Consider the following 56,343-nt stretch of genomic DNA (forward strand, 5'->3'; position numbering starts at 1 on the left):
GTCATGGGGATGCTCCTGTTTTGAGTGAAGGTTGCGAACCCCTCATCTCAAGACAGGACGCCCCGTTGCGCTATCCTGTTAGCTGTGCTGCCTGCCGCAGCGCCCTACCGCGCGAGCGGTTTAGTCCGTTGACCCGCAGCGGACATCAGATCAATGCCATGCGTGCCGTCCGGACATTTTACTTTCGAGCCAAACGGCCTAGCTTCGCTTTCTGAACCTCCGGTAATAGACCCAGTAGGGGGCATGAGGACCGACTTCCGAGCACTGAGCATACCGAAAAAGCCGTTCTCGCAAGTAATGCCCCGGCGGAAAGCGGGTCCGAGCATGGTTTCGTGCAGCTTCGGCGTGCATAGGACGCACGTCGCTGTAGGGGCACAGCTCATACTGCAAGCGCAACCTTGCGGCGATTTCGTCAACCATGGTCTGAACCACGCTACCGGGAATAAGCTCGCTTCCGGACCGGACCTCAAAAATCCAGCCGCCGTCGCCGGTGCGAACTAGTGCGATACCTAGTCCACCAGGATCGCCGACTTCGTCCCAGACCATCTTCTCAAGCTCGTATGGTGTAACTTTCGTCTTGCTCACACGGATATCCACGGACCTCAGAAATCGCACTCCACTCCCATATCAAACTAAGCTCGCAATGTCGCTTGTTGGCCCCACGCTGACATCGCCAATGTCCGCTTCCATGTCCGCTCTTGGGGGTGAGGCAGAAATAACGAATCTATGAGTACACGCCCTCGTTAGCGGAGCGTGATCCGCCATTTACTGACTTCAGATGAATTGGGTGCCGGCGATGCGGTTTGAAATCTTACCTGGGCTGCCGCCGTACGGGCCGAGGGCCGTGTCGTTCACCGGACGTGGTGAGCACGAGTTTCGTGAAGGGCTCGTGATACGCTTTTATCCAGAAAAGTCCGATCCGTGGGTCGGCAACTTCCTTGGAGGGATGACGAACTGCACTGCCGTGCTTGATCATCCTAATGGAGCGGATGTGATTGTTGTCGCAGACGGTCACACCTGTGTCATCGATCCCGAATCGCGCGCCATGCGAGATTGCGCAGCATGGGATGACATCGCGGCCGTGTTTCCCCTACATCAACTCGGCCTGGTAGTCTTCCAGGGACTGGTCGATTTCGCCGCTGTGCGGTCAGACAATTCGGGATGGATAAGCCCGCGGATTTCGTGGGATAGCTTCCGCAACGTCAAAGTACATGAAACCGAGCTCACGGGCGAAGCATGGACTCCGGTTGGAGACATTTGGGCGCCATTCACGCTCGATCTTTTAACAGGCCACTGCGCTGATGGAATCTATGAAAAAGATATGGCGCGAGCAGTCCGCGTAGGGTCGTAGGGCGGATTAGCGAAGCGCAATCCACCGCGTTGAGGCATGGACTACTCCTACGCGGTGGCTCACGCGATTATCTGCCTGTCTTTCAACATATACCTCCTCTAGGTGTAACTGATCGACGCAAAAACTTTTCTGTGCTCATTAATCTTCCGTTAACCATTCGCGCCCACGCTCCCCTGCGGCAGGGGTTGTGATTCCTGATGTTTCTGCTCCGCGTTCCGGAGCAAGCGTCGATCGGGAGGTGTTGATGCCCCGGGAGTATTGTGACGTGAACCTTGGCACGGATTGTGTCCCCGTGCCCGAGACTCCTCTTTCGGATTCTCATACCCTTTCACCCCACGAGATCGTGCCGATGCTGATCGGCTCGACGGTCGAGGCGATCGAGCGCGAACTCGTGCTGCAGACGCTGGCGCGCTGCCACGGCAATCGCACCCACGCCGCCCGCCTGCTCGGACTTTCGGTGCGCACGATGCGCAACAAGATCCGGCAGTACGCGACTGATGGGGTCGTCATTCCCGCGCACGGCTAGGTCGAGCACAGCGTAGCGTCGGCAAAGCGAACCTGTCTCGCCGTAGCTCGAACAGCGAAGGCGGAAGCGTGTCCACCATCATGAGGCGCAGCGCGAACTGGTGGGCACGGCGCTTTGCGCCTTTGCCCACCCTACGGGCCGCGGACTGATTTGCCTGCCGAGCAAGCGCGATTTCGTGCTGCGGCCTGCGACAAATCAACACGACGGGCAAATCAATTCTGATTTTCCGAAATCGTGTCAAGCCCAGGAAACAAAAAGAATCAAAAATATTCCGCTTTCGTTCTCACCCAAATCAGTCGCATAACTCCGCCCGTCTCACCCATTGAGGGGCGCTCGCGATCGTCACGAACGTGCGGTGAGATGCGATGGACGCGGAATGCGCAAGACGTAGGCGCAGGATCCGCCTTCGCTAAAGCTTCGGCGGACCGGTACCAAACCCGGCGAAGCCTCTTGGCGAAGACGGGAGCGTACGGCGAAGTCGTGTGGTTCTGGCGCCGCGGTGCTGGCGTTAAGTCCTTAAGAAGCGAAGCTTCTCGGGGGCGACGGAGGCAAAAGAGCCGTTCTCCGGGGAGAGCACGAAGTAAGCCGTAAAGCCATTGCGCAGGGAAGGCCGGGATGCTCCCGCTGTACCTGTATGCTCGTGTGCGTGTTCTTTATGCGCACCTGCACACGAGACCGCGGGTGCAGCCAGCACCCGGTCTTCCCTGCGCCCTCTGTGTTTCAGGAGGGACAAGAGAAGATGCAAGCCTCGGGCAAACATGTCGCGAGATCGCGAAACTGTATCCACGTCATTGCGAGCCACCGGGTCGGGCGAATGCCCGCCCGATGACAGGCTCCGCGAAGCAATCCATCGCGCCGCACGCGGAGATGTGGATTGCTTCGTCGCTTCGCTCCTCGCAATGACGTGGATGGACCGCCGGCGACGGGTAGCCGTCCACAATCATAGGCGATGGCTATGTCCCCCGCGACCAATCCTGCGTCAGGATGCGCCGATCAAAAATCCAAATGGCGGGGACGAGCCGGCTTTTTTTCAATTAATCATTCTACTTCAGATAGCAATGACTTATTTTCGACGCAGGAAGAGCCAAGAGAAGAACGGATATCGCGGTATCCGTCAACGAGATAAAAACACGGCAGGGGAAGGATAAAAGTGGGTGAACTTCTGGGTTCTATCGTTTTTTCCTTGATTGTAATCGCTCTAATCGCCGGCGCATGGACCTGGATTTCGACCCTGTTCGGGAAAGGGGTCATGGCGTGGCTTGGCTTCGAGCGGGTCTGCGTTCAATCGTTCGAGACCGTGCTGCTCTACAGGAACGGGTGGTTTGAAAAAGCCCTGCCGCCCGGCCGGCACCGGATCCGCGCCAGCAGCGGCCAGCTCGCGCGGATCGATCTGCGCCCCGAGGTGTTTCGGTTCACGCAAGGCGCGGTCTCCGCGGATCGCCTTGCGATCAACCTCGTCTATGTCGCACGGACGCAAATCATCGACCCCAGGGCCGCTTTCGAAAGCACCCAGAACTACCGGGACGAGATATTCATCCGAGTGCAATCGGTCGTGAAGGCGGTGTGCAGCCGAAAGTCCCGCCTCGAAATTCAGATGGACCACCAGAGTTTTGGCAACAGCGCCCAGAAGGCCGCCAGCCAGGTGCTTCGCTCGATCGGTTGCGAATGCCTGAGTTTCGAACTGCTGCAGGTGGACTCCACCAGCCCCATCGCGGAGCTGGACAATCGACGCGTGGGATTTGCGGCGCACCACAGCATGATGAAGGAAGCCTGAATCACCGGCGCGGCCGGTACCTTGCGCAGCTCGTCTGCGCCAGCCGAATGGCTTGCGGGATTGCGCAATTGGCGGCAATGCCCAACTCTTCCCTATCATCAGCCATCCGGACATATCAGACATGAGCCAGACCAAACTGTTCGAGCCCCTCAAGCTTGGCCCGATTACGCTGCCCAACCGCCTCGTGATGGCGCCGCTGACCCGCAACCGCGCGGTACCTCCCGGCATGGTGCCAAGCCCGCTCGCGGTGGACTATTACGGCCAGCGCGCGTCCGCCGGATTGCTCATCACCGAAGCTAGCCAGGTTTCGCAGCAGGGCCAGGGCTATCAGGACACGCCCGGCATCTATTCGAAGGAGCAGGTCGAAGGCTGGCGCAAGATCACCGACCGCGTGCACGAAAAAGGCGGGCGCATCTTCATCCAGATCTGGCATGTCGGCCGTATCTCGCACACCACGCTGCAGCCCGGCGGCGGCAAGCCGGTCGCGCCGTCGGCGATCCGAGCCAAGGGCAAGACGTTTGTGGGCGGTATCTTCACCGAAATCTCCGAACCGCGCGCGCTGGAGCTGTCGGAAATTCCAGGGATCGTCGACGATTTCAAGCGCGGCACCGAGAACGCGCTGGTCGCCGGTTTTGACGGCGTCGAGATCCACGGCGCCAACGGCTACCTGCTCGACCAGTTCGCCAAGGACGGCACCAACAAGCGCACCGACGCTTACGGCGGAGGAATCGAGAACCGCGCAAAGCTGATGCTGGAAGTGTCGCAGGCGGTGGCCGCGGTCGCCGGCCCTGAGCGCACCGGCATCCGCATTTCGCCGGTGACGCCGGCCAACGACGTGTCCGATTCCAATCCGCAGCCGCTGTTCGATCATATCGTGGATGGGCTCAGCGCGCTGAAGCTGAGCTACATCCACGTCATCGAAGGTGCGACCGGCGGCCCGCGCGATATCGCGCCGTTCGACTACGCAAGCCTGCGCAAGCGCTTTGGCGGAGCCTACGTCGCCAACAACGGCTACGACTTCGACCTCGCGACGAAAGTGCTCGAAGCCGGCGCCGCCGACCTGATCGCGTTCGGCAAGCCGTTCATCTCGAATCCCGATCTGGTCGAGCGGCTGAAGCAGGGTGCGCCGCTGAATGAGTGGGACAAGGCGACGTTCTACGGCGGCGGGGCGAAGGGATACACGGATTATCCGACGTTGGCAGCGGCGCAGGCGGCGGAGTGAGGGGTGCGATGCTCCGTCGCCCAGTCGTCATTCCGGGATGCGGCAAAGGCGCAGGCCCGGAATCCATCCAACCGCCGAGTTGGTGTCGCGATGGATTCCGGGCTCGATGCCTCGCATCGCCCCGGAATGACAGAAAGAAAAAAGGCCGGGATCGCTCCCGGCCTTTGTCGTCTGCGTTCCCAGGATGCGGCGCAGCGCGAAGCGGTGCGCTGCTATTCCGGGGTCCATCGGCGGCGTGGGTCCCGGCTCTGCGACGCAGCGCTCGCGCGCTGCATCGCGTCCGGGACAGGGTGTCACTTCGCCTCAGCCCGCTTCGGCGGCGTGGCCGGCCACGACTTGATCAGCGCGTCGTAGTCGACCGTCTCGCCCTTCGGCTTCTCGTTCGCCAGCTTGCGCTGCGGCGCGATGGTCTTGTCTTTCTCGGCCTTGGCGAACCAGAACTCGGCGGTCTCCTTCTTGTTCAGCTTCGGCCCGCACTCTTTCTGCACGCCGGATTTCTCGAGGCGTTCGAGCACCGAGTCCTGGGCTGCGGCCAGCGCATCCATCGCGGCTTGCGGCGTCTTCGCACCGGACGACGCGTCGCCGATGTTCTGCCACCACAATTGCGCGAGCTTCGGATAGTCAGGCACGTTGTTGCCGGTCGGGGTCCACTGCACGCGCGCGGGCGAGCGGTAGAACTCGATCAGGCCGCCGAGCTTCGGCGCACGCTCGGTGAACGACTTGTCCCAGATGTCGGATTCACGCACGAACGTGAGGCCGACATGGCTCTTCTTCAAGCTGACCGTCTTGGAGTTGATGAACTGCAGATAGAGCCAGGCCGCCTTGCGGCGATCGGGCGGGGTCGACTTCAGCAGCGTCGCGGAGCCGGCGTCCTGGTAGCCGAGCTTCATGCCCTCTTTCCAGTACGAGCCGTGCGGCGACGGCGCCATGCGCCACTTCGGCGTGCCGTCGGCATTCACGACCGCAATACCCGGCTTCACCATGTCGGCGGTGAAGGCGGTGTACCAGAAGATCTGCTGGGCGATGTTGCCCTGCGCCGGCACGGGACCTGCTTCGGAGAAGGTCATGCCTTGCGCCTGGGGCGGAGCATACTTCTTCATCCAGTCGAGGTACTTGGTGATCGAATAGACCGCCGCCGGGCCGTTGGTGTCGCCGCCACGCTCGACCGACGAGCCGACCGGACGGCAGCCGTCCATGCGGATGCCCCACTCGTCGACCGGCTTTCCGTTCGGGATGCCCTTGTCGCCGTTGCCGGCCATCGACAGCCAGGCGTCGGTGAAACGCCAGCCGAGCGAGGGATCCTTCTTGCCATAGTCCATGTGGCCATAGACCTTGACGCCGTTGATCTCCTTGATGTCGTTGGTGAAGAACTCGGCGATGTCTTCATAGGCCGACCAATTCACGGGAACGCCGAGCTCGTAGCCATACTTGGCCTTGAACTTGGCCTTGTATTCCGGATTGGAGAACCAGTCGTAACGGAACCAATACAGGTTCGCGAACTGCTGGTCGGGCAACTGATAGAGCTTGCCGTCCGGTCCTGTGGTGAAGGATTTGCCGATGAAGTCGTTGACGTCGAGCTGCGGGTTGGTGACGTCCTTGCCTTCGCCGCTCATGTAGTCCGACAGGATCACGGTCTGGCCGTAACGGAAGTGCGTTCCGATCAGGTCGCTATCGTTGATCCAGCCGTCATAGACGTTCTTGCCGGACTGCATCTGGGTCTGCAGCTTTTCGACGACGTCGCCTTCCTGGATCAGGTCGTGCTTGACCTTGATCCCGGTGATCTCGGTGAAGGCCTTCGCCAGCGTGCGCGCTTCATACTCATGCGTCGTGATCGTTTCCGACACGACGTTGATTTCCATGCCCTTGAAGGGCTCGGCGGCCTTGGCGAACCATTGCAGCTCCTTCATCTGGTCCGCCTTCGACAGCGTCGAGGGCTGGAACTCGCTGTCGATCCACCTCTGATTGACGGCGTCGTCCGCACGCGCAGGTGCGGCAATGGTCACGGATGCGGCGATCAGCGCAGCCGCGCTGGTCATCGTCAGAAAGCTCTCCTTGGTCAAGGGACCGTTTCTTCCTCTCAAGCGTCGCATGTTGGATCCTCCGTTGCAGCGACAAACACATATTCAGGCCCGGGTTGATCCCGGATCTGTCTTTTTCCGCCGTTTCAGACCGTGCGAAAGATCGCAACGGCCGAAACGAGCGAAATCACGGTTGCGAGCCACAGGCTCGAAATCTCGACGCCCTCCCCGATCGGCAGGGTCGCGATCGGATCGGTGCCGACAAGGGCGATCCACAGCAAATGAATGACGGCGGCAAGCACCAGCGAAATGAACAGCCGGTCGCCGCGCGTGGTCGGAATGCGCAGGATGCCGACGCGCTCGGCTTCGGGATAGGCGATCCCAAGCCACGTCATCACGCCGAGCGTCAGCGCCAGCATCACGAAGAAGATCGCGGTCGGCAGCGTCCAGGCCATCCATGCGATGTTTTCCATGTCTACACCCTGCCCAGCGCAAAACCGCGCGCGATGTAGTTGCGGACGAACCAGATCACCAAGGCACCGGGGATGATGGTGAGCACGCCGGCCGCCGCCAGTAGTCCCCAATCCATGCCCGCGGCGGAGACCGTGCGGGTCATGATCGCCGAGATCGGCTTGGCGTTGACCGAAGTCAAGGTACGCGCCAGCAGCAATTCGACCCAGGAGAACATGAAGCAGAAGAACGCGGCGACGCCGATGCCGCTCGCGATCAGCGGCACCAGGATCTTGACGAAGAAGCGCGGGAACGAATAGCCGTCGAGGAATGCGGTCTCGTCGATCTCGCGCGGCACGCCCGAGACGAAGCCTTCGAGAATCCACACCGCCAGCGGCACATTGAAGATGCAGTGCGCCAGCGCGACCGCCCATGGCGTATCGAACAGATTGATCGCCGAGTAGAGATTGAAGAACGGCAGCGCAAACACCGCGGCCGGCGCCATGCGGTTCGACAACAGCCAGAAGAACAGATGCTTGTCGCCGAGGAAGCGGTAGCGCGAGAAGCCGTAGGCGGCCGGCAGCGCTACCGCGATCGAGATCACGGTGTTGATGACCACGTATGTCAGCGAATTGATGTAGCCGGAATACCAGCTCTCATCGGTGAAGATGCGCCTGTAGTTTTCCAGCGTCGGCTGGTGCGGCCACAGCGTCATCGTGGTGACGATCTCGGCATTGGTCTTGAAGCTCATGTTGACGAGCCAGTAGATCGGCAACAGCAGGAAGATCAAAAACAGCGAGATGATGAGGCGGCGGCCGGGAATCGAATGCATCACGCGCCTCCCTGCTTGGCGGGGCGCTCGGCCCCGGCATTGGTCATGACGGTGTAGAACACCCAGCACACGATCAGGATGATCAAATTGTAGACGAGCGAGAGAGCGGCGGCCTTGCCGAGGTCGAATTGACCGAGCGCGATCTTGACCAATTCGATCGAAACGAAGGTGGTCGAGTTGCCCGGACCGCCGCCGGTCACGACGAACGGCTCGGTGTAGATCATAAAACTGTCCATGAAGCGCAGCAGCACGGCGATCAGCAGCACGCGGTTCATCTTCGGCAATTGGATCGCCTTGAACACCGCCCAGCGCGAGGCGCCATCGATCTGAGCCGCCTGGTAATACGCGTCCGGGATCGACTTCAGCCCGGCATAGCACAGCAGGGCCACGAGGCTGGTCCAGTGCCACACGTCCATCACGATGACGGTCGCCCAGGCATCGAACTCGTTGGAGACGTAATTATAGTCGAAGCCCAGGCTGTTGAGCGTATAGCCGAGCAGGCCGATATCGGGCCGGCCGAAAATCTGCCAGATCGTGCCGACCACGTTCCACGGAATGAGCAGCGGCAAAGCGAGGATCACAAGGCATACGGCAACCGTCCAGCCCTCGCGCGGCATCGACAGCGCCACCACGATGCCGAGCGGCACCTCGATCGCAAGTATGATGGCCGAGAACAACAGATTGCGGCCGAGCGAGGCCAGAAAGCGTCCGCCGAGATCGGTCGAGGGATCGAGCAACTCCTTGAACCAGCCGACGCCGTTCCAGAAGAACTGGTTGTTGCCGAACGTGTCCTGCATCGAATAGTTCACGACCGTCATCAGCGGCAGAATCGCGGAGAACGCGACCACCGCGAATACCGGCAGCACCAGGAACCAGGCTTTCTGGTTGACGATCTTGTCCATCAGGCAACCCCCTCGACCAGACGGCTGTCGGCATAGACGTGAACATGCGCGGGATCGAACACCAGCCCGACCATGTTGTCGGGCACGGAGAATCCGGGCGGCACGCGCGCGGCAAACTTGGCGTCGCCGATGCGAACGCGAGCGAAACGGGCGCGACCAAGATCGTCGATCCGTTCGATCGTGGCCGATAACAGGCCCGACGCGGGAGCGGCGATATTGACGAATTCCGGGCGCACGCCGACCTCGATCTTCGCACCCGCCGGCAGCACGCCGTAATTTCGATGGAGGCCGATGATGTGGCCGTCAATCTGGGCCTCATGCCCGCGCACGACAGCCGGCACGATGTTCATGCCGGGCGAGCCGATGAAGTAACCCACGAATGTATGCGCGGGCTTGTCAAACAGTTCGGCCGGCGTGCCGCTCTGCACCACGCGGCCGTCATGCATGACCACCACCGTATCGGCAAAAGTCAGCGCCTCGGTCTGGTCATGGGTGACGTAGATCATCGTGAGATCGAGCTCGCGATGCAGCGCCTTCAACTTCGAGCGCAACTGCCACTTCAATTCAGGATCGATCACCGTCAGCGGCTCGTCGAATAGTACGGCGGCAACGTCGGAACGGACGAGGCCGCGGCCGAGCGAAATCTTCTGCTTGGCGTCCGCGGTCAGGCGCGTCGCCTTGCGGTCGAGATAGAACGTCAGATCCAGGAGATCGGCGATCTGCCTCACCCGCGCCTCGACCTCGGCCTTCGGCACGCCGCGGTTCTGCAGTGGGAATGCGAGGTTCTGCCCGACCGTCATCGTGTCGTAGATCACCGGAAACTGGAACACCTGCGCGATGTTGCGCTTCTGGGTTGACAGCGGCGTGATATCGGCGCCGTCGAACAGGATTTTTCCGCGCGACGGCGTGACGATGCCGGAGATCAGGTTGAGCAGCGTGGTCTTGCCGCAGCCGGAGGGGCCGAGCAGCGCGTAGGCCCCGCCCTGCCGCCAGGTCATGGTCACCGGCTTCAGCGCAAAGGATTCGGGCGCAGCGTCATTGCCGCCGTAGGAATGCGCGAGATCGACGAGGTCAATGCGTGCCATATCGCATCTCCCTCACATGCTCTTGGCTTTTGATGCGTTTTCGGCATGCGAAACGCTAGGCATTTCGCTTGAAAACGCGATGGCTGGCGCTGCGACCAGGCGATCGGCGGCGTCGAACACGAAGACATTGTTGGGATCGAGCACGGCATCGAGCGTCTGGCCGGGCTCATATTCATGCACGCCCGGCAGCACCGCAACCCAGTTGGAGGCGTCGCGGTTGAGATGCACGAAACTTTCCGAGCCGGTGATCTCGGTCACGGTGACGGTGGCGTGAAACGCGTGGCGGCCGGCGATGCCGTTCGCCACTTCGAGCTGGTGGGCGCGGAAACCGACGCGATAGGGGCCGTCGGAAAGCTGCGCATAGAGCCCGGTGGCCGGCGCCTTGACGCCGCCGGCATAGGCGACCTGCCCGTTCTTCTTCTCGATGCCGACGATGTTGAGCGGCGGATCTGAGAATACCTGCGCGACGCGCAGCGTATCGGGACGGCGATAGACTTGCGATGTATTGCCGGCCTGAAGCACCTGGCCTTCCCACATGCACACCGTGTTGCCGCCGAGCAGCAGCGCCTCCGAGGGCTCAGTCGTGGCATAGACGAAGATCGCACCGGACGCCTCGAAGATGCGCGGCAGTTCGGTGCGCAGCTCCTCGCGGAGCTTGTAATCAAGATTGGCGAGTGGCTCATCGAGCAGCACGAGGTCGGCGCCCTTGACCAGCGCACGCGCGATCGCGGTGCGCTGCTGCTGGCCGCCGGAAAGCTGCAGCGGCGTGCGCTTCAGATAGGGCTCGAGCCGCAAGAGCTTCGCGGCTTCCTGCACGCGGTGGTCGATCTCCTCGCGCGGCCGGCCCTGCACCCGCAAGGGCGAGGCGATGTTCTCGTACACCGTCAGTGAGGGATAGTTGATGAACTGCTGATAGACCATCGCAACCGAGCGCTGCCGCACGTCGGCGCCGGTAACGTCGTTGCCGTCGACCAGCACGCGACCGGTTGACGGCTTGTCGAGACCGGCGAGCAGCCGCATGATCGAGGTCTTGCCCGACAACGTCGGCCCGAGCAGCACGCTCAGCGTGCCGCGCTCCAGCGTCAGCGACACGTCGCGAATGGTCGCCATGCCATCCACGGTTCGCGTGACGTGTTCGAGCGTGACGCTCATGTCCGCCCTCCCGCTTCGCGCAAGGCACGTTCACCGGAGGCGCTGTTGGCCTTGATCCATTCGTCAAGCACGGCGACTTCATCGGCCGACAGTTGCAAGCCGAGTTTAGACCTACGCCACACCACGTCTTCGGCGCTGCAAGCCCACTCGGTCGAAATCAGGTACCGGACCTCGCTTTCGGTCAAGGTAGCGCCAAACGCCTGGCCTAGATCGGCCAATGATTTCGCATTGCCGAGCAATTTTGTCGCACGCGTGCCATAGGCATGCGCGAGCCGGCCAGCATGCGCCGAGGTGAGGAACGGATACTTCCGCGTCAGTTCCGCCGTCAGCGCAGCGACTGCCGAAACATCCAGGTCGCCGCCGGGCAGCGGCGCCTTGCCGGTCCAGCCTTCTTTCGCTTTGTCGCTGCGCAAGTAGGGCGCGAGCCGCTCCAGCGCCTCTTCGGCGAGGCGCCTATAGGTCGTGATCTTGCCACCATAGATCGACAGCAGCGGCGCACCGCCGGGCGTATCGAGTTCGAACACGTAATCGCGGGTCGCGGCCCTGGCCTCGCTGGCGCCGTCATCATAGAGCGGGCGGACCCCGGAGTAGGTCCAGACCACGTCTGCGGGCAGCACCGGCTTTTTCAGGTACTCACTGGCGGAGGCGCAGAGATATTGAATCTCCTCGGGGCTGGCTTTCACCTTGGCCGGGTCGCCGTCGTAGTCGCGATCAGTGGTGCCGATCAGCGTAAAGTCGCCCTGGTAGGGGATGACGAAGATGATGCGGCCGTCGGCATTCTGGAACATGTAGGCGCGGTCGTGCTCATATAGCTTGCGCACCACGATGTGTGAGCCCTGCACCAGCCGCACCTTTGCCCGCGCGTTGACGCCTGAGCCCGACGACAGCACCTGCTCCACCCACGGACCGCCGGCATTGACCAGCGCGCGCGCCTGGATGGTGGTGCGCTCGCCGCTGACGGCCTTCTCGACGGTCACGTGCCAGATGCCGTCCACCTGCCTGATCTCGACCGCGCGCGAGCGGGTGTGAATTTCGGCGCCGCGATCGGCCGCATCCCGCGCCGTGAGCACGACCAGGCGCGCGTCATCGACGAAGCAGTCGGAATATTCGAAGCCTTTTCTGTAGCGGTTGGCGATCAAGGGTTTGCCCACCTCGTCATGGAGGAGATCGACCGAGCGCGTCGGCGGCAGGAGATGACGGCCGCCGATGTGGTCGTACAGGAACAACCCTAACCTGAGCAGCCAGGCCGGCCGCAAGCCAGCGTGGTGCGGCAAAACGAAACGCAAGGGACGGATGATGTGAGGCGCGATCTGCCAAAGGACTTCGCGCTCGATCAGCGCCTCGCGGACCAGGCGGAACTCGTAATATTCGAGATAGCGCAGCCCGCCGTGCACGAGTTTGGTCGACCAGGACGAGGTCCCGCTCGCCAAGTCATTCATTTCACAAAGGAAAACGGAATTGCCCCGGCCCGCCGCGTCGCGCGCGATGCCGCAGCCATTGATGCCGCCTCCGATAATGGCGAGGTCGAATATCCGATCCAATGAAACGCTTCCCCGGCGATCGCCTCTTCACTTCGGCGACTTTGCTTTCGGATGGGAGTTAATCACAAAGAAAAACGAAAGCAAGGCGAAAGCGGGGAACCGGGTCTCCTACTTGAGGGTAAGTTCAGGTTTGGCCGCACAGGTCCGTACCACGGGCTCAGACCGCGGCGCATTGGTCTCGGTATCAGCCCGCGGCCACGGCCTCGACTTCGAGAAGCCACGCCTCGTCGAAGATGCCAGCGATAACCACCGTCAGCGCTGTTTCCCGTCCACCAAGTACCTCGTTTCGCACGGAGCGATTGAGAAGGGCGTAGCGCCGGTCGGCAAGGTAGGTCCGGTGCATGACCAGATTGTCGAGGGTCATGCCGGCTGACTTGAGCTGAGCCTCGACGTTTCGCCAGGCGAGCCTGCACTGCGCTTCAAAGCCCTCAGGGACGGTGCCGTCGACGCCGAGCGGGATCTGGCCACTGATAAATACCAGACGGGTGTGACCGCTGACCTCTAGCGCCTGGCTGTAGCCCGTCGTCGGCACGGTTACTGTTTCGGCGTTGATGCGTCGGATGTGCATTAGGTTCTCCTGCCCTCGAAACATCACCTCGTGCACCGCTGCACCCGTCGCGCACAAACCATTTTTCCTGGACAGTTGAGTTAGATTTTCTAATCTGCGCGCCTAACGCCCTATGGATGGAATCCTGGTGAGCTACAGACTGCCTCCGCTCAACGGACTGCGAGCCTTCGAGGCTGCCGGCCGCCATCTCAGCTTCAAACTGGCTGCGCAGGAGCTTTCGGTAACGCCGGGCGCCGTCAGCCAGCAGATCAAGCATCTGGAGCAAATCCTGGGGGTTCCGCTGTTTCAGCGCATGCCGCGCGGCCTCACGCTCACCGGCCATGGCGAGGCCATGCTGCCCACCATCAGCGATGCGTTCGAGCGCATGTCGGCGGCTGCGGATGCTGTCGCGCGCACATTGCCGACAAAGGCGTTGCGGCTTGGTGTCTCTCCGAACTTGACGGAAGACCCGCATGGCCTGTTGGCGAAACTTGCGAACACAGAACAGTCGCCGGACTATGTCCAGATAACCTCGACCGATGATGTCGCGAACCTGTTGAGTGGCGCGCTGGATGCGATTCTGCGTCCGGGACCGGGCCCTTACCCGGGAATGCATGCGGAGTTGCTGAATCTGCACCAGGCTTTCTCACCCCATGCGCAGGCTTCTCTTGTCGTTTGGCCTGGCCTCGCCAAGTGTCGGGAGTTCCTGAAAACGAGATCGCTGCTCGGCTCGCCCGGATAATCGCGCTACGGCTGAGATGGGCGATGCGCACCGGCGCGCTGCAGCGAAGTTTCGTGGAATCCGCAACCACATGACAACGAAAACAAGACGAGGACCAATGACGGGATACTTTGGTCTACGCAGAACCTGATGCCCGTCGCGGCAATGGCCCGCCGCTCACGACGTAAACGCCAGTCGAGATCAAGGCGATAGCGATCCAGTCCAGCATCGCAGGCCATTCGCCGAGAACCGGGATGGCCATCACCGCCGTCATGGCCGGACATAGTGCGGCGAAGGCGGCCCCGCTCGAGGCGCCGAGCAGGCTGACCGCACGCCCGTAAAAAACAAGTGAGGCAATCGCCGTCAGAACACCCTGCACAAATGCCTGAAGAGCAACGTCGCCCAAAGATGCTCCTCCAAGCCCTGCTGCGCCTTCCACAAGAAAATAGACGGGTACATAGAGGATCAAGGCTCCGACTGCGGCGATGCCTGCCGCATGCAATCCATCAAGCCGCGCCCGCCGCATCGCAACCGTGTAGCAAGCCCAGGCAAACGCAGACGCGAGGAAGAGCGCGTGGCCCGTAGTCTGCTTCGGATCGATCGCGCCGGCCGTGCTCCAGCCGATGCCAAAGACGCCGATCATGATCAGCGCGAAGCCGATCTTTTTCGCATCCGTGAATGCTTCATGCAGGAAGGCCGCGGCGAGAACAGCAACTGCCAGAGGCATTACGCCGGGAAACAGGGCACCAGCGTGGGCCGCAGGAGCGAACAGCAGGCCGGTATTGGCGAGAAGCACGGGGGCGCCACCGCCCAGCACGACCGCCGCCAATCCAATGAAGCCCAGCCGTCTGAGCGCGAGGCCCTTCTGCAGGACATAGGGCAGCAGGAGCAAGCCCGCGACGCCGAAACGAAGCGCCGCGATATCCCACGGCGTGAGGCTCGTCTGTAGCCCAAGCCGAGCCACGACAATCCAACCCGACCAGATGCTGACGGCCGCAAGGCCGTAGAGAGCTCCGCGAACGTAATTCCCGGGAGCGTGCCGATCGGCGACCAAATCGGGCATGATTCACTTCCGCCAAGGCCGTCGGAATGGTAACCTCTTTATCGGCTTTTAAAGGTTATGACGGAACGTGGCATTGAGCAAGAAAGAGATGAGAAGTCGCGCCGATCGTTTTGAATGGAGCGGTGGCCATCCAGCCCTCGATTTTGTCAATACGCTGGATGAACGGCCTTCTGACGAGCCGATCGAGAATCTTAAGAACTACCGCGACTTGGCGCGGTTCACCGAATTGGCAGGATTGGTCGAACCTCGGATTGCCAGACCGCTGCAGCGGTTCCGTGATCCGGCGTCCTTTCGCATCGTGAAACAAGCGCGTCGCCTTCGCGAGCACCTTCACGACCTGCTGGCAGCGACAACCTCCGGACGGCCAATGCGGCAGTCGGACCTGGACGCGGTGGCCACAGCCATCCAGGCCGCCCATGCAGCCCGGGCGCTGGTCGCATCTCGATCAGCAGGATTAGTCAAATACCGCTGGTGTTTGCATCGGACGCCCGAAATTCCGCTGCATGCCTGCTCGCTTGCGATCGAATCTCTACTAGTTGATGCAGAGCGCAAGAGAATCCGAAAATGCGGGGCTGCTGACTGCGATGCCTACTATCTCGACACGAGCAAGGGTCAACGCCGGCAATGGTGCAGCATGAAGGGTTGCGGAAATCGCGAAAAACAACGGCGACGGCGTTCCGCGAGGCGAAACTAGCGCACTCGGATGGGTGTTGGGGCGACCGCCGAAGCAGGCTCGCCGCCGGAATCGTCGATATCCGTCGCCGGCTTCTCCATCGCCTGGACCACCTCGATGCCGCGGTGGCTGCAGATATTGGCAAGGCCCGCCGGTAACGGCGCGTCAGTCACAAAGGTCTGGATCTGGCTGAGATGGGCGATGCGCACCGGCGCGCTGCGGCGAAGTTTTGTCGAATCCGCAACCAGCATGACGCTGCGCGCATTGGCGATGATCGCTTGCGCGGCCTGCACTTCGCGATAGTCGAAGTCCAAGAGCGCGCCCTCCTCGTCGATCGCGGATGCGCCGATGATGGCGTAGTCGACCTTGAACTGGCCGATCAGGCTGATCGCGGTCGAGCCGATCACCGCACCGTCGGCACGGCGCACCGCGCCGCCCGCCACGATCACCTCGATGCGTGGATGCCGGTACAAAAGCATCGCGACGTTGAGGTTGTTGGTGATGACGAGCAGGTCCTCATGCGAGGTCAGCGCGCTCGCGACTTCTTCCGTCGTGGTGCCGATGTTGATGAACAGCGAGCAGCCGTTCGGAATCCGCGATGCGGCGGCCACGCCGATCGCCCGCTTTTCCTCTGCCGCCACGAAGCGCCGCGCCTCATAGGCGAGGTTCTCCACGCCGGAGGCGATAATGGCGCCGCCGTGGATGCGCGTCAGCGAGCGCTGATCGCAGAGGTCGTTGAGGTCTTTTCGGATGGTCTGCGCCGAAACCTCGAAACGCTTGGCGAGATCTTCCACCATCACCCGGCCAAAGGCGCGGGCAATGTTGAGGATTTCAGTCTGACGGTGGGACAATCCGGCCATGGCAGCACCCCTGAAGAACAGACTTGGGCACAAAGATGCCGTTATGGTGCGGCTGATTAGGAGCGCGGTCAACGAGGGAGATCGGCCGCAAAGGCATTTGACAGGGCGAAACAACGAATCCTGGTTAAGGCGACCGCGCCCGAAGCCGTGCGAGCCGCACATGCGCGCGGCCGCTCGACAAAGCAATTTGTGGCTGCAACACTGATCACAACCAGAAACGAATGGAGGAAACCATGAAGATCGATCGCCGTCAGCTCGCCTTGCCCGTACTCGCACTGGGTCTCATGAGCGTGGTCCCCGCTTTTGCCGGCGCGGACGAGGATGCCATCGCGAAGAACGTCGAAGCGTTCCGTGCAGCGCAGGCGGCCGGCAATGCCGACGGCATCGCCCCGCTCTGCGCGGAAGAACTCAGCTACAGCCACTCCAGCGGATCTGTCGACGACAAGGCGGCATTGCTGGCGGGCGTCAAGAATGCGAAATACAAATGGACCTCGCTTGAATACAAGAACCCCACGATCCGCGTCGTCGGCCCGGCGGCCATCGTGCGCTTCAACTTCGTCGGCGAGCAGGAGTTCACCGACGGCAAGAAGACGCCGCAGAACCTGCACATCCTGATGAACTGGCAGAAACAGGGCTCGGACTGGAAGCTGCTGTCGCGGTCGGCCACCAAGCTCTGACCGCCGGAAGACCGGCGCTGGCGGTTACGCCGCCAGCGTCATCCCGCTGACGAGATGGTATGCCGCACGCTCGGCGTCGCGCGCATTGCGAAATATCTGTCCCTCCAGCCGGTTGAAACGGTGCGAGGCGGCGAAGAACTGATAGCCGCCGGCAGCGCGCACGATAATCCCGGCCGGCTGCGAGCCGACTTCGATGATGTAGGTGTCCGACATGGCCCAGCCTCAGATTTATTCCGGGCCTACAACGGGTTGCACGGCCAATTGTTCCTGCTTCCGCCGTTGCGCCGCAAGGCCAACCTATGCCAAAGCTGGTCCGGAACACGCTAGCGAATCGTCCAAATGGCCGGAGAACTGACATGATACCGAAATTCGGGCTCTCGATGCTGATCGTCCTTGCGGCTTGCGCGCCGCTCCAGGAGGCTGCGGCGCAGGAAAGCACGCTCGGCGGCGCACTATTCGGCGGCGCGGCGGGCGCGATTGTCGGCGGCGCGCTCGGCGGCGGCCGCGGTGCGGCGGTTGGCGCTATCGTAGGCGCCACGACGGGTGCTGCGATCGGCGCCCAGGGCGAGCCGCGGCCCGGCGGCTATCGCTGGTATCAGGGCGGCTGCTACGTGGAGCAGCCCGGCGGGTGGCAGGAAGTTTCGCCGCGCTATTGCGGCGTCCAGGCGCAATACGCACCCCCGCCGCCCCGGTATCACGACGATACGCCGCGCTGCATGCGCTCGCAGACCTATGATCCGCGCCGCGGCACCTTCATCGGCCGTGACGGCTACGAGCGTCCCTGCCCGTAAGATTTAGGTCTTGATCACGCCGTCCGGACTGACCGGCTGCGGACGGCCGTTGTCATCGATCGAGACATAGGTGAAGTTGCCGTCGGTCACCAGGATCTGTTGCAACTCCTTGCGGCGCACGACCCAGGCTTCGAGATGCACCGTGATCGAGGTGCGCCCGACCCGCACCAGATTGGCGTAGACTGAAACGAGGTCGCCGACATAGACGGCCTTGCGGAAATTCATCGCCTCGATCGCGACCGTCACCGTGCGCGATTTCGCGATCTTGGAAGCAAACACGCCGCCGCCGATATCCATCTGGCTCAAGAGCCAGCCGCCGAAGATGTCGCCATTGGCGTTGGTGTCGGCCGGCATCGCCAGCGTGCGAATGCAGAGATCACCGCGGGTCTCGGTCTCGGTCGAGACCGGCGCGTGCAGACGGGGTTCATTCACTTGAAATTCTCCCAACCGGCATCCGGCGCAAATCTTCCGCCGAATTTTTCCGTAAGCGCCCGCAGCGTCGAGACCACGTTCTCAACCCCTCGGGTTCGCGCATAGTTCAGGGGACCGCCGCGGAACGGCGCGTAGCCGGTGCCGAAGATGACGGCGCCGTCGACCGCGTCGGCATCGTCGACGATACCTTCGCACAAGCAGGCGACACAGACATTCGACATCGGCAGGATCAGCCTGTCGATCATTTCCGCCGAGGGTTCCGATGTCGCGGGCAGGCCTGATGAGGTATCGGCCTTGCCGCCCTTCCAGGTGTAAAAGCCCTTGCCCGACTTGCGGCCGAGTTCGCCTCTGGCAACCTTCTCACGCAACCAGGCCGGCGTCGGCGGAAGCGCGTCCCCGAACTTCGAGCGCAGCATGTCGCCGACGTCGAGACAGATGTCGAGGCCGACCTGGTCGGCGAGTTCGATCGGACCCATCGGCATGCCGAACTTTTTCGCGGCGGCGTCGATCACCGTCTTGTCGATCTTCTCGTCCAGCATCAGCATCGCTTCCAGCATGTAGGGCGTCAGCGCGCGGTTGACGAGGAAGCCGGGCGACGATTTTACGGGCAGCGGCAACCGGTCGATGGCGCCGACGAAGGCGAGCGCCTCCCTCAAGAGTTGCGCGTCGGTGCCGTCATGGCTGACGACTTCGACGAGTTGCAGCCGCGACACCGGATTGAAGAAGTGCAGCCCGAGAAGCCGCTCGGGTTTTTGCAGCGTGGTGCGCAGGTCCTGCAGCGGAATGCTCGATGTGTTGGTGGCAAGAATCGCGCCGGGCTTCATCTTCGGTTCGAGGCCGGCATAGACCTTCTGCTTCAACTCCAGCTTTTCCGGCACCGCCTCGATGATGAGATCGGCGTTGCGGACGCCATCGGCCTGCATGTCCGGCATCAGCCGGTCCAGCGCATCGCGCACGGCAGTCCGCTTGCGCAGGATCTTGCCGTAGAGATCGGCGGCGCGCTTGATCGCGCCTGCAATCGGCTCCGGCTTCATGTCGGCGAGCGTCACCCGCAAATCCTGGCCGGCGCACCAGGCGGCGATGTCGCCACCCATGGCGCCGGCGCCGATGACGTGAACGTGCTCGATCCTGTTGCCGGATCCCGCGAGCTTCTTCATCTGCTCGCGCAGGAAGAACACGCGGATCAGGTTCTGCGCGGTCGGCGTCACCATCAGTCTGGCGAAAGACGCTTTCTCCGCATTCAGCATCGCCCGCCGGTCGCCGCCGTGCTTTTCCCAGAGATCGATCAACGCATAAGGCGCGGGATAATGCTCCTCGCGCGCCGCCTTGCCGGCCTCGCGGCGCATGCGCGAGGCGAGAAAGCCCTTGATCGGGCCGAGGCTGAGAACGGAGTTGAGAAACCCGGGCTTCGCGCGGTTCAAGCGGCCGGACACGGCATCCTTCACGGCATTCAAGACATGCCGCTCCTGCGTCACGGCATCGACCAGCCCGAGCGATTTTGCGCGGCGGGCATCGATGGTCTTGCCGGTCAGCATCAGCGGCATCGCCTGCATCGGATTGACGAGCTGCGTGAAACGCACGGTGCCGCCAAGACCGGGGTGGAGGCCGAGCATCACCTCGGGGAAGCCGAACCGCGCGTCCTCGATCGCGATCCGCATCTGACAGGCCAGCGCCACTTCGAGGCCGCCGCCGAGGCAAAAGCCGTGGATCACGGCCACGCTCGGAATCCGCAGGGCTTCGAGCCGGTCGATCACGGCATGCGCGCGGCCGATCTCGGCCTCGACGGCCGCCGCATCGGTGGCGCCGCGAAAGGCATTGACGTCGGCACCGGCGATGAAGCCGGACTTTTTGGCGGAGCGGATGACGAGACCGGTGGGCCGTGCAGTTTCCAGCTCGGACAAGATTTTGCTGAGCTCCTCGATCAGATCGGCGGACAGCGTGTTGGCGCTGGTGCCTTCGCGATCGAACAAGAGCCAGGCGACGCCGTCGCCATCGCGGGTCAGCCTGAAATTCTTGTACGGGCCCTCAGCGTCAGGCTTCGGCCCGAGTTCGAGCACGCGATCGCCGAGAACGTTCATGATCTGGCTATCCATGCTCACACCGTCTCTATCAACATCGCGCCGCCCTGCCCGCCGCCGATACATTCGGTGACGATGCCGCGCCTGGTACCCAATCGCTTCATGGTGTTGACCAAATGCAGCACGATGCGGTTGCCGCTGCAGCCTACGGGATGGCCGAGGCTGATCGCGCCGCCATCGACGTTCAATTTTGCCTGATCGAGCTCGCCGGCAACGCCGTCGAGGCCGAGGATCTCCTTGCAGAACTTTTCGTCATTCCACGCGGCGAGGCAGCCCAGCACCTGCGTCGCAAAGGCTTCGTTCAGTTCCCAGGTCTCGATATCGGCGAGCGTCAGCTCATTGCGCTTCAACAATTCGGTCGCCGACAGCACAGGACCCAGGCCCATGATGCCGGGATCGAGCGCCGACCACTGGCTGTCGAGGATGACCGCCTTCGGCGTCAGGCCGTGCTTGGCAACGGCCTCCTCGGAAGCCAGGATCACCCAGGACGCGCCATCGGTGATCTGCGAGGAATTGCCGGCGGTGACCTTGCCCCACGGTCGCTCGAACACAGGCTTCAGCTTTGCCAAGCTCTCCGGTGTCGAGTCCGGCCGCACGCCGTCGTCATGATCGTAGAACGTTCCGTCGCGCGCGAATGCGGTTTCGACCTCGCCCTTGAGCCACCCTTGCGACTGCGCGTTTGCGAGCCGCTTGTGGCTTTCGGCAGCATAGGCATCCGATTGCGCGCGGGTGATGCCGAAGAGATGGCCGACCACCTCGGCGGTCTGACCCATATTGAGTTCGGTGATGGGATCGGTCAGGCCGCGCTCAAGCCCAATAATCGGTTTGAAGTAGCCGGGCTTCACTTTCAGCGCAGCCATGACTTTCGCGCCGATGCCTTTTGCCCCTGCAAGCCCTGCAAACCAGCGCACGCCCTGTTGCGGCCAGACCAGCGGGGCATGGCTCAGCGCTTCGGCGCCGCCTGCCAGGATCAGGTCGGAGACGCCCTCGCGGATGTAACGATAGCCCGTGTCGATCGACTGCATGCCGGAGCCGCAATTGATCTGCACGGTGAAGGCGACCATCTTCTCGCCCATGCCGAGCCGGAGCGCGGCGACGCGGGCCGGATTCATTTCATCGGCGATGACGTTGACGCAGCCGAGAATGACCTGATCGAACGCCGATGGCGCAAAGGGTTGCCGCGCCAACAGCGGCCGGCCGCATTGCACGGCGAGATCAACCGGCGTGAAGGGTCCTGGGCCGGAGCGCGCTTTCAGGAACGGCGTCCGGCTGCCGTCGACGATAAAGACCGGTCGCGCCATCAGCTTGCCGCCCTCTGTTCACCCAGTTCCTGGAAGAACTGATGCACGTCGGCCCCCTTGCTGTAAATCGGCGACAACGCCTCGGGCGCGAAATCGTCGACCTCGATCACCTTGGCAACGGCTTCATGTGCAGCCTGCAGCTTCTCGCCCTGGGCCTGAGTGATGACACCCTTCTTCACCGCCTCTTTCCAGTCATGCAGCCGCGCGGCGCGCATCTGCTTTGCGACGTCGTCCGCAGCCGTTACCAGCCGGAACGCCTTCTCCAGCCGGGCGATGCCGCCATCATCATCGACGGCTGACAGATCGGAAGTGAGCCGGTCGCGCGCCGCCGATGGCTCCAGCACGAGCTGCGCGCATTGATGCACGATGCGGTCGGACGGGCCGAGCACGCGCGCACCGAACGGCTGGATCAGGAATTTCAGGATCACCGCCACGAACCGGTTCGGCAGATTGGCCAGGATTTCCGCAAAACGGCTCTCGATGGTCCTGAAGCCGCTCGCCATGCACCATTCGAGCGCAGCGAAATCTTCCTTCTGCCGTCCCTCGTCCTGCCAGCGCTTCAGCGCGGCGGACAGCAGATACAGTTCGGACAGAATGTCGCCGAACCGGGCCGAGAGCATTTCCTTGCGCTTGAGCGCGCCGCCAAGCGTCAACAGCGCCATGTCGGCGCACAGCGCGAATGCCGACGAGTAGCGCGAGAGCTGGCGGTAGAACCGCGTCGCCTCGCCGGCATCGGGCGCCGGCGCAAACACGCCGAAGGTCCAGCACCTGCCCCAGGCACGGAACATGGTCTTGAAGCTGTGGCCGACATGACTCCAGAACGCCTTGTCGAAGGCTTCCAAGCCCTTAGGCCGATCGGCTTCACCCAGCGCATTCATTTCGTCGAGCAGGAATGGATGTGCGCGGATCGCGCCTTGCCCGAACACGATGAGATTTCGCGTGAGGATATTGGCGCCTTCAACGGTGATGCCGACCGGCACCGCGCGATAAAGGCTGCCCATGTAGTTCTGCGGTCCGTCGATCACGGCCTTGCCGCCATGGATGTCCATGGCGTCGTCGATCACGATCCGCATCCGCTCGGTGGCGTGCAGCTTCATGATGCCGGAGATGACGGCGGGATGATGCCCCTGGTTGAGCGCCGCGCAGGTCAGCCGCCGCGCGGCATCGAGCAGATAGGCGGTGCCGGCGATGCGCGCGAGCGGCTCCTCGATGCCTTCGAACTTGCCGATGGAGATGCCGAACTGCTCGCGGATGCGGGCATAGGCGCCGGTGGTGCGTGCCGCATACGCCGCCCCCGCGGCGGACAGCGACGGCAGCGAGATGCCGCGGCCGGCAGCGAGCGCCGTCATCAGCATCTTCCAGCCCTGCCCGAGCCGCTCTTGCCCGCCGATGATGTAATCCATCGGGATGAAGACATCGCGACCCCAGTTCGGACCGTTCTGGAACATCTGCATCGCCGGCAGATGGCGGCGGCCGATCTCAACGCCGGGCAGATGGGTCGGGATCAGGGCTACGGTAATGCCGAGCTCTTCCTGCTGGCCCACGAGATGATCGGGATCATAGGCCTTGAACGCGAGGCCGAGCAGCGTCGCGACGGGCCCCAGCGTGATGTAGCGCTTGTGCCAGTTCAGCCGCAAGCCGATGACTTCCTTGCCTTCGAAATTGCCCTTGCAGATGATCCCGGTGTCGACCATCGAGGCCGCGTCCGAGCCGGCTTCAGGGCTGGTCAGGCCGAAGCAGGGAATGTCGGTGCCTTCGGCGAGCCGTGGCAGCCATCTATCCTGCTGCTCCTTGGTCCCGAAGCGCATCAACAACTCACCGGGGCCGAGCGAATTCGGCACCATCACGGTGACGGCGGCGGTCAGCGAGCGCGACGAAAGCTTTCGCACCACTTCCGAATGCGCGTAAGGCGAGAAGCCGAGCCCGCCAAACTCCTTCGGAATGATCATGCCGAAGAACCTGTGGCGCTTGATGAAGGACCATACCTCCGGCGGCAGATCGCGCCATTCCCAATTGATCTTCCACTCGTCGAGCATGGCGCAAAGCTCGTCGACGGGACCGTTGAGAAAGGCGTTTTCTTCTTCGGTCAGCGTCGCGGGCGCGACAGCCAGCAACTTCGACCAATCCGGATTGCCAGTGAAGAGATCGGCGTCCCACCAGACGTCGCCTGCCTCCAGCGCCTCGCGCTCGGTATCGGACATCGCGGGCATAGCGCCGCGCGCGAAAGCGAAGATCGGTTTGCTGATGAAATCGCGGCGGAAGCTCATGGCGACCTCCTCATGATTGGGGCGCGACGTCTCGCCTCATCTATACCAAACATGGGTTCATCCTAGCTGAAAAGCACGGGTTTCGGGGACGCTTCGCATCGGGAAATGAAGCGAAACTGAACTTGGAGATAACGGCGGAGGCCCGGGCCCGTTCCCAAAATGCCAGCACTGTCCGGCGTTTAGAGACCGGCAACGTTGCCGGACCAATGCCGCTCGGGAGTGCCGGTCTCAACCGTGGGCACACCGGTGTTATGAATCACGCTTGTTGCGGCGTCGCTCATTGGGGACGAACACGGCAAATACTTCCCTGACGCGAACGGCAGGCGTGACGTCGCGGGTAAAGCGAAGCTCGGCGGTCGCTCGGGTTTCTGCCACGCGAGGCGCGTAAAGCGCGCTCCCGTACAGCGATCCATCGAAGCGCAAATTGCTTTCGTCGTCGGTGAGGTAAGCGTTCGAAACAAACAGGAATACGAGCAGTGTCGATCCTACGACGGTAAAATACTTGAATATGGGCATTGGTGGATGAGCCTCCCTTCCTGCGAAGAAGGGTGGACCGTTCGCAATAAACGCTCAGTTTAAGCGTGCCCAACTTTTGCCGGAGCGGTTGGTTGGCGGTTGCCAATTTATGACGAATTTTAGCGAATCGCCCTCTCGTCATTCCGGGGCTCGCGAAGCGAGAGCCCGGGAATCCATTCTGCAGCAGTAGCTGCGGCCTTATGGATTCCGGGCCTGCGCCCAAACGGGCGCATCCCGGAATGACCAGCGGCGAGGCAAAAACCAAGCTAGCCCGGTCCGGCACCCTGCGTTGCCGTGTACACGGCGTAGAGCGACTGGCTCGCGGCCATGAACAAGCGGTTGCGCTTGGGGCCGCCGAAGCAGATGTTGCCGCACACTTCCGGCAAACGGATGCGGCCGATCAGCTTGCCCTCCGGGGACCATACGGTCACGCCGCTGTAGCCGACGGCTCGGCCGGCATTGCTCGAGCACCAGACATTGCCGTTGACGTCGCAGCGCACGCCGTCCGGTCCGCACTTCACGCCGTCGACCATGAAATCGCTGAACCGCTTGTGGTTGGTCAGCTTGTTGTCGGTGCCGACGTCGAACACGAACATGTCGCCCTTGCCGCCCGGACCGGTGTCGCCCGGCCCCTTGCCGGTAGAGGCGACATACAGCTTTTTGTAGTCGGGCGAGAAGCAGAGGCCGTTGGGATCAGGCACCTGTTCCTCGGTCACGACGAGGTCGACACGGCCAGACGGATCGATGCGATAGCAGTTGGTCGGCAGTTCGCGCTTGCCCGGCACGAAGCCTGCCGGCTGGCCGATCCGTGGATTGAGCTTGCCGGCAGAATTGCTCGGCCCACCCGCGACGTCAGGCTCACCCTCATAGAGCATGCCACCATAGGGCGGATCGGTGAACCAGTAGCTGCCGTCCGGATGCGCGACGACATCGTTCGGCGAGTTCAGCTTCTTGCCGTTATAGGAGTCCGCCAGCACGGTTGCAGTGCCGTCATGCTCATAGCGCACGACGCGCCGGGTGAGATGCTCGCAGGAAAGCTGTCGTCCCTGGAAATCAAACGAGTTGCCGTTACTGTTGTTGGACGGCGTACGGAAGATGCTGACATGACCGTCATCCTCCGACCATCGCATCTGCCTGTTGTTGGGAATGTCGCTCCACAGGAGATAGCGCCCCTGCGCGCTCCAGGCGGGGCCTTCGGCCCACAACAGGCCGGTGTAGAGGCGCTTGATCGCCGTATTGGGCTGGGCGAGATTGTTGAAGGATGGATCGACGGCGATGATGTCGGGGTCCCAGAAATAGGTGGTGGGGGCACCGCGCGGACTGAAATCGCGCGGCGGGCTGGTGACCGTTGACGGGGGCGCCACAGGACCAGCCTGGGCCAATGCGCTGCCGGCTCCCGTGACAGTAGCACCGGCGCATACCGCCAAACCCTGGACAAGCGTTCGTCGTGAAATCGCGACTTCTGGATCATGCCGTTGTGAATCGCGCCGCTCCTGGCGTGTCATCGCATCCTCCCAATCTGTTCGCCGGCCGTTGATCCGGCCTGGCAACTTGAGGTTAGTCCGGTCCGTGCCCGGTTGCGAGAGCTGCTTTTGATTTCAGCCCCGGTTCAGGCTTGCAGCCGAAAATGGCATCAACTCGTCCAATGCATGTCTGTCAGGAGGCTCCGCCATCATCGCGCTTGGGGCAATCGCCCACGTGGCGACAAGGTGCGCGACATGCTAGTCATTCGACAGTTGGTCGAATTCTCCGGCAAATCAGTCGGTCCGCGGGCAATCAAAATGAACACGCCGACCCGGCAGATATTGCATTGCACCGCTGGATCTCGCGGCAAACGACTTTTTGCTGCGGCCTTGTCATTGGCAATCTGGACGGACATGGCCGCAGCCAATCAAGCGGCCAAAGTCCCCGCGCCGTCGCCGAGCAAGCTCGAACGTATCACTGAATTCTTCAACGACGAAGTTGCAACGGGGCGGTTGCCGGGCGCCGTCGTATTGATTCAGCAACACGGCAGGCCGGTCTATCTGAAATGTTTCGGCTTTCAGGATGTCGAGACCAAGGCTCCGATGACATCAGATACGATCTTTGCGCTTCATTCGATGACGAAGCCAATCACCAGTGTCGCGGCGATGATGTTGATCGACGCAGGCAAGCTCTCGCCCGCCGATCCCGCGTCCAAATTCATTCCAGGGTTTGCTGACGCGAAGGTAGTTGTCGGTTCTGAAACTCTTGACGGCAAGAACGTTCTAACGCTTGTCCCGGCAGATCGGCCGGTGACCGTTATGGATCTGCTACGCCATACGTCGGGCATCACGTACGATTATATCGGCGGCAAGCTGATCATGAAGGCCTATTCGGAATCAGGCCTTTTCGATGGGCGTTACACCAACAAGGTGTTTGCCGATCGCATCGCCAGATTGCCCCTGGCACGACAACCCGGCACGCTTTGGCGTTACGGACATTCAACCGACGTCCTCGGACGCATCATCGAGATCGTATCCGGGCAGACACTCTATCAGTTTGAAAAGCAGCACATCTTCGATCCGCTAGGTATGACCAGCACGAAATTCGTGCTGGAGAGTGCCGACGAACGCGCGCGGATGGCGGAGCCGCTGCCAGGCGATACCATCCTGAAACTTGCGGAGACTGAACGCCGCGCCCATCCGGAATGGGAATCCGGCGGCGGCGGGTTGGTCTCGACACTGAACGACTATGCCCGTTTTGCCCAGATGATCCTCAACGGCGGGCAACTCGATGGCAAACGGTACCTTAGCCCGGCCGCATTCAAGTCGATGACGTCAGACCATATCGGGCCCGGCTCCGGCGTCGCGCGGGATTATTACTACTTTCCCGGAGATGGCTTTGGCTACGGCTATGGTTTTGCCGTGCGCACCGATCCAGGAAATGCCAAGCCGCCGCCGCCAGGGTCGATCGGCGAACTCAAATGGGATAGCGGCAGCGGCACCTATTTCGGTGTCGACCCGAAGCTGGACATGATCTACATCCTGCTGGAGCAGACCCAGAACGAACGTGGACGCATCACACCCGCGTTCAAGAAGCTGGTTTACGACGCGTTTGCCACGGACGAATGATCCGGTGGCGTTGCGCTACGTCAATCCTTCGTCGGGAATATTCAACACCGTACCGCAGGCCTTGCAGTGAACTGCATCGCTGTCATGGCGCTGCAATCCGCAGACGGGGCAAGCAAATCGCACCTTGTTGGGCGAGAGCAGCGCGCGGGCAAGATTGAAAAACAGGGTGACTCCGAAAATCATGATGACGACCGAGATCATGCGGCCGACAGTCCCGTGCAGGGTGATGTCGCCAAAGCCGGTCGTCGTCAGCGCGGTGACGGTGAAATAGAGCGCGTCAGCATAATTCGATATCTGAGCGTTACGGAATTTTTGGGTCTCATAAACGATCGCAGTCATCACGAAGATGAAGACCGCAAGATTGGTCACCGCGAAGATCACTTCCTCGTTGCGCCGGAAGAATGAACTGTCCTGGCGTAGCCGCACCAGCATCTGATAGTCGCGCAGCAGCCGCAGCGTTCGCAGGATCCGCAGAAAACCACCGGCCTCTCCGGCCAGCGGCGCCAGGAACGAAATGATCGCGACGACATCCGTCCATGTCGAGAAGCGTGTGAACTCCAGCATTCGATGCCGGCTGACGAGCAGCCGCGCGGAAAAATCCGCCAGGATCACGATGCCGAACAGGACATCGAGTACTTCAGTGATATCGTTGGAGGGGAAGAACGACGTCGCGATGATGAACAGGACGGTTACGATATCGAACATTAGTAGCGCGTAGCGAAAACGGACGCCTTCCGGCGTGGCACCCTCGTAGAGCTGTCGGACATTGTTCTGGAGCGAGGCAAATGACATGGCGCATATTCACCGCTCACATGCGTCATTGCAAATGATGTTGGTGGCGACCATGACAAATTGCGTGCCAGCCCTCCTCCCACCAGACGTCACTTCCTGTTGGCCGCCTCGCGCTCGATGAAAGCAACCTCCACGCCCTTCTTCAGGAGCTTTGCCAATTTGTCGGCGTCCCAGTTGGTGAGACGCACGCAGCCGTGAGATTCCGCCTTGCTTACCTTCGACGGATTGGCCGTGCCGTGAATGCCGTAGCCTTCCGCGGAAAGTCCGATCCACTGCGTTCCGACGGGGTTGTTCGGCCCGGGCTTGATCGTGAAGGCGCGCCTGGATCTGACTTCCTTGAACTTATAATCCGGGTTGTAGCGGTAGTACGGGCGGGCATCGATCGAAGTCACCTTAAGCACGCCGCTCGGGGTCGGCTTTTCCTCGCTTCCGACGGTTGCGGGAAAGAAGGCGATCAGATCGGAATTCGCGAACGCCTTGACGGTCTGCGAGCTCTTGTCGACCTCGACACGGGTTGCAATTGGTTTCGTCTCTTTCGCCATCACATTGATTACCGAGATCGTCTGGTCGGCCTGGTCGAATTTCTTGCCGGGGTTGAGGGCCGCGAGCAGCGCCTCGCTCATGTGAAATTTCTCGGCGATGGCCTCGCGCGGACTGGTGTAATCGAGCGCCTTCAGCCGTTTCATGTCTTCCATCCTGGCGGGCAGCTTCTTTAAGAACGGCCCCTTCACGTCTGCCGCTGCGATCTTGTAGTCGACGACGATCGCATCCGCGCTGGTCGCGATCAAAGCGCTCCAGACCTCCGGGGTCAGCGGCTGCTTGTTGACGATGAGGCCTTTGGCTTCGGCGAACGCCCGCAACGCTTTCTGGGCGTTCTCGCCGAGCTTGCCGTCGATCTCGCCCGGCGAGAAATTAGCGCGGTCGAGCAGCACCTGGGCCTTGACGACAATGGGATCGATCTTGTCGTTGGCCGGCGGCTTGCCCCTGAACGCCGCGTTGTTGACTGCCGCCGCATCGAGGCCTGCGAAGGCCGGGTGGACAAGGCAGGCGAGCACGGTCAGCCCGGCAAACAAGCGGATCATCGGCAATCTCCGAAATACAGACGATAAGCATTTCGGCGCGTCGGAGTTCCGTGTTGCCGTGGGGCGCGCATGCGCGCGACCCGTTGGCTGCATCCGGACTACATTCGCTTAATCCGGCCGGATCATCTCGAACATGTTTTCCGGCTTAATCTCGAAATAGTCGCCGCGGCGGCCGGCGCGGACGATGGGATGGGCGAGGCCGGTCTGGTAGACGCCATCCTTGAGGAAGGCCTTGTCGATATGGACGGCGACGACTTCGCCCAGCGTCAGCCAGGCCAGCGCCTTTTCGCCGTCCTTGCCCTGCAACTGGATGATCTGCGTCAGTTTGCATTCGAAGGCAACGGGGCTTTCCGCCACCCGGGGCACGTTGACGAGCTTGCAGGACGCGGCCGTAAGGCCTGCGAGCGCGAACTCATCGACTTCAGGGGCAACGTGGGCCGCCGTCGCGTTCATCTGCTTCGCCAGATCCATCGTGGCGAGATTCCAGACGAACTCCCCGGTCTCCTGGATATTGCCCGCGCTGTCTTTCCAGTTGGTGGAGGAAAAGCCGATGATCGGCGGCACGTAGCAGAAGGCGTTGAAGAAGCTGTAGGGCGCCAGATTGACGTTGCCCTTGCCATCGCGCGAGGAAATCCACCCGATCGGACGCGGCGCAATGATGGCGTTGAAGGGATCGTGCTTGAGGCCGTGGCCGTTCTTCGGCTCGTAGAAATGCAGGTCTTTTGGGCTCTTGGCGTCCATTCCGGCTCGTCCTTCTTCGTCATTACGAGGAGCGATTGCGACGAAGCACCCCATGTCACGGCACGCGGCGCGATGGATTGCTTCCGCCTTCGCTAAAGCTACGGCGGACAAGTCGCTTCGCTCGCAATGACGGCGGTGTCAAGAAGGGAACGTTTCAATTCGCCTTGGCACGTGGCGACAGCCCCGCAATGACGAAATCGATCATTTCGTCGATCGTCGGGCCGGGCTTGGTGGCGCATTGCGCGATCATCTGCGGGTGGAAGAACCGCATCATCGCGGTGCAGGCGCAGAGCGAGGCCAGTTGCAAATCGGCAACCTCGAACTCGCCGGAGGCGGCGCCCTGCCCGATCACCTGGCCGATGGTCCGGGCAATCATCTCCATATGAGCGACGCAAACGCCCCAGTCCTCCTGCATCGCTATCTCGACCATCTCATGCAGCTTGGAATCGCCGACATAGCGCTCGGTGTTCATGCGATTGATGGTCTTCATCATGTCGCGCAGACGGACCGCCGCGGGTCCAGGCATCGACGCGATCCGTTGCGTCTCGACCTCGACCTCGCCCATCAAGGTCCGCGCCACGCCCTCGTGAATCGCCTTCTTCGAATCGAAGAAGCGATAGACGTTGGCGGGGCTCATCCGCAATTCCTTGGCGATGTCGGCGACCGTCGTCTTCTGGTAGCCCATCTGCCTGAACAGACGCTCCGCCACCACGAGGATCTTCTCGCGGGTGTCAGTCTCGATGTGTTCCGAAATCAGCGTCATGTCAGCTCTCAATGTTCAATTATTCTGCGGCGTCGGCAAGCGGAATTGCGTGCGGACCCTTGGGGTGCTCCTTGGCCTGATGTTGCGCCGCAAGATCGGGCTGCTCGGCCTGACCGCTTTCTTCCAGGCTCTTCCTGAACCACAGGGCGTAAAGGCCCGGCAGGTACAGCAGGGTCAGGAAGGTTGCTACAAACAAGCCGCCCATGATAGTGATCGCCATCGGCCCCCAGAAGGCGGAGCGCGACAGCGGGATCATGGCCAGGATCGCCGCCAGCGCCGTCAGGATCACCGGGCGAGCCCGCCGGACGGTGGCTTCGACGATGGCTTCCTTCCGCGTCAGGCCCTGGGAAACGTCGGCTTCGATCTGATCGACCAGAATCACCGCGTTGCGCATGATCATGCCGGCCAGCGCGATCAGTCCGAGCAGCGCCACAAAGCCGAACGGCTGGTTGGCAATATTGAGGCCGAGCGAGGCGCCGACGATGCCGAGCGGCGCGGTCAGGAACACCAGGATCAGGCGTGAGAAGCTCTGCAACTGGATCATCAGCAGGGTGAGCATCACCAGCGCCATCAGCGGAAACAGCAGGGCGATCGAGGCATTGCCCTTTTCGGATTCCTCGAACGCGCCGCCGGGCTCGATCCGGTAGGCCGGCTCGAGATGGTCGCGGATTTCCTTCAGCTTCGGCCAGATCTGGTTGGTGATGTCGGGCGCCTGCACGCCGTCGACGACGTCGGTCCGCACCGTAATCGCCATATCGCGGTTGCGCCGCCACATGATCGGTTCCTCATGGGAATATTCGATCCTGGCGATCTGCTGCAGCGGTACGGCGACGCCATTGCGCGACGTCACGGTCAGATCGCCGACGCGGCCGAGGTCCAGCCGCTCCGACGGTACCGCGCGCGCGACCACGCCGACCTTCTCGATGCCGTCGCGAATGGTGGTGACCGGCGCGCCCGAGATCAGCATCGCAAGCGCCTGCGAGACGTCCTGCGGGGTGAGGCCGAGCGCCCTCGCCCGGTCCTGATCGACCACGAGCTTCAGGTAAGGCGACTGCTCGTTCCAGTCGAGTTGCGGCTCGGTGACGCTGGGATTTTGCTTCATGACATCGCGGACCTTGTAGGCGATGTCGCGCACGGTATTGGGGTCGGGGCCGATCACGCGGAACTGGACCGGAAAACCGACCGGTGGGCCGAAATTGAAGCGATCGATGCGAACGCGCGCTTCGGACAGGTCGCCCTCGGCGACTGCCTTCTCCAGTCGCGCCTTGATCCGCTCGCGGGCCTCGACGTCCTTGGAGACGATCACGATCTCGGCAAAGGCCTCGTTGGGCAGTTGGGGATTGAGGCCGAGCCAGAAGCGCGGCGAACCCTGACCGACATAGGCGGTGTAGGTCGCGATGTCCTTGTCGTCCTTCAAGAGCGCCTCGGCCTTCTTGACGGACTTCTCAGTGACGTTGAAGGCGGTGCCTTCCGGCAGGCGCAGTTGCAGGAACAGCTCGGGCCGCTCCGACAGCGGGAAGAATTGCTGCTGCACGTTGCCGAAGCCCACGATCGAGAGCGCGAACACGCCGACGGTCGCCGCCACGACCTTGATCCGGTGATCGACGCACCACTGCACCACGGCGCGCAAGCCCCGATACATCCGCGTCTCGTAGATCGCGTGCGGATCGTGGTTATGATGGACCGCGATGTTGGGCAGGAGCTTGACGCCGATATAGGGCGTGAAGATCACTGCCACGAACCAGGATGCGACCAGCGAGATCGCCACGATCCAGAAGATGCCGCCGGCATATTCGCCGACCGCCGAATTGGCAAAGCCGATGGGGAGGAAGCCAGCGGCCGTGACCAGCGTTCCCGTGAGCATCGGAAACGCAGTTGATTCCCAGGCAAAGGCGGCCGCGCGGACGCGGTCCCAGCCCTGTTCCATTTTCACCACCATCATCTCGACGGCGATGATGGCGTCGTCGACCAGCAGGCCGAGCGCGATGATCAGCGCGCCGAGTGTAATGCGGTGCAGGTCGATCGACATCGCGTTCATGACGATGAAAACGATCGCCAGCACCAGCGGCACCGACGTTGCCACTACGATGCCGGTGCGCCAGCCGAGCGCCACGAAGGAGACGAACAGCACGATCGCCAGCGCCTCGATGAAGGAATGCACGAACTCGCCGACCGCGCGCTCGACCACCTTTGGCTGGTCGGCGATCTGTTCGACCTCGATGCCCTGCGGCACGGCCTTCATGAAATCGTTAGTCGCCTTCTCGACATCCTTTCCGAGTTCGAGGATATTGGCGCCCTTGGTGGTGACGACGCCGATGCCGATCGCAGGCTTGCCTTCCTGGCGGGCGACGAAGGTCGGGGGATCGACGAAGCCGTGGGTGACGGTCGCGATATCGCCGAGCCGGAACACGCGGCCGTTGCTTTCGACCGGGGTTTCCGCGACTGCCTTGGCGCCATCGAGTGCGCCGGTGACACGCAGCGGCACGCGCTGCGATGAGGTTTCCACCGTGCCTGCGGGCGTAACGTTGTTCTGCTTGGCGAGCGAATCGAACAGCGCCTGCGGCGTGATGCCGAGCGTCGCCAGCTTGGCGTGGGAGAATTCGACGAAGATGCGTTCGTCCTGGGTGCCGTAGAGGTTGACCTTGGTGACGCCGGTGACCTTCAGCAGCCGCTGGCGCATGCCCTCGGCGGCCTTCTTCAACTGCGCGTAGTCGGCGCCGTCACCGGTCATCATGTAGAGAATGGAATCGACGTCGGAGAATTCGTCGTTGACGTTCGGGCCGAGCAGGCCTGCGGGCAACTGGCCCTGCACGTCGACGAGCTTCTTGCGCAACAGATAGAACAGGTAGGGCACGTCCTTCGGCGGCGTCGAATCCTTGAAGGTGACCTGCATCGCCGTGAACGACGGCTTGGAATAGGTCTGCACCTTCTCGAAGAATGGCAATTCCTGCAGCTTCTTCTCGATGGGGTCGGCGACCTGGGTCTGCATTTCCTGCGCGGTCGCGCCCGGCCAGATCGCGGAAACATTCACCACCTTCACGGTGAAGAACGGGTCCTCGGCGCGGCCGAGCCGCTGATAGGAGAAGAAGCCGGCAACGCCGAGCGCGATCATCAGGAACAGGATCAGGGTCGGATGGCTCACCGCCCAGCCTGAGAGATTGAAGCGCTTCATTTCACTCTCCAAGTTCGAAATCAATTTGCAACCTCGCCGTCATTGCGAGGCCCGCAATGACGGTGCCGGTTAATTGACGGGGCTAGAACGACAGCGACGAGACCACCCGGACCTTCTGGGCCGGATCGAGCTTCTGCACGCCGAGCGCAACCACCTTGGCGCCCTCGTTGACACCGCCTGCGATGACGACGGAGTTGCTATCGTAGGATTTCACGATGACCGGCTTCAGCGTTACCGCGCCGGAATCGTCGACGATATAGAGCGAGGGATTGCTGCCCTGGCTGAACAGCGCCGACAGCGGCAGTTTTGCCACGCGCTCGCTGGCGGCATCGGCAAGCGTCAGTGTGGCGGTCATGCCGAGCGAGACTTTGTCGTCGGCTTCCGGCAGCGAGAATTTGGCCAGATAGGTCCGCGTCGCCGGATCGGCGGAAGGCGCAATCTCGCGCAGCTTCGCGGTGTATTTCCTCTCCGAATCCGACCACAGCGTCACGGTGGCGGAGCCCGACTTGGCGCGGCCGACCAGCGTCTCGGGGATCGCGACCACGGCTTCCTTTTCGCCAAAGCGCGCGACGCGGACCGCAGTCTGGCCGGAGGCGACGACCTGGCCGGGATCGATCAGGGTCGCGGTGACGACGCCGCGGCTGTCGGCCAGCAGCGTCGCATAAGACAGAGAATTCTTGGTGAGCTCGACCTGCCGCTCGGCGCGATTAAGGCGTGCGCGCGCCTCATCGGCGGCGGCGCGGCTCTGATCCATCTGCGCATCCGTGGTCCAGCCCTTGGCGCGCAGATCCTTGGCGCGCTGCTCGGCGGCGCCGGCCTGCGCCAGCACGCCGGTGGCGGCGCGGAATTCGGCCTCCGCCTGCTCAGCCTGCAGTTTCAGATCGACCTCATCGAGGGTGGCGAGCGGCTGACCAACATCCACGGTCTGGCCGACCTCGACCAGACGCCGGGCAATCTTGCCGGGGACGCGGAAACCCATGTCGGTCTCGATCCGGGGACGGATGGTGCCAACGAAACTACGTTCTGGCGTCTCGGCCGCATAGTGCACCGTGGCAACCAGAACCGGGCGCCCGGGAGCGGCCGCCTCAGTCGCCTTTTCGGTGCAGCCGGCCAGCACGAACACCGCAAACGCCAAGAAAGCTCCAGTCAAGAGCCTGTAATAGCTAGAGAAAATGGACCGGGCGAACATCGAACTCTCCATCGCGGAAACTGATGAAGAGTATTGAATGGCGACTGACGAATGTCAATATTCGTCATAGATCATGAATTCGTGAAGACGGACGAGGTTAAGAGGTAATTGCTTCCCAAGGGAATTGCCTCCAGACCAGCCGGCTCTTAGCCCGGCACAGCGGAACTCACGAGGCCTCGCGCCGAACGCCGGGCGGAAGTACTCCTCCATCTGGCCATGCGGCTTTCGCCTCGCCCGTCACCCGTGCATCAGGCACGTCGAGCTCTCTTGCGAGACTTCTTTGCGGTGGCCTTCGCGCCTCTCGCGGTCTTACTCGCCGGCCTTGATTTCTGGCTGCTCGATTTCCTTGCGGCCGACCTTTTCGCCGTCTTCTTGGCGCTCCGCGCCTGTGCGGTTCGAGTCTTGGCTGCTCTAGACTTGGCTGTTCGAGACTTGGCTGTTCGAGACCTGGCAGCTCCGGCTTTCCTTGGCCTGGCTGCCGGCGCGCTGCGCCGTTGTTTCGTTGCGCGCTTCCGCCGTGCGGGCGCGGCTGCGGTCGGCGGCACCATCAGCGGATCGGACACGAGACCGTCGGCAGCAAGCGGCACGTAGGCCGCCGCGCGTTCGTCGGCCTTCAAGCCCGGCTCGTCGGCTTTCAGCGCCTGGCTGGCAGCTTCCGTAGCGGTGTTCGCAATCTCCTTCACCGTGTCGGTGAATTTCTTCAGAACCGATTTGTCCTTGCCCATGTCGCCCTCCCGGGCTGTGGCACATGGAACTAACCGATGAGGCGGAGTCGGGTTCCCGAACGCAAGCGCTACTCCCCCAACTGAAACCGCTCGAAGCGATCCAGTTCTTCCTCAATGCGCCGCTTGTAGTCCTTGCGCGCCGCCCTCGCGGCGCCCTTGCCGACCCAGCTCCATTTCTGCATCAGGAGTTTCTTGTTCTGACGGTCGGTTTTGAGATCGATGGCGGCGACGATGTCTTCGCCGACCAGCACCGGCAGCGCAAAATAGCCGAACAGGCGCTTCTCCTTCGGCACATAGGCCTCGAAACGGTGGCCGTAGTCGAAGAACAGCTCGGTACGCTTGCGCTGGATGATCAGGGGATCGAACGGCGAGAGAATGTGCACCGGGCCATCGCTTATATCCGCCGTCCCATTCGCCTCCAGCACTTCCGGCCGCGCCCAATGCTCCTGCTTGCCGGCGCCTTCGAGCGCGACTGGCACCAGTTCCTTGCGCCGCACCCGCGCCTCGATCAGGCGCCGCACCGCCGGCTTGCTCGGCGCGTCGAGATGACAGACGGAATCCAGGCTGACGACGCCTTGAGAGCGAAGCGCGCGGTCGAGCAGGTAGGCGGTGATTTCCACCGAGGGAGCCGGCCTTGGCGGCTTGTCCCAACCGAAATGCCGCGTCATCAGTTCGTAGGTCTTGAGCATGCCGGTGCGTTCGGAGATCGTGACCTCGCCGGTGTAGAAGGCAAGCTGCAGCGCCCGTTTCGAGGGTTTTCGGCTCTGCCATAGATGCTCTTTTTCAGTCAGAATGTCGTCCTCGATGTCGCGGATGGTGAGCGCGCCGTCGCGCCGCAACAGCCGCATCACCTTGCGGGTGTCCTCCGGCTTGACGGAAGCGAACCACCGATGACCTTCGCGCCGGTGCTCTCGCATCGCCGGAACGAAGAAGCGAAAATCCTTCGCCGGCACATAGGACAGGGCGTGGGTCCAGTATTCGAACACGCTCTTGTCGACGCTCTGCGCCTGGCGCAGGTCGGCGCGGGCGTAAGCCGGGATGCGGCTAAAGAGAATGTGGTGATGGCAGCGCTCGATGACGTGGATAGTGTCGATCTGCACATAGCCCAGATGGTCCACCGCGGCCGCGACCGCCTGCGGTCCGGCGCCGAACGGTTCGCTGGTGTCGAGCCGTTGAGCGTGCAGCCAGATTCGCCGGGCTTCCAGCTTGGTCAGGGGATGGGGCTTAGTCGTGCGGGGCATCGCACGGCAATGTAGCGGGATTCGCGCGGGTGGGGAGTCCCGGGTTCCCTGACCGCCGCCTCGCGGCGCGAAATCACCTCACCGCTTCGGCTGCTCTCCGACGCTGCCGGTTGCGATCTCGGCCTCGCAGGAGGCGCGGCCGGGTTGGGGCGCATGGCATTTGTAGACATGGCCGGTAAGGCGATCGACCAGCCACGCGCTCTCTTCCGTCGGGCTTTCGAACCCGACATAGCGGCTGCCGAGCGAGTTGAGCAGCGTCGACAGCAAGATTGCAGCGGCGATCATCGCCGCGCCGATCAGTGTTGGCATTGAACTTCCGGAACCGGCTGGCTCCGATGCGCTGGTGCGATGACCCAGATACTCACGCTGACGTTTGACTGACTGTAACACCCGCCCCGCCCGTTTGGTTGCCCGAACGAATTCTTCTTCAGATTTTTTGTGAGTAGTTTGGCTAGGCGCGCATCTGGCCGATTTGTTGTCCACAGATCGGCGCTGGCGCGACGAGCCACTTTTTTTCTTTCCGAAGTCAGCGGCGGGAAGCGATGGAACGGCCCGCTATCGGCGAAGCGTCGTTGCCCGCTGCTCAGACCGTTCAGTCACGACAGCGTAAGCTAGCGCCGCGACCTCCGGCGTCACCGGGCTCGACTTCGACATCAGGCGGCCTTTACCAATGTGATTTGAATCACATTGCCCGCTTTGAACCCGTCCTATCGTCGCAGCATCAAAACGTCATGCACGCCAGTTTGCAGGCGTTAACAGTGAGGATTACGACAATGACCCGCTTTCTCTCGATCATGACTATCGGCGCCGCGCTGTCGATGACAGCGGGGCTGGCCGTCGCCGGCGATACCGTCTCGGCCGACAAGATCCTGGACGCTCTGAAGCCGAAGCCGGGCGCGACCCGCGGCCTTTCGACCGGCCCGCAGCAGCCGGTGGATGCTGCCGCAAAGGCCAAGGAAGTCGGCTTCGTCGACACCCTACGCAACCGCAAGACCCGGTCGCTGTCGCTCGGCGAGCGCCAGGAAATCGCGGAACTTGCCGCAAGCAAGCCGAAGATCGATCTCGAAATTCAGTTCGACTACAATTCGGCCGACATCAGCAAGAACTCGGTTTCCGCGGTGCAGGAGCTTGGCAAGGCGCTCTCCGATTCGAGCCTGAAGGGTTCGACCTTCGTGGTCGCCGGGCACACCGATGCGATCGGCAGCGAGGCCTACAACCAGGATCTTTCCGAGCGCCGCGCCGATACGATCAAGAAGTACCTGACCGAGAAGTACGGCATCGCCGGTTCCAATCTCGTGACGGTCGGTTACGGCGAGACCAAGCCGAAGGATGCGAACGCGCCGATGGACCCTACCAACCGCCGCGTTCAGGTCGTCAACATGGATAGCAAGACCGCCTCGAAGTGAGATTTTGAAAGGCGAGGTCTCGAAAGCCGATCCGCCTGCCGCCAGCGGCAGGCGGACTCGATCCGACCTTCCCCGCAATCAAGGAAGCAATCGCGGATCACGATATGTCTGGAATTGATTGTTCGCGTTGCGATTGGCGTAACGACCGGCTCAAATCCAGTTCTGGAAGATCATCAGGCGGCTGAACGTCGCCATCGAAGTGCCTATGAACGCGGCCGATATCGGCAGCATCGCGGCAAAGCCGGCAAAGCCGATTGCGACGTAGGCCCATAGTACCCAACCGGGCATCCCGCCGCGTTTCAAGGCGTACACCAGCGCAAGGCTCGCCGTGGTCGCCGCGGGCAGATAGTAATAGATGAAGCCGAGCGTTCGCGGCAGCAACGCCCATGCGAGGTATGGGCCGAAATAGAAAGCCAGTATCAGGAAGGCATCGACGCGCCGCGTCACGATCCAGTCGCGCAGGCAGATCGCGACCGCAATCAGCGCCGGCCACAGGATCAGCGGGTTGCCGAGGAAGACCACGGCGGCGATATGGTCTTCGTCGATCTTGTCGAAGAGATACCAGACCGGGCGCACCAGGAACGGCCAGGACGGCCATGAACTCATATAGGTGTGGCCTGCAATCGCACTCGTCGTGTTATCGCTGAAGATGCGCCGTTGCGCCTGCAGAATATCCGAAACCGCCAATCCATAGAGCGGAATGAAAGTGGCAAGATAAACGACGGCCGGGACCAGGACGAAGCAGACCGCGAAATGCCATGCCTTGAAACCGGGCCAGAGATCGGGCCGGTACCAATCCTCCGGCCCGGCATCCGCGAAGTGAGTGCGCCAGCTTTGCATCAAGCGGATCACGGCGACGATGGCGATGCAGACCGCGAGCGCGAACAGCCCGCTCCATTTGCAGCCGACCGACAGGCCAAAGCCGATCCCGGCAAGCGCGAACCACAGATGCGGCCGCTCTCGTCGAAAGCCATGCATGAATGCCGCGATGGCGAACAGGCCAAATGCGAGCGCAAAAATATCCAGCATCGCGATCCGCGATTGCACGAACAGCATCTGATTGAAAAAGGCGACCAGGCTCGCCGCAATCGCCGGGCTCTGGGCGGCGAACAGCGCCAGGCCGCACAGATACACTGCAACAACGGCGAGCGATCCGAACAGCACGGCCGGATAGCGCCAGCCCAGCGGTCCGTCGCCTAATGAATGGATCGACAGGGCAATGAACTGCTTGGCGAGCGGTGGATGCATCGGGTTGAGCATCGGCTCTCGCATCACCGGCTCGAGCATCTGCCGCGCCGCCGGGACGTAATGCACCTCGTCGAAATAGAATTTCTCCGGTGCGGTGACGCCGATCAGCATCGCAAAGTGTGCGAGAACAAAAAGAAGACCCGCGGTGATGCCCGTGCGCATCATCGAACTGGACAGAACAGAATGTGATGGGGCCAATGGCTTCACGGACAATCTGGCACAGAATCACGGAATGACATTGCGGCACAATTTAGTGTGGCCGCTCCAGATTTTTATGTCCATCGCGTTGAACGCATTTCGATCGCCGACCACCAACCGGCGGGCGAGCAGCCGCGTGCGCCACCGTCATGCCCCGCTTCAAGCGGGGCATCCAGTACTTCGCGACGTCAGTTCCTTCGCAACAATCGGCGGCACGGCTTACTAGATCGCCCGGTCAAGCCGGGCGATGACACGCTGGGGCGAGCTATGAGCCGTAGAGATTTGCAGCCTGATTGCTGACGGGTTCGACCTCTCACGCAGTGGCGGACTGCGCGGCGGTTGCTGCGGCGACATCCATCCACATCACTTCCCAATGGTGGCCGTCGGGATCTTCAAAGCTGCGGCCATACATGAAGCCGTAATCCTGTTTCGGGCCCGGATCGGCGCCGCCGCCTGCGCCTTGCGCCTTGCTGACCATGTCGTCCACTGCGTTGCGGCCGTCGGCGGAAAGGCAGAGCAGGACCTGGCTCGTGGCCTTGGCGTCGGCAATCTTCTTCGGGGTGAACTGGCGGTATTTGTCGTGCGTCAGCAGCATGACGTAGATGGTCTCGGAGAGGACCATGCAGGACCCCGTATCATCGGAGAACTGCGGATTCTTCTCGCCGCCGATCGCCTGGTAGAAGGCGGTCGAGCGGGCGAGATCGCTGACAGGAAGATTGACGAAGATCATTTTAGCCATGATGGGCTCCTTTTCGCGGGTTCGGACCCAGGACGAACGGACCGAGACAACTCCGACATTCCGTTTCAAATTATTTTCTGGCGGCGAGTTGGCGCGCGGTCACTGGAGCCCGGCGGCGAATGGCCGCTACCTGCCCTTGAAGTCAGGCTTGCGCTTTTCCGCAAACGCCTTGACGCCTTCCTTGAGGTCGTCGCTGTCGCGCACGACGTCGAGCAGCCGGCGCACCTCGGCGACCGTCTCAAGTGGTCCCTTCGGCATCGCATCGCGGGCGAGTTTCTTCAGGGCCCGAACCACCAGCGGCGCATTCGCGGCGATTTTTGCGGCCATCTCCTGGGCGAGCACGACATGCTGCCCCTTCGGCGCGACCTTGTTGACGAAGCCAATCTGATAGGCCCGCTCCGCCGACATTTCCTCACCGACCAGCAGGAATTCCATGGCGATCTTGTGCGGCATGCGCGCCATCACCGAGGAGACGCCGCCGGCGGTGGTGCCGATCTTGCCCTCGGGGTAGATGAAGCGCGTCGTCTCCGAGGCCACGCACATGTCGGCCATCTGCACCAGCACGAAGGCGCCGCCGACGACCCACCCCGAGGTTGCGGCAATGACCGGCTTGTCCAGCTCAACGCCCAAGCCGGGCACAGCATGCCACATGTTGACAGGGAGATCGTTCACGTCGGCGCCGACCGAGAAATACGCCTCCTCGGACGAGGCGAGCACCGCCACGCGATCGTCGCTGTCGTGAAAACGCTGCCAGGCCTGCCGCAGTTCGTCGCACAAGGCGTTGTTGAGCGCGTTGTGCGAAGATCTACGATCCATCGTGATGGTGGCGACGTGGCCCGTGCTCTCGTAGCGAACAAGCGTCATGGGATTCTCTCGAGCGGCGGCGATGCCGGATAACGTTGCAATCGTCACTTCTTCTCGGCGGGATCGCGGTGCACGGGATCGACCCACAGCACTGTCTCCGGCTTTTCCACCGGCTCGATGTCGAGATTGATCGCCACCGCCTCGCCGTCAGAGCGCACCAGCACGCATTCCAGGACCTCGTCGCGGCTGGCATTGATCTCCTGGTGCGGCACGTAGGGCGGCACGAAGATGAAATCTCCGGGGCCGGCCTCGGCGGTGAACTGCAGATGTTCGCCCCAGCGCATCCGTGCCTTGCCCTTCACGACATAGATGATGCTTTCGAGATGGCCGTGGTGATGCGCGCCTGTCTTGGCGTCGGGCCGGATCGTGACCGTGCCCGCCCACAATTTCTGCGCGCCGACACGGGCGAAATTGATCGCGGCCTTGCGATCCATGCCAGCGGTCGAGGGCACGTTGGGATCGAGTTGATTGCCGGGAATCACGCGGACGCCGTCATGCTTCCAGCGCTCGTCGTGATCGTGGGAGTGATGTGAATGGGTGTGGTCATGCGTGCCGGTCATTGGGCGCCTTCTCGAAATATCGCTTGTCCCGAACGGTATCGAAATCCAGGGCCGCAAACCAGAAGATTAAGGGAGCCGGCGGCGCATAGGCGTCCCGGTTTTCGTCATGGCCGGGCGCCCCCGCCTATTCAACGCCGTCTGGGCATCACATCCGGATTGACGACATTCGTCGGTGTTCCGGCGGAATAGGCAGCGATCTGGTCGAAGATATCCGTGAACTGGATTTCGTATTCGTCGCGCGAGACGTAGCCGAGATGCGGTGTGCAGATCACGTTGTCCATGTTCAGGAGCGGATCGTTGACGTCGCGGAGCGGCTCTTTTTCGTAGACGTCCACCGCCGCCATGCCGGGTCTCCCGGCGCGCAGCGCATTGACCAGCGCGCTCGGCTCGATCAGCGGCGCACGGCTGGTGTTGACCAGAAGCGCCGACGGCTTCATGCGCGCGAGATCTGCTGCCTTCACGATGCCGCGCGTGGCATCGACGAGCCGCATGTGCAGCGAAAGGACGTCGCATCGTTCGAAGAAATCAGCCTTGCCTGCCGCAGTCTCGTATCCGTCGGCGCGGGCCTTCGCCATGGCCGGTTCGCGCGCCCATACCAGCACGTTCATGCCGAACGCCTTGCCGTAGCCCGCGACAACGGCACCGATCCGCCCATAGCCATAAATGCCGAGCGTCTTGCCACGCAGCGTGTTGCCGACGCCGATCTGCCATTTGCCGGCCTTGAGCGCCGCCATTTGCTGCGGAATCGCGCGCATCGCCGCCAGGATCAGGCCCCAGGTGAATTCGGCGGTCGCATAGGACGGCGTATCGGCATGCTGGCTCGACGACACGACGATGCCGAGCCGGGTGCAGGTGTCGATGTCGATATGCGGATAGACGCTGCGCTGGCTGATCAGTTTTAGCTTCGGCAAGCGTTCCAGCAGCGGCGTCCGGATCTGCGTGCGCTCGCGGATTAGCACCAGCGCTTCGGTATCGCGCAGGCGCTCCACCAGCGCATCGACATCCTGGACGTGATCGTTCCAGATCGTGACGTCGTGTCCGGTTAGCTTGCCGAAACAATCGAGGGTGCGCAGCGTGTCGAAATAGTCGTCGAGGATCGAGACCTTCACGATGCGCTCCCTCGCTCCGTGTGCGGCTACTTCACCGCCAGCAATTCGACGTCAAACATCAGCGTCGCGTTCGGCGGAATGACGCCGCCGGCACCCCGCGCGCCGTAACCGAGCGCGGGCGGAATGATCAGCGTGCGCTTGCCGCCGACGTTCATCGATGCGACGCCTTCGTCCCAGCCGGCGATCACCTGGCGCTGGCCGATCTTGAACTCGAACGGCTCGTTACGGTCGACGGAGGAATCGAACTTCTTGCCCTTCTGGCCGTTCTCGTAGAGCCAGCCGGTGTAATGCATGACGCAGGTCTGGCCGGTCTTGGGCGAGGCGCCGGTGCCGACCTTGCTGTCGATGATCTGCAAGCCTGAAGCTGTGGTCATGGGTTTTCCTGCGGTCTGGGCCGCTGCCATCCTCATGGCAGCGGGCGTTGAAACCGCGGCTGCCACGGCGGCAAATGCGGTCCGGAAGATCGTGCGTCGCGAGAAGCGCATCTGTTGAACCTCTTTCTGGAGAGACGGAGCTTCTAGAGCCTTATCGGTTCTGATTGAATCGGAACCGGGCTCTAGTCTTTTGTCTTGACGCGTTTTCTTCACGCGAACCGGTATCCACTTCGCTCGAAAACGCTATCGACGCTCAGTAGCCCAGCGCGCAACCGTCCTTGCGGGGATCGGAACCGCCGGTCAGCGTGCCCTTGTCCCAGTCGATCCAGATCGCCTGGCCGCCGCCGAGCGGACCGACCACGCTGGTGGTCTTGTGGCCGATGTTCTTCAGGCCCTCGACGATCTCGGCCGGCACGCTGTCCTCGAGCTGGTAGACGCCTTCGTAGTGCAGGCCGCGCGGCATATCGATGGCTTCCTGCACGTCGCAGCCATAGTCCAGCATATTGGTCAGCACGTGCGTCTGTCCCACCGGCTGATACTGGCCGCCCATCACGCCGAACGGCATCACCGCGCGGCCGTTCCTGGTCGCGAGCGACGGGATGATGGTATGCAGCGGCCGCTTGCCCGGCGCGATGCAATTGGGATGGCCGGGCTGGATCCGGAAACCGCCGGCGCGGTTTTGCAGGAGGATGCCGGTCTTGTTGGAAACGATCGCCGAGCCGAACGAATGCGCGATCGAATTGATGAACGAACAGACGTTGCGGTCCTTGTCGACCACGGTGATGTAGACGGTCGATGGATTCATCGGCGGCGCGACGTTCGGCAGATCGAGCAGCCGGTCCATCCGGATATTCTTGATGTGCTCCTCGGCGAACTCCTTGGCGAGGATTCCGGCGACATCGACATGAACATACTGCGGATCGGCGACGTGCTGCTCGCGCATCATATAAGCGATGCGCGCGGCTTCCGCCTCCAGATGGAAACGCTCGACGCTGAGCGGCGCGAATTTCGTCAGATCGAAGCGAGAAAGGATGTTCAGCATCACCAGCATGGTGATGCCAGGACCGTTCGGTGGGCACTGCCAGACATCGTGGCCTTTGTACAACGTGCCGATCGGCGATGTCGTCTCGGTCGAATGTGCGGCGAAATCTTCCAGCGTGTGCAGGCCGCCGATGCCGCGCAAGGTCTCGACCATGTCCGCGGCGATCTCGCCGGTATAAAACGCATCGCGGCCGTTCTTGGCGATCGCACGCAGGGTCTTGCCCAATTCGGGCTGGTGGATCACGTCGCCGGCAACCGCGGGCTTGCCGTGCGGCAGCAGATAGCGCTCGGTGTTGGTGCCGTTCTTCAGCTTCTCGAACTGGTTCTTCCAGTCGAAAGCAATACGGGGCGCGACGACGTAGCCTTCCTCGGCAGCCTTGATCGCGGGCTGCAGAAGCGTGTCGAGTCCCATCTTGCCATGGTCGCGCAGGATCGTCTCCCAGGCGTCAATCGCGCCGGGAATGCTCACTGCATGCGCCGAGGTCAGCGGTACCGAATGGATCTTGCGCTCGAGGTACCATTCGGCCTTGGCCGCCATCGGCGCGCGGCCGGAGCCATTATAGGCGACGATCTTGCCCTCGCCCTTGGGTTGGATCAGCGCGAAGCAATCGCCCCCGATACCGGTCGATTGCGGCTCGATGACACCGAGCAGCGCGCAAGCCGCGACCGCGGCGTCCGCCGCCGTGCCACCCGCCCGCATCACGTCGATTGCGGCCAATGCGGCCTCCGGATGCGACGTAGCCACCATCGCGTTCTGGGCATGGACCGTGGAGCGGCCGGCGAAATGGAAATTCCTCATCGCGAGTGCTTTCTTTTCAGCGTTTCTTGAGCATCCCGCGGGAGCATCGGGCGGGTTTACAGACGGTTCTTTGGCATATTCATCCCCGGCAGGGCAATGGCTGGCATGCCAAGGAAAGTCACGATCTCCGTCGCCCCTGCCAAAGTTTGCGAAAGCAAGGGCGCCCATACGCCCTGTCCTACGGAAAAGGCACTGCGGTAGACGCCTTCTGCCATTCCGACGGCCGGTGGTTATGGGTCCCTGCGTTTCGCAGGGACGACGGCGGGGTTTCCCCTGCGCGGCCCGCCTGATAAACGATCGCCATGCCGCTCAAGGTCGCCGCCTTCTATCAATTCGCCGCGCTATCGGACTTCCGGGAGTTGCGCGAACCGCTGCGCTCGTTTGCTGCAGGCCTCGGGCTGAAGGGCAGCGTGCTGCTGGCGGATGAGGGCATCAACGGCACGGTTGCGGGCGGCGATGCGAGCATCGACGCGTTCGTCGGCGAATTGCAGCACGGCGCCCTTTTCGGCGGGCGGCTCAGCAATCTCGAACTCAAGTTTTCGACCGCTTCCGAGATGCCGTTTCAGCGGCTGAAGATCCGGCTGAAGAAGGAAATCGTCACGCTCGGAGATATGGCGGTCGATCCGACGCGACAGGTCGGCACCTATGTCGAGCCGTCAGACTGGAACGAACTGATCGCAGCGCCCGACACGCTGGTGATCGACACCCGCAATGCCTTCGAAGTAGCGATGGGGACGTTCGAAGGCGCGGTCGACCCCGGCATCAAGAGCTTTGGGCAGTTCAAGGAATTCGCCGCACAGAAGCTCGATCCGGCGAAGCACAAGAAGATTGCGATGTTCTGCACCGGCGGCATCCGATGCGAGAAGGCCAGCGCCTATCTGCTGGCGCACGGATTTGACGAGGTCTATCATCTCAAGGGCGGCATCCTCGGCTACCTCGAGGGCGTACCGGAGAATGAGAGCCGCTGGCGCGGCGAATGCTTCGTGTTCGACGAACGCGTGGCGCTGGGCCACGGCCTGCGGCAGCGACGAGGGAACGATGGCGCCCAAGAATGACGTCACCGCACTGAGCGAGCGTCTCGACGCACTGGAAATACGGGCGACGTTCCAGGATGACACGATCGAGGTGCTGAACCAGACGATTACCGCACAATGGCACCAGATCGATGCGTTGACGCGCCAATTGGCTGAACTGAAGGAGCGCCTGCGGGAAGCCGAAAGCAACTTCCCCGGTCCGGCGAACGAGCCGCCGCCGCATTATTGAAGTACAAACAGAAACGGCCTCCGCTTGGGGAGACCGTTTGCCACGCGAAACGATTCACGCCATTTGCATCAGCGGAAGACGGCGCGAACCTTGTGCCACAGCGATGGCTTCTCGTGTTCGTGATCGGCTTTCGAGGGCGCCGGTTGCGCAGCGCTCACGGGATCGGAAGCCGGAAAGGTATCGACCAGCCCAGCCTCGAGTTTTTCATGGGTTTCCCGGTCGGCCTTCAGCGCTTCGCGGGGATCGTCGGCGTGCTTGTCATGCGCAGCAGGATTGAACTTCTGGGCCATAGGCACCTCCATGAATGAGATAACGGCCCGATTTTACGCCGGTTCCACATTCGCCCTCGCTATCCGTCCTTGGCCTCGAGGGAACCTGCGTGTATCAGAGGCGCATCAGCCGCGCCCGCAGGAATCCACGTTTTGTCTCAGAAATCCGTAGCAAAACCCTTTGTCGAAGTGCTCTCCGGCCGCAGGCAGAAGGTGCCGCCGGTCTGGATGATGCGACAGGCCGGCCGCTATCTGCCGGAGTACCGCGAGCTGCGCGCCAAGGCGGGAAGCTTTCTCGACCTGTGCTTTACGCCGGAATATGCTGCCGAGGTAACGCTGCAGCCGATCCGCCGTTTCAACTTCGATGCGGCGATCATCTTTTCCGACATTCTCGTCATCCCCCACGCACTCGGCCGCTCCGTGCGCTTCGAGGCCGGCGAAGGTCCGCGGCTTGATCCGCTAGATACCCCCGAACATGTGGCGGCGCTCGCGCGCCATGCCGATTTCGGCAGGCTCGAACCGGTCTATGAAGCGTTACATCGCGTGAAGCGCGAGCTCGCACCCGAGATCGCGCTGATCGGCTTCTGCGGTGCGCCCTGGACGGTCGCAACCTACATGGTTGCAGGACAGGGCACGCCGGATCAGGCGCCGGCGCGGATGATGGCCTACCGTCATCCCGAGGCGTTCGCTGAAATCATCGACGTGCTGGTGGAGAATTCGATCCAGTATCTGCTCGGCCAGCTCAAGGCCGGCGCCGACTGCTTGCAGATCTTCGACACCTGGGCCGGCGTGCTACCGCCGCGCGAATTCGAACGCTGGTCGATCGAGCCGGCGAAACGCATCGTGGCCGGCGTGCGCGCGCAAGTGCCGGATGCCAAGATCATCGGCTTTCCGCGCGGCGCCGGCGCGCTGCTGCCGGCCTATGTGGAGGCAACGGGCGTCAACGCAGTCAGCATTGACTGGGCGGCCGAACCTTCCATGGTCCGCGAGCGCGTGCAGAACCGTGTCGCCGTGCAGGGCAATCTCGATCCGCTGGCGTTGATCGCAGGAGGCGCCGCACTCGACCGCGCCGTCGACGACGTGCTGGCGAACTACGCGCAAGGACGGCTGATCTTCAACCTCGGCCACGGCATCCAGCCGGAAACCCCGATCGCCCATGTCGAGCAGATGCTCGAGCGGGTGAGGGGGTACGGCAGCTAATGCAGCTTGGCCGTCATGCCCCGCGAAGGCGGGGCATCCAGTAACCACCGCCTTTCATTAGAATCGAGATGTCACGGCGTACTGGATCATCCGCCGGAGCCTGTCATCGGGCGCGCATTCGCGCGACCCGTTGGCGGATGATGACAGCAGTGTTTGCCGCTTCAGCCTACCGCGCATCCTCCAAAATCATGTCGGACGCCTTCTCTGCGATCATGATGGTTGGCGCGTTGGTATTGCCGGACATCAGATCAGGCATGATCGAGGCATCGACCACGCGAAGGCCTTCGATGCCGCGCACGCGCAAGCGCTGGTCGACGACCGCGAGCGCGTCGCTGCCCATCCGGCAGGTCGAGGTCGGATGATAGACCGTGCTGCCGGTGCGGCGGCAGAAGTCCAGCAATTCGTCGTCACTCTGTACCTTCGAACCCGGATCGACTTCTGAGACCGCGTAAGCCTTCAGCGCGGGGGCTGCGAGGATCTTGCGCAGGATGCGGATGCCGTCGATGAAAGCGCGGCGATCGGTTTCGGTAGCGAGGTAATTGATGCGGATTTCCGGCGGCACCGAAGGGTCCGCGCTCCTGATACGCAGCGAACCGCGGCTCTCCGGGCGCAACTGGCAGACGGAAGCGGTGAAACCGGAAAGCGCGTGAAGTTTCTCGCCCATCTTGTCGGTCGAGAACGGCAGGAAGTGAATCTGGATGTCGGGCGACGCCAGCCGCGGGCTGGTCTTGAAGAAAGCGCCTGACGTGCCGGCCGCGATCGTCAGCGGCCCTTTGCGCAAGGCGGCGTACTGAATGCCCGCCATCATCTTCCGGATCGGGTTGTTGACGACATCGTTGAGCGTGCACTTTTGCGCACAGCGGGTGATCAGGCGGACCTGCATGTGGTCCTGCAGATCGTTGCCGACGCCCGGCGCATCGAGCACGATCTCGATGCCGTGCTGCTTCAACAGATCCGCCGGGCCGACGCCCGAGAGCTGCAGTAGTTGCGGCGAATTGTATGCGCCGCTGGAGACCAGAATTTCCTTGCGCGCCCGTGCGGTCCGCACGCGGCCTTCCTGCTTGTATTCGATCGCCTTGGCGCGGCGGCCTTCGAACAGGATGCGCTGCGCCAGCGCGGAAGTCTCGACCCGCAGGTTAGGCCGCTTCCTGGCGGGACGAAGATACGAGAACGCCGTGCTGGCCCGGCGCCCACGCCGCGTCGTGGTCTGGAAAAATCCCGCGCCCTCCTGCGCGGCGCCGTTAAAATCGGGATTGGTCGGAATGCCGGTCTCAGCCGCGGCGACGACAAACGCTTCCGACAGGGGATCGTGATGCCGCCAGTCGGACACCGGCAGCGGGCCGCCGGCGCCGTGATATTTGTCCGCGCCGCGCTGCTGGTTTTCGGCCTTCTTGAAATAGGGCAGCACGTCGTCATAGCCCCAGCCGGCATTGCCGCGCTGCCGCCATCGATCGTAATCCTCGTGCTGGCCGCGCACATAGAGCAGGCCGTTGATGGAACTGGAGCCGCCGAGCACCTTTCCGCGCGGCTGGAACACCTGCCTCCCGTTCAATCCCGGTTCCGGCTCGGTCTGGTACATCCAGTTGACGGATTTTTCCTTGAACAGTTTGCCGTAGCCGAGCGGCACGTGGATCCAGAGATTGGTGTCCTTCGGCCCGGCCTCCAGCAACAGGACGGAGTGCTTGCCGTCGGCCGTCAATCGATTGGCGAGCACGCATCCGGCCGATCCGGCGCCGACGATGACGTAGTCGAATTCGGAAGCTTCATTGTTCTTGTTCATTTGTTTCCCCCGCAGGCGGCCCAAAGAGGTAGCTGGGCCGCCACGGGCGGTCAATTGCCTCGCCGTCGCAGGCGGGGAAAAACGATCTTCAATGCAGCCGGCGCCGGCTAGCTTGCCAGTTTCAAAAAGTCCGGCGGCCGGCGCTCGGCAAACGCAGCGAACGCCTCACGCGCCTCCATCGTCTTCAGGCGAGCCGCGAACTGCTCGCTCTCGGCCTTGATCTGCGCCATCAGAAGTTCCGGATTGCGCATCAGCCGTTTGGTCGTGCTGACGGCGCCCGCCGGCTGTTTCGCCAACCGGGACGCGAAAGCCTTCGCTTCCGCATCGAGCTTGTCGAGCGGCACCACGCGGTTGGCAAGTCCCCAGGCGAATGCGGATTTGGCATCGACCGCCTCACCGAGCGCGAACATCTCGAAGGCGCGGGCATAGCCGATGCGGAGCGGCATCAGCAGGCTGGAGGCGGCTTCCGGCACCAACGCAAGGTTGACGAACGGCGTCGACAGTAGGGCATTCTCGGCCAGCACGACCAGATCGCAGTGCAAGAGCATCGTGGTGCCGATGCCGACGGCGCGCCCTTGAACGGCTGCGACCAGCGGGCGGCTCGAATGTGCAAGCGCCTGCAGGAAGCGGCCGACATGGCGCTCGCCCTGAAGTGTGCCGGTTGCAATGGCTGCAAACTCGCCGACGTCGTTGCCGGCGGTGAACATGTCGCCCTCGCCGCGGATCAGCAGCACGCGGACGGATGAATCCGTCTCGGCGGCTTCGATCGCGTCCGCAAGCGCGCCGTACATCGCATTCGTCAGCGCGTTCTTCTTGTCGGGGCGAGCCATCGTCAGGCTCAAAATCCCGTCGCTCTTCTCGATCTTGATATGCTCGGTCATTCGTCTTCTCCTTTGGGAAATCTGCTCTGCATGGTGGTAAGCCAGCGCGCAACGACATCGATCTCGGCGTCGGTAAACCCTTCCGTGAGCCGCGCGTTGACGTCGGCGAGCCCGGCTTTCGACTGCGCCATCGCCACGCGGCCGGCCGGCGTCAGCCAGAGACGCCACGCGCGCCCGTCATCCGGATCGGCCCGCCGCTCGATCAGGTTCGCCGCCGTCATCCGGTCCACCAATCCGGAGATCCCGGGTGGTCCAAGATCGAGCGCCGCACCCGCCTCGCCCATCAGGGCGCCGTCGCGCTGGCCCAGGACGAAGAGCAGGCCGGATTGTGCGGCGGTCACGCCGGTGTGCGGGGACCGCGCCGCCATCCAGCGCTGCAGCCGGCGCTGCGCGACGTTGAGCAGGAACACGAGCCGGTGCTCGCGACGCGGACTCATATCGATGAGGTCAATTTATTTCGCATGCGAACTATCTAAAGCAAATGCCGGGAAGTTGTCACGATGAATTTGATCGGGCTCATCGCGCGATATTCGGGGCTCGTCGGCCTGAAGCGAACGGCGGGGAATAAACTCAAGCGTTGACAGTCACTTAGTAGAAAAATCGATTTTCGATTGACGATCTCACCTACTCTCGCCAAGCTGCCCGCCATGAGCAGTATCGGGTTGAGTTTTGGCGAACGCCTTGCCGACGAACGGCCGCGAAGCCTTACCTCCGCCGTTCAAGAACGGCTGCGCGCGGATATTCTCTCGACCCGGCTGCTACCCGGCCAGAAGCTGCATATCGCCGGTCTCGCCAAGCAGTTTTCGGTCAGCCTCGCCGCGGTGCGCGAAGCGCTGTCGCGGCTGGTCGCGGACGGGTTGGTGCAGGCGTCCGACCAGCGCGGTTTTCGTGTCAGCCCGGTATCATCAGCCGACCTCAGGGACGTGACTCAGACTCGCGTCGATATCGAAGGTCTGGCGCTGCGCCGTTCGATCGAGCGTGGCGATGCGGCATGGCTTGCCTCGGTCGAGAAGTCTTTTACGGCGCTCTGCGCCGTCCCCCACACCTATCCCGACGATCCTACCCATCACTACGAGGAGTGGGTGGTGCGGCACCGCGTCTTCCACCGTACGCTGGTGAACGCCTGCGGTTCGCAATGGTTACTGAGCTTTCGCGACGTCCTGCACGAGCAGAGCGAGCGCTATCGAAGGCTTGCGATCCGGCGCAACACGGAACACACACGCGACGTCGAGGCCGAACACGCGGCAATCGTGCATGCCGTGCTCAAGCACGATGCCGACGCCGCAGTCGCGGCGCTCTCGAAGCATTTCATGACCACCATGCATCTCGTCGAGCTCGCTACGCCGAAAACGTTCGGGGATGGCGACACCGCCTGATCGACCGTTCGAAGACCAAATCAAATCAAGAAAAGCAAAGGGAAACGTCACCATGAGAATCACGCGACGCTACATATTGGGAACGATTGCGGCCGCCACAGTGCTTGGCACATCAGGCATGGCGCAAGCTGCCGATACCGTCCGCATCGGGCTTCCGACGAAAACCTACTGGCCCACGACGATCGCGGAAACCGCAGTGCGCCAAAAGCTGTTCGAGAAGGAAGGCATCACCGCTGAACTCACGATCTATCGCGGCGGCGCCGAGACCTTCGAGGCGATGGCGGCGGGCGCCGCCGACGTGATCCTCGACGCGACTTCGCTGGTATCGGCCGGGCGCAAGAAGGGCGTGAACTCCAAAGTGCTCGCGAGCGCCGCAACGGGCTATTACGGCTGGCAGTTGATGACGCTTTCGAAATCGACGGTCGGGGTGAAGGACCTGAACGGCAAGAAGGTCGCCATCACCTCCGCGGGCTCCGGCTCCGACCTGCTGGCGTTGTGGACCCAGCAGGACAAGAAGATCGAATTCACCCGCGTTCCCGTCGGCGGCGGCGGCCTGGTGCCGAACCTACTTGCCGGGAACGTTGACGCGGCCGTCGTCTATTCGCCGCTGAGCTTCCAGATCTCAAAATCGGGCGAAGCGCGCACCATCCTTGACTTCTCCAAGGAAGTGCCGCCGAACCTCGCCGCCGGCTGGATCGCGCTTGACAAATACGTGCAGGACAAGCCGCAACTCGTACAGAAGACGCTGAACGCGCTCTATGGCGCACTGATGTACATGCGCGCCAACAAGGACGCCTCCGTCAAGCTGATCACCGAACTCTATGAAATTCCTGCCGAGATCGCGGCGCTGGAATATGAGAACACGATCATGAAGCTGGAAACCGACGGCAGCATGGATGGGTCGAAGATTCCGGAACAGCTCCAGCTCGCGCTCGACATGGCCAAGGCGGGCGGCATGAAGGACCTGGGGCCGGCGGCGGAAATTATCTCGACGCAGTTCAAGCCGGTTCCGACCAAGTTCTGAGACAAGCGCGATGCAAAGCGGGCTAGCGGTAAAGGCGGCGCGGATCGCCATTGTGGTGGCGCTGTTTGCGATATGGGAAATCTTGTCGCGAACCGGCATCGTCAATCCGCGCCTGCTTCCCTCCGCCTCCGATACGCTGTCAACGCTTGGCGAGCTCTTGCAACGCGCGAGCGTGCGCAAGGATCTCGCGGTGACCGCAACCGAGGTGGTGACCGCATTCGCCCTCGCCGTTCCCGTCGGCGCGCTGATCGGCTTCCTGATCGCGGAGAACCGCTATTTTGCCGAGGTGGCAAAGCCGCTGCTGTTCTTCGCCTTCAGCATTCCGAAGTCGATCTTCCTGCCGATGTTCATCCTGGTGTTCGGGGTCGGCTTTTCGCAGAAGGTGGGCTTCGGTTTCTTCTCGACGATCTTCATCGTGATCATGTCGACCACGACGGCGGTTGAGTCGGTCAAGGTTGAGCATTTGACGGTCGCCCGCTCCTATGGCGCGACACCCGTTCAGACCGCGTTCCGCGTCTACCTGCCGAGCATGCTCCCCGTTCTGCTGGAAGCGCTGCGGATCTCGATGATCTTCAACCTCACCGGCGTCATTCTCGCCGAAATGTACGCCTCGCGCGACGGGATCGGGCACCAGATTGCGACTTGGGGCGAGAATTTCCAGATGAAGCAATTGCTGGCCGGCGTGGTGATGATCGCCGCCATCGCAATTGCCTTCAATGAACTGGTCAGATGGGTGGAAACACGATGCAGCCATTGGCGAACATAACCCCGCTGAAGCCGGCCGGCGCGATCGAAGTCCGCAATGTCGGGCAGATCTTCAAGACCACGACGCAGGACGTCGTCGCGCTGGAAGACGTTTCGCTCGACGTCAGGCCCGGCCGCTTCGTTGTGCTGGTCGGCCCGAGCGGTTGTGGCAAGTCGACGCTTTTGATGATGATGGCGGGTTTGCGCCAACAGACCTCCGGCACCATCACCATCAGCGGCGCGCCGATCCCCGAGCCCGACCCGAACCGGGTCGGCGTGGTGTTTCAGGAGGCCAGCCTTTTTCCCTGGCTGACGGCGGAGGAAAACGTCGAGTTTCCGCTGGCGCTGCGCGGCGTCACCAAGAGTGATCGACGCGCGCGAGCGCAGGACGCGCTGAAGCTCGTTGGACTTGACGGCTTCGGCAAGCGCCATCCGCACGAATTGTCGGGCGGCATGAAGCAGCGTGTCTCGATCGCGCGCGGCCTGGTGCAGGATCCGCCGGTGCTTCTGATGGACGAACCGTTCGCGGCGCTCGACGAACAGACCCGCATGACCATGGGCGACGAGCTGCTGCGGATCTGGGCGGCGACCGGCAAGACGGTGGTATTCGTGACCCATAGCCTGACGGAAGCGGTCTACCTCGCCGACGAGGTGATCGTGATGTCGCCGCGCCCCGGCCGCATCGTCGATCATCTGCAGGTCCCGCTGCCCCGACCCCGCACCTATGAGATGCTGAGCGGCGACGCGTTCGGCAGTCTGCGCGACCGCATCTGGCGGCACATCCGCAAATCGGCGTGAGGCTGGCATGAGCGCGGCAACACTTCGCAGATTGATCGTGATCGGCCTGATAGTGCTGTGGGAAATCCTGCCGCGTGCCGGCTTCATTCCGGAACTGTTTCTGCCGTCGCTGTCTTCCACGCTCGCAGCCGGATGGAACGAGGCGGGCGAATACGGCCACGCCCTTGCCGTCACGCTCTACGAGGTCGCGATCTCGATGGCGTTCGCCTGCGGCGGCGGCATCCTGCTCGGCGCCATCGTCGGCAGCCTGCCGCGGCCGCGCATCCTGATCATGCCGATGGTCTCGAGTCTCTATGCGGTGCCGCTGGTCATCCTCTATCCCGTCTTCACGGTCTGGCTCGGCATCGGCTCGGAATCCAAGATCGCATTCGCTTCGATTTATGGTTTTCTGCCGACGATGCTGGCGACTGCCGCAGGCATCCAGACCATCGATCCGCAATTGCTGCTGGCCGCCCGCAGCATGGGCGCGACGCTGAGCCAGCGGCTAGTTCGCGTCATCATCCCGGCGGCGATCCCGACCGTGCTGTCGGGACTGCGCGTCGGTGGCGCGCTTGTGATCGTCGGTGTGGTGGTGTCGGAAATGCTGATCTCGTCGGCGGGCATCGGCTATCTGATCTCGCGCTACCGCACCATTCTCGATAGCCCGCATGTGTTCGCCGGCGTGTTGCTGGTGCTGGCGATGGCGATCGCCTTCAACGCCGCCATCAAATGGATCGAGCGCAAGGCCGCGATCTGGCAGACCGGCACACGCGCCGGGCAAGACTCCGCGGGCGAAGTCGCGCCGACTGCCCTGCAGCCTGCGACCTGACGGAGTGTGAGCGTGTTCGACCTGACGCTGACATTCGACAATGGTCCCGAGCCCGGCGTCACGCCGCGCGTGCTCGATACCTTGCGCGAACGCGGTATCACGACGACATTCTTCGTGATCGGCGAAAAGCTTGGCGATGACGAGCGCCGCCGGCTGGCGGCGCGTGCGCATGAAGAAGGCCACTGGATCGGCAACCATACCTTTACGCACACCGTGCCGCTCGGGCAGCAACGCGATCCAAACGCAGCACAAAGCGAGATCGGCCGGACGCAAGACGCAATCGGCG

56 protein-coding genes and 1 pseudogene (1 of these 57 only partly in view) are annotated in these 56,343 nt (G+C 62.4%); 20 read left to right on the top strand and 37 right to left on the bottom strand.

The genetic code is table 11. The annotated features are described in order from the left end of the window. Positions 1–796 precede the first annotated feature (796 nt). From LMTR3_RS01575 to LMTR3_RS01590, 4 genes are all read left to right on the top strand, one after another. Positions 797–1,351, top strand: a complete 555-nt coding sequence (locus LMTR3_RS01575; RefSeq protein WP_141686428.1) for a hypothetical protein — start codon at positions 797–799, stop codon at positions 1,349–1,351. A gap of 349 nt (positions 1,352–1,700) precedes the next feature. After that, on the top strand, positions 1,701–1,877 hold the full coding sequence (locus LMTR3_RS01580; protein WP_502686595.1) for a helix-turn-helix domain-containing protein: 177 nt from the start codon (positions 1,701–1,703) through the stop codon (positions 1,875–1,877). A 1,150-nt stretch (positions 1,878–3,027) separates the two neighbouring features. Further along, positions 3,028–3,651, top strand: a complete 624-nt coding sequence (locus LMTR3_RS01585; RefSeq protein WP_141686429.1) for an SPFH domain-containing protein — start codon at positions 3,028–3,030, stop codon at positions 3,649–3,651. A 121-nt stretch (positions 3,652–3,772) separates the two neighbouring features. Then, a complete protein-coding gene (locus LMTR3_RS01590) occupies positions 3,773–4,873 on the top strand; it encodes an alkene reductase (RefSeq protein ID WP_065743365.1) in 1,101 nt (366 codons plus the stop codon). A gap of 293 nt (positions 4,874–5,166) precedes the next feature. On the opposite strand, the gene LMTR3_RS01595 is transcribed toward LMTR3_RS01590, so the two are convergent. The 8 genes from LMTR3_RS01595 to LMTR3_RS01630 all read right to left on the bottom strand — a co-directional run bounded on the left by LMTR3_RS01595 (position 5,167) and on the right by LMTR3_RS01630 (position 13,421). Then, complete coding sequence (locus LMTR3_RS01595; RefSeq protein ID WP_084029390.1) at positions 5,167–6,909, bottom strand: ABC transporter substrate-binding protein; 1,743 nt, start codon at positions 6,907–6,909, stop codon at positions 5,167–5,169. Between the two features lie 128 nt (positions 6,910–7,037). Then, positions 7,038–7,364 carry a DUF2160 domain-containing protein gene (locus LMTR3_RS01600; RefSeq protein ID WP_065743367.1) on the bottom strand — a complete coding sequence of 109 codons (327 nt, stop codon included), beginning with the start codon at positions 7,362–7,364 and terminating at the stop codon, positions 7,038–7,040. A gap of 2 nt (positions 7,365–7,366) precedes the next feature. Continuing rightward, positions 7,367–8,173, bottom strand: coding sequence for a carbohydrate ABC transporter permease (locus LMTR3_RS01605; protein ID WP_065743368.1), 807 nt, complete (start codon positions 8,171–8,173; stop codon positions 7,367–7,369). Next, a complete protein-coding gene (locus tag LMTR3_RS01610) occupies positions 8,173–9,075 on the bottom strand; it encodes a carbohydrate ABC transporter permease (protein WP_065743369.1) in 903 nt (300 codons plus the stop codon). Before LMTR3_RS01610 ends, LMTR3_RS01605 begins: the two co-directional genes overlap by 1 nt. After that, entirely contained in the window at positions 9,075–10,160 is a 1,086-nt protein-coding gene (locus LMTR3_RS01615; RefSeq protein ID WP_065743370.1) for an ABC transporter ATP-binding protein, read from the bottom strand. Before LMTR3_RS01615 ends, LMTR3_RS01610 begins: the two co-directional genes overlap by 1 nt. 12 nt (positions 10,161–10,172) lie before the next feature. After that, positions 10,173–11,312, bottom strand: a complete 1,140-nt coding sequence (locus LMTR3_RS01620; RefSeq protein WP_065743371.1) for an ABC transporter ATP-binding protein — start codon at positions 11,310–11,312, stop codon at positions 10,173–10,175. Next, on the bottom strand, positions 11,309–12,853 hold the full coding sequence (gene glpD, locus LMTR3_RS01625; protein WP_065743372.1) for a glycerol-3-phosphate dehydrogenase: 1,545 nt from the start codon (positions 12,851–12,853) through the stop codon (positions 11,309–11,311). The genes LMTR3_RS01620 and glpD overlap by 4 nt, the downstream gene beginning before the upstream one ends. A gap of 184 nt (positions 12,854–13,037) precedes the next feature. Then, positions 13,038–13,421, bottom strand: coding sequence for a RidA family protein (locus LMTR3_RS01630; RefSeq protein ID WP_065743373.1), 384 nt, complete (start codon positions 13,419–13,421; stop codon positions 13,038–13,040). Between the two features lie 127 nt (positions 13,422–13,548). Here LMTR3_RS01630 and LMTR3_RS39735 point away from each other — a divergent pair, with 127 nt between their 5' ends. Beyond that, a complete protein-coding gene (locus LMTR3_RS39735) occupies positions 13,549–14,142 on the top strand; it encodes a LysR family transcriptional regulator (protein WP_084029392.1) in 594 nt (197 codons plus the stop codon). Positions 14,143–14,257: 115 nt separating this feature from the next. On the opposite strand, the gene LMTR3_RS01640 is transcribed toward LMTR3_RS39735, so the two are convergent. Then, on the bottom strand, positions 14,258–15,184 hold the full coding sequence (locus tag LMTR3_RS01640) for a DMT family transporter (protein ID WP_065743375.1): 927 nt from the start codon (positions 15,182–15,184) through the stop codon (positions 14,258–14,260). Between the two features lie 73 nt (positions 15,185–15,257). On the opposite strand from LMTR3_RS01640, the gene LMTR3_RS36020 reads away from it, so the two are divergent. Beyond that, entirely contained in the window at positions 15,258–15,878 is a 621-nt protein-coding gene (locus LMTR3_RS36020; RefSeq protein ID WP_141686430.1) for a CGNR zinc finger domain-containing protein, read from the top strand. Here LMTR3_RS36020 and LMTR3_RS01650 read toward each other — a convergent pair. Next, the gene (locus LMTR3_RS01650) at positions 15,875–16,717 is read right to left on the bottom strand and encodes a DeoR/GlpR family DNA-binding transcription regulator (RefSeq protein WP_065743377.1); all 843 of its coding nucleotides are present in this window, start codon (positions 16,715–16,717) and stop codon (positions 15,875–15,877) included. The genes LMTR3_RS36020 and LMTR3_RS01650 overlap by 4 nt on opposite strands. A gap of 233 nt (positions 16,718–16,950) precedes the next feature. Here LMTR3_RS01650 and LMTR3_RS01655 point away from each other — a divergent pair, with 233 nt between their 5' ends. Beyond that, positions 16,951–17,394 (top strand): nuclear transport factor 2 family protein, encoded by a 444-nt coding sequence (locus tag LMTR3_RS01655; protein WP_065743609.1) that lies wholly within the window; start codon positions 16,951–16,953, stop codon positions 17,392–17,394. A 24-nt stretch (positions 17,395–17,418) separates the two neighbouring features. On the opposite strand, the gene LMTR3_RS01660 is transcribed toward LMTR3_RS01655, so the two are convergent. Then, positions 17,419–17,607 carry a hypothetical protein gene (locus tag LMTR3_RS01660; RefSeq protein ID WP_065743378.1) on the bottom strand — a complete coding sequence of 63 codons (189 nt, stop codon included), beginning with the start codon at positions 17,605–17,607 and terminating at the stop codon, positions 17,419–17,421. Between the two features lie 143 nt (positions 17,608–17,750). On the opposite strand from LMTR3_RS01660, the pseudogene LMTR3_RS01665 reads away from it, so the two are divergent. Further along, a pseudogene (locus tag LMTR3_RS01665) lies at positions 17,751–18,050 on the top strand (YMGG-like glycine zipper-containing protein); the annotation flags it as partial. A 138-nt stretch (positions 18,051–18,188) separates the two neighbouring features. On the opposite strand, the gene LMTR3_RS01670 reads toward LMTR3_RS01665, so the two are convergent. From LMTR3_RS01670 to LMTR3_RS01695, 6 genes are all read right to left on the bottom strand, one after another. Beyond that, a complete protein-coding gene (locus LMTR3_RS01670) occupies positions 18,189–18,539 on the bottom strand; it encodes an acyl-CoA thioesterase (protein WP_141686447.1) in 351 nt (116 codons plus the stop codon). 74 nt (positions 18,540–18,613) lie between these two features. Beyond that, positions 18,614–20,710, bottom strand: coding sequence for a 3-hydroxyacyl-CoA dehydrogenase NAD-binding domain-containing protein (locus LMTR3_RS01675; protein WP_065743380.1), 2,097 nt, complete (start codon positions 20,708–20,710; stop codon positions 18,614–18,616). A gap of 2 nt (positions 20,711–20,712) precedes the next feature. Further along, positions 20,713–21,996 (bottom strand): acetyl-CoA C-acetyltransferase, encoded by a 1,284-nt coding sequence (locus LMTR3_RS01680; RefSeq protein WP_065743381.1) that lies wholly within the window; start codon positions 21,994–21,996, stop codon positions 20,713–20,715. Next, complete coding sequence (locus LMTR3_RS01685; RefSeq protein ID WP_065743382.1) at positions 21,996–24,263, bottom strand: acyl-CoA dehydrogenase; 2,268 nt, start codon at positions 24,261–24,263, stop codon at positions 21,996–21,998. Before LMTR3_RS01685 ends, LMTR3_RS01680 begins: the two co-directional genes overlap by 1 nt. Positions 24,264–24,512: 249 nt before the next feature. Beyond that, positions 24,513–24,779, bottom strand: a complete 267-nt coding sequence (locus tag LMTR3_RS01690; RefSeq protein WP_065743383.1) for a hypothetical protein — start codon at positions 24,777–24,779, stop codon at positions 24,513–24,515. Positions 24,780–25,045: 266 nt separating this feature from the next. Beyond that, complete coding sequence (locus LMTR3_RS01695) at positions 25,046–26,284, bottom strand: SMP-30/gluconolactonase/LRE family protein (RefSeq protein ID WP_065743384.1); 1,239 nt, start codon at positions 26,282–26,284, stop codon at positions 25,046–25,048. A 372-nt stretch (positions 26,285–26,656) separates the two neighbouring features. On the opposite strand from LMTR3_RS01695, the gene LMTR3_RS01700 reads away from it, so the two are divergent. Continuing rightward, positions 26,657–27,871 (top strand): serine hydrolase domain-containing protein, encoded by a 1,215-nt coding sequence (locus LMTR3_RS01700; protein ID WP_065743610.1) that lies wholly within the window; start codon positions 26,657–26,659, stop codon positions 27,869–27,871. Positions 27,872–27,886: 15 nt separating this feature from the next. On the opposite strand, the gene LMTR3_RS01705 is transcribed toward LMTR3_RS01700, so the two are convergent. The 9 genes from LMTR3_RS01705 to LMTR3_RS01745 form a co-directional block, all read right to left on the bottom strand. Beyond that, positions 27,887–28,663, bottom strand: coding sequence for an ion channel (locus tag LMTR3_RS01705; RefSeq protein WP_065743385.1), 777 nt, complete (start codon positions 28,661–28,663; stop codon positions 27,887–27,889). A gap of 89 nt (positions 28,664–28,752) precedes the next feature. Further along, on the bottom strand, positions 28,753–29,745 hold the full coding sequence (locus LMTR3_RS01710) for a L,D-transpeptidase family protein (protein WP_065743386.1): 993 nt from the start codon (positions 29,743–29,745) through the stop codon (positions 28,753–28,755). 108 nt (positions 29,746–29,853) lie between these two features. Next, entirely contained in the window at positions 29,854–30,486 is a 633-nt protein-coding gene (locus LMTR3_RS01715; RefSeq protein ID WP_065743387.1) for a flavin reductase family protein, read from the bottom strand. 154 nt (positions 30,487–30,640) lie between these two features. Next, positions 30,641–31,249, bottom strand: coding sequence for a TetR/AcrR family transcriptional regulator (locus tag LMTR3_RS01720; protein WP_065743388.1), 609 nt, complete (start codon positions 31,247–31,249; stop codon positions 30,641–30,643). 19 nt (positions 31,250–31,268) lie between these two features. After that, entirely contained in the window at positions 31,269–34,421 is a 3,153-nt protein-coding gene (locus tag LMTR3_RS01725) for an efflux RND transporter permease subunit (RefSeq protein WP_065743389.1), read from the bottom strand. An 82-nt stretch (positions 34,422–34,503) separates the two neighbouring features. Further along, positions 34,504–35,610 (bottom strand): efflux RND transporter periplasmic adaptor subunit, encoded by a 1,107-nt coding sequence (locus LMTR3_RS01730; RefSeq protein WP_065743611.1) that lies wholly within the window; start codon positions 35,608–35,610, stop codon positions 34,504–34,506. A gap of 248 nt (positions 35,611–35,858) precedes the next feature. Then, the gene (locus LMTR3_RS37255; RefSeq protein ID WP_141686433.1) at positions 35,859–36,335 is read right to left on the bottom strand and encodes a hypothetical protein; all 477 of its coding nucleotides are present in this window, start codon (positions 36,333–36,335) and stop codon (positions 35,859–35,861) included. A gap of 68 nt (positions 36,336–36,403) precedes the next feature. Beyond that, on the bottom strand, positions 36,404–37,576 hold the full coding sequence (locus LMTR3_RS01740; protein WP_065743391.1) for a winged helix-turn-helix domain-containing protein: 1,173 nt from the start codon (positions 37,574–37,576) through the stop codon (positions 36,404–36,406). A 78-nt stretch (positions 37,577–37,654) separates the two neighbouring features. After that, the gene (locus tag LMTR3_RS01745) at positions 37,655–37,885 is read right to left on the bottom strand and encodes a hypothetical protein (protein WP_065743392.1); all 231 of its coding nucleotides are present in this window, start codon (positions 37,883–37,885) and stop codon (positions 37,655–37,657) included. Between the two features lie 464 nt (positions 37,886–38,349). On the opposite strand from LMTR3_RS01745, the gene LMTR3_RS01750 reads away from it, so the two are divergent. Next, positions 38,350–38,982, top strand: coding sequence for an OmpA family protein (locus LMTR3_RS01750; RefSeq protein ID WP_065743393.1), 633 nt, complete (start codon positions 38,350–38,352; stop codon positions 38,980–38,982). A gap of 150 nt (positions 38,983–39,132) precedes the next feature. Here the strand turns inward: LMTR3_RS01750 and LMTR3_RS01755 are convergent, their stop codons facing one another. After that, positions 39,133–40,395, bottom strand: a complete 1,263-nt coding sequence (locus LMTR3_RS01755; RefSeq protein ID WP_065743394.1) for a phospholipid carrier-dependent glycosyltransferase — start codon at positions 40,393–40,395, stop codon at positions 39,133–39,135. Between LMTR3_RS01755 and LMTR3_RS37260 the strand changes: the two genes are divergently transcribed. After that, entirely contained in the window at positions 40,385–40,654 is a 270-nt protein-coding gene (locus LMTR3_RS37260; RefSeq protein ID WP_141686434.1) for a hypothetical protein, read from the top strand. The two genes, LMTR3_RS01755 and LMTR3_RS37260, sit on opposite strands and share 11 nt — an antisense overlap. An 87-nt stretch (positions 40,655–40,741) precedes the next feature. Here LMTR3_RS37260 and LMTR3_RS01760 read toward each other — a convergent pair whose 3' ends face one another. From LMTR3_RS01760 to ggt, 6 genes are all read right to left on the bottom strand, one after another. After that, positions 40,742–41,167, bottom strand: a complete 426-nt coding sequence (locus LMTR3_RS01760; protein WP_065743612.1) for a VOC family protein — start codon at positions 41,165–41,167, stop codon at positions 40,742–40,744. A gap of 126 nt (positions 41,168–41,293) precedes the next feature. Then, on the bottom strand, positions 41,294–42,031 hold the full coding sequence (locus LMTR3_RS01765) for an enoyl-CoA hydratase/isomerase family protein (RefSeq protein WP_065743395.1): 738 nt from the start codon (positions 42,029–42,031) through the stop codon (positions 41,294–41,296). A 44-nt stretch (positions 42,032–42,075) separates the two neighbouring features. Continuing rightward, a complete protein-coding gene (locus LMTR3_RS01770) occupies positions 42,076–42,591 on the bottom strand; it encodes a cupin domain-containing protein (RefSeq protein WP_028349528.1) in 516 nt (171 codons plus the stop codon). Between the two features lie 128 nt (positions 42,592–42,719). After that, on the bottom strand, positions 42,720–43,700 hold the full coding sequence (locus LMTR3_RS01775) for a D-2-hydroxyacid dehydrogenase family protein (protein WP_065743396.1): 981 nt from the start codon (positions 43,698–43,700) through the stop codon (positions 42,720–42,722). A gap of 26 nt (positions 43,701–43,726) precedes the next feature. After that, positions 43,727–44,185: an FKBP-type peptidyl-prolyl cis-trans isomerase gene (locus LMTR3_RS01780; protein ID WP_141686435.1), complete on the bottom strand. Its 459-nt coding sequence runs from the start codon at positions 44,183–44,185 to the stop codon at positions 43,727–43,729. Positions 44,186–44,327: 142 nt separating this feature from the next. Beyond that, entirely contained in the window at positions 44,328–45,914 is a 1,587-nt protein-coding gene (gene ggt, locus LMTR3_RS01785; protein WP_065743397.1) for a gamma-glutamyltransferase, read from the bottom strand. 302 nt (positions 45,915–46,216) lie between these two features. Here ggt and trhO point away from each other — a divergent pair, with 302 nt between their 5' ends. Together trhO and LMTR3_RS01795 are read left to right on the top strand one after the other, a co-directional pair. Next, complete coding sequence (gene trhO / locus LMTR3_RS01790; protein WP_065743398.1) at positions 46,217–46,969, top strand: oxygen-dependent tRNA uridine(34) hydroxylase TrhO; 753 nt, start codon at positions 46,217–46,219, stop codon at positions 46,967–46,969. After that, positions 46,953–47,177: a SlyX family protein gene (locus LMTR3_RS01795; protein ID WP_065743399.1), complete on the top strand. Its 225-nt coding sequence runs from the start codon at positions 46,953–46,955 to the stop codon at positions 47,175–47,177. The genes trhO and LMTR3_RS01795 overlap by 17 nt, the downstream gene beginning before the upstream one ends. A gap of 68 nt (positions 47,178–47,245) precedes the next feature. On the opposite strand, the gene LMTR3_RS01800 is transcribed toward LMTR3_RS01795, so the two are convergent. Further along, complete coding sequence (locus LMTR3_RS01800; RefSeq protein ID WP_065743400.1) at positions 47,246–47,467, bottom strand: hypothetical protein; 222 nt, start codon at positions 47,465–47,467, stop codon at positions 47,246–47,248. 132 nt (positions 47,468–47,599) lie between these two features. Between LMTR3_RS01800 and hemE the strand changes: the two genes are divergently transcribed. Continuing rightward, entirely contained in the window at positions 47,600–48,646 is a 1,047-nt protein-coding gene (gene hemE, locus LMTR3_RS01805) for a uroporphyrinogen decarboxylase (RefSeq protein ID WP_065743401.1), read from the top strand. 166 nt (positions 48,647–48,812) lie between these two features. Here hemE and LMTR3_RS01810 read toward each other — a convergent pair whose 3' ends face one another. The 3 genes from LMTR3_RS01810 to LMTR3_RS01820 form a co-directional block, all read right to left on the bottom strand. Then, complete coding sequence (locus LMTR3_RS01810; protein ID WP_065743402.1) at positions 48,813–50,426, bottom strand: GMC family oxidoreductase; 1,614 nt, start codon at positions 50,424–50,426, stop codon at positions 48,813–48,815. Positions 50,427–50,533: 107 nt separating this feature from the next. Next, positions 50,534–51,307 (bottom strand): enoyl-CoA hydratase-related protein, encoded by a 774-nt coding sequence (locus LMTR3_RS01815; RefSeq protein ID WP_065743403.1) that lies wholly within the window; start codon positions 51,305–51,307, stop codon positions 50,534–50,536. Next, positions 51,304–51,744, bottom strand: a complete 441-nt coding sequence (locus LMTR3_RS01820; protein WP_065743404.1) for a MarR family winged helix-turn-helix transcriptional regulator — start codon at positions 51,742–51,744, stop codon at positions 51,304–51,306. The genes LMTR3_RS01815 and LMTR3_RS01820 overlap by 4 nt, the downstream gene beginning before the upstream one ends. 174 nt (positions 51,745–51,918) lie before the next feature. On the opposite strand from LMTR3_RS01820, the gene LMTR3_RS01825 reads away from it, so the two are divergent. The 6 genes in view from LMTR3_RS01825 to LMTR3_RS01850 are tightly spaced (at most 52 nt apart) and all read left to right on the top strand, a layout consistent with a single transcriptional unit that may run on beyond the window. Then, positions 51,919–52,683: a GntR family transcriptional regulator gene (locus LMTR3_RS01825; protein WP_245319698.1), complete on the top strand. Its 765-nt coding sequence runs from the start codon at positions 51,919–51,921 to the stop codon at positions 52,681–52,683. Positions 52,684–52,735: 52 nt separating this feature from the next. Next, entirely contained in the window at positions 52,736–53,707 is a 972-nt protein-coding gene (locus LMTR3_RS01830; protein WP_065743613.1) for an ABC transporter substrate-binding protein, read from the top strand. A 10-nt stretch (positions 53,708–53,717) separates the two neighbouring features. Then, positions 53,718–54,473: an ABC transporter permease gene (locus tag LMTR3_RS01835; RefSeq protein ID WP_065743406.1), complete on the top strand. Its 756-nt coding sequence runs from the start codon at positions 53,718–53,720 to the stop codon at positions 54,471–54,473. Next, on the top strand, positions 54,452–55,249 hold the full coding sequence (locus LMTR3_RS01840) for an ABC transporter ATP-binding protein (protein ID WP_245319699.1): 798 nt from the start codon (positions 54,452–54,454) through the stop codon (positions 55,247–55,249). The genes LMTR3_RS01835 and LMTR3_RS01840 overlap by 22 nt, the downstream gene beginning before the upstream one ends. Positions 55,250–55,256: 7 nt before the next feature. After that, on the top strand, positions 55,257–56,057 hold the full coding sequence (locus LMTR3_RS01845) for an ABC transporter permease (RefSeq protein WP_057844092.1): 801 nt from the start codon (positions 55,257–55,259) through the stop codon (positions 56,055–56,057). A 12-nt stretch (positions 56,058–56,069) separates the two neighbouring features. Further along, positions 56,070–56,343, top strand: the beginning of a protein-coding gene (locus LMTR3_RS01850) for a polysaccharide deacetylase family protein (RefSeq protein ID WP_065743408.1). The gene runs 392 nt beyond the window's last position; the window shows 274 of its 666 coding nt (coding positions 1–274); it begins with the start codon at positions 56,070–56,072; the stop codon falls past the right edge of the window.

The organism is Bradyrhizobium sp. LMTR 3 (assembly GCF_001693485.1).
GTDB lineage: Bacteria > Pseudomonadota > Alphaproteobacteria > Rhizobiales > Xanthobacteraceae > Bradyrhizobium.

Coding starts and splice junctions, on each gene's coding strand:
- LMTR3_RS01575 (WP_141686428.1), top strand. CDS start 797: ATGCGGTTTGAAATCTTACCTGGGCTGCCGCCGTACGGGCCGAGGGCC.
- LMTR3_RS01580 (WP_502686595.1), top strand. CDS start 1,701: ATGCTGATCGGCTCGACGGTCGAGGCGATCGAGCGCGAACTCGTGCTG.
- LMTR3_RS01590 (WP_065743365.1), top strand. CDS start 3,773: ATGAGCCAGACCAAACTGTTCGAGCCCCTCAAGCTTGGCCCGATTACG.
- LMTR3_RS01595 (WP_084029390.1), bottom strand. CDS start 6,909: ATGACCAGCGCGGCTGCGCTGATCGCCGCATCCGTGACCATTGCCGCA.
- LMTR3_RS01600 (WP_065743367.1), bottom strand. CDS start 7,364: ATGGAAAACATCGCATGGATGGCCTGGACGCTGCCGACCGCGATCTTC.
- LMTR3_RS01605 (WP_065743368.1), bottom strand. CDS start 8,173: ATGCATTCGATTCCCGGCCGCCGCCTCATCATCTCGCTGTTTTTGATC.
- LMTR3_RS01610 (WP_065743369.1), bottom strand. CDS start 9,075: ATGGACAAGATCGTCAACCAGAAAGCCTGGTTCCTGGTGCTGCCGGTA.
- LMTR3_RS01615 (WP_065743370.1), bottom strand. CDS start 10,160: ATGGCACGCATTGACCTCGTCGATCTCGCGCATTCCTACGGCGGCAAT.
- LMTR3_RS01620 (WP_065743371.1), bottom strand. CDS start 11,312: ATGAGCGTCACGCTCGAACACGTCACGCGAACCGTGGATGGCATGGCG.
- LMTR3_RS01630 (WP_065743373.1), bottom strand. CDS start 13,421: ATGCACATCCGACGCATCAACGCCGAAACAGTAACCGTGCCGACGACG.
- LMTR3_RS01640 (WP_065743375.1), bottom strand. CDS start 15,184: ATGCCCGATTTGGTCGCCGATCGGCACGCTCCCGGGAATTACGTTCGC.
- LMTR3_RS01650 (WP_065743377.1), bottom strand. CDS start 16,717: ATGGCCGGATTGTCCCACCGTCAGACTGAAATCCTCAACATTGCCCGC.
- LMTR3_RS01655 (WP_065743609.1), top strand. CDS start 16,951: ATGAAGATCGATCGCCGTCAGCTCGCCTTGCCCGTACTCGCACTGGGT.
- LMTR3_RS01660 (WP_065743378.1), bottom strand. CDS start 17,607: ATGTCGGACACCTACATCATCGAAGTCGGCTCGCAGCCGGCCGGGATT.
- LMTR3_RS01670 (WP_141686447.1), bottom strand. CDS start 18,539: ATGCCGGCCGACACCAACGCCAATGGCGACATCTTCGGCGGCTGGCTC.
- LMTR3_RS01675 (WP_065743380.1), bottom strand. CDS start 20,710: ATGGATAGCCAGATCATGAACGTTCTCGGCGATCGCGTGCTCGAACTC.
- LMTR3_RS01680 (WP_065743381.1), bottom strand. CDS start 21,996: ATGGCGCGACCGGTCTTTATCGTCGACGGCAGCCGGACGCCGTTCCTG.
- LMTR3_RS01685 (WP_065743382.1), bottom strand. CDS start 24,263: ATGAGCTTCCGCCGCGATTTCATCAGCAAACCGATCTTCGCTTTCGCG.
- LMTR3_RS01690 (WP_065743383.1), bottom strand. CDS start 24,779: ATGCCCATATTCAAGTATTTTACCGTCGTAGGATCGACACTGCTCGTA.
- LMTR3_RS01695 (WP_065743384.1), bottom strand. CDS start 26,284: ATGACACGCCAGGAGCGGCGCGATTCACAACGGCATGATCCAGAAGTC.
- LMTR3_RS01700 (WP_065743610.1), top strand. CDS start 26,657: ATGGCCGCAGCCAATCAAGCGGCCAAAGTCCCCGCGCCGTCGCCGAGC.
- LMTR3_RS01705 (WP_065743385.1), bottom strand. CDS start 28,663: ATGTCATTTGCCTCGCTCCAGAACAATGTCCGACAGCTCTACGAGGGT.
- LMTR3_RS01710 (WP_065743386.1), bottom strand. CDS start 29,745: ATGATCCGCTTGTTTGCCGGGCTGACCGTGCTCGCCTGCCTTGTCCAC.
- LMTR3_RS01715 (WP_065743387.1), bottom strand. CDS start 30,486: ATGGACGCCAAGAGCCCAAAAGACCTGCATTTCTACGAGCCGAAGAAC.
- LMTR3_RS01720 (WP_065743388.1), bottom strand. CDS start 31,249: ATGACGCTGATTTCGGAACACATCGAGACTGACACCCGCGAGAAGATC.
- LMTR3_RS01725 (WP_065743389.1), bottom strand. CDS start 34,421: ATGAAGCGCTTCAATCTCTCAGGCTGGGCGGTGAGCCATCCGACCCTG.
- LMTR3_RS01730 (WP_065743611.1), bottom strand. CDS start 35,610: ATGTTCGCCCGGTCCATTTTCTCTAGCTATTACAGGCTCTTGACTGGA.
- LMTR3_RS37255 (WP_141686433.1), bottom strand. CDS start 36,335: ATGGGCAAGGACAAATCGGTTCTGAAGAAATTCACCGACACGGTGAAG.
- LMTR3_RS01740 (WP_065743391.1), bottom strand. CDS start 37,576: ATGCCCCGCACGACTAAGCCCCATCCCCTGACCAAGCTGGAAGCCCGG.
- LMTR3_RS01745 (WP_065743392.1), bottom strand. CDS start 37,885: ATGCCAACACTGATCGGCGCGGCGATGATCGCCGCTGCAATCTTGCTG.
- LMTR3_RS01750 (WP_065743393.1), top strand. CDS start 38,350: ATGACCCGCTTTCTCTCGATCATGACTATCGGCGCCGCGCTGTCGATG.
- LMTR3_RS01755 (WP_065743394.1), bottom strand. CDS start 40,395: ATGATGCGCACGGGCATCACCGCGGGTCTTCTTTTTGTTCTCGCACAC.
- LMTR3_RS01760 (WP_065743612.1), bottom strand. CDS start 41,167: ATGGCTAAAATGATCTTCGTCAATCTTCCTGTCAGCGATCTCGCCCGC.
- LMTR3_RS01765 (WP_065743395.1), bottom strand. CDS start 42,031: ATGACGCTTGTTCGCTACGAGAGCACGGGCCACGTCGCCACCATCACG.
- LMTR3_RS01770 (WP_028349528.1), bottom strand. CDS start 42,591: ATGACCGGCACGCATGACCACACCCATTCACATCACTCCCACGATCAC.
- LMTR3_RS01780 (WP_141686435.1), bottom strand. CDS start 44,185: ATGCGCTTCTCGCGACGCACGATCTTCCGGACCGCATTTGCCGCCGTG.
- ggt (WP_065743397.1), bottom strand. CDS start 45,914: ATGAGGAATTTCCATTTCGCCGGCCGCTCCACGGTCCATGCCCAGAAC.
- trhO (WP_065743398.1), top strand. CDS start 46,217: ATGCCGCTCAAGGTCGCCGCCTTCTATCAATTCGCCGCGCTATCGGAC.
- LMTR3_RS01795 (WP_065743399.1), top strand. CDS start 46,953: ATGGCGCCCAAGAATGACGTCACCGCACTGAGCGAGCGTCTCGACGCA.
- LMTR3_RS01800 (WP_065743400.1), bottom strand. CDS start 47,467: ATGGCCCAGAAGTTCAATCCTGCTGCGCATGACAAGCACGCCGACGAT.
- LMTR3_RS01810 (WP_065743402.1), bottom strand. CDS start 50,426: ATGAACAAGAACAATGAAGCTTCCGAATTCGACTACGTCATCGTCGGC.
- LMTR3_RS01815 (WP_065743403.1), bottom strand. CDS start 51,307: ATGACCGAGCATATCAAGATCGAGAAGAGCGACGGGATTTTGAGCCTG.
- LMTR3_RS01820 (WP_065743404.1), bottom strand. CDS start 51,744: ATGAGTCCGCGTCGCGAGCACCGGCTCGTGTTCCTGCTCAACGTCGCG.
- LMTR3_RS01830 (WP_065743613.1), top strand. CDS start 52,736: ATGAGAATCACGCGACGCTACATATTGGGAACGATTGCGGCCGCCACA.
- LMTR3_RS01835 (WP_065743406.1), top strand. CDS start 53,718: ATGCAAAGCGGGCTAGCGGTAAAGGCGGCGCGGATCGCCATTGTGGTG.
- LMTR3_RS01840 (WP_245319699.1), top strand. CDS start 54,452: ATGCAGCCATTGGCGAACATAACCCCGCTGAAGCCGGCCGGCGCGATC.
- LMTR3_RS01845 (WP_057844092.1), top strand. CDS start 55,257: ATGAGCGCGGCAACACTTCGCAGATTGATCGTGATCGGCCTGATAGTG.